Source organism: Polaromonas sp. UBA4122 (assembly GCA_002381615.1).
Lineage (GTDB): Bacteria > Pseudomonadota > Gammaproteobacteria > Burkholderiales > Burkholderiaceae_C > Polaromonas.
Genome location: DFWY01000096.1, coordinates 1 through 56715 on the forward strand (window position 1 = coordinate 1; position 56715 = coordinate 56715).

At 59.5% G+C, this 56715-nt stretch carries 50 protein-coding genes, 2 tRNA genes and 2 pseudogenes; 33 read left to right on the forward strand and 21 right to left on the reverse strand.

Annotated elements, in window-relative coordinates; all coding sequences use genetic code 11:
- Positions 1 to 189: 189 nt before the first annotated feature.
- The 8 genes from dnaJ to B3F77_RS12945 form a co-directional block, all read right to left on the reverse strand.
- Positions 190 to 1329 carry a molecular chaperone DnaJ gene (dnaJ, locus tag B3F77_RS12910; protein ID WP_293605340.1) on the reverse strand — a complete coding sequence of 380 codons (1140 nt, stop codon included), beginning with the start codon at positions 1327 to 1329 and terminating at the stop codon, positions 190 to 192.
- Positions 1330 to 1506: 177 nt separating this feature from the next.
- On the reverse strand, positions 1507 to 3444 hold the full coding sequence (gene dnaK / locus B3F77_RS12915; RefSeq protein ID WP_293605341.1) for a molecular chaperone DnaK: 1938 nt from the start codon (positions 3442 to 3444) through the stop codon (positions 1507 to 1509).
- A gap of 134 nt (positions 3445 to 3578) precedes the next feature.
- The gene (gene grpE, locus B3F77_RS12920) at positions 3579 to 4139 is read right to left on the reverse strand and encodes a nucleotide exchange factor GrpE (protein WP_293605342.1); all 561 of its coding nucleotides are present in this window, start codon (positions 4137 to 4139) and stop codon (positions 3579 to 3581) included.
- A gap of 341 nt (positions 4140 to 4480) precedes the next feature.
- Positions 4481 to 4804: a winged helix-turn-helix transcriptional regulator gene (locus tag B3F77_RS12925; RefSeq protein WP_293605343.1), complete on the reverse strand. Its 324-nt coding sequence runs from the start codon at positions 4802 to 4804 to the stop codon at positions 4481 to 4483.
- Positions 4805 to 5019: 215 nt separating this feature from the next.
- Positions 5020 to 6081, reverse strand: a complete 1062-nt coding sequence (locus B3F77_RS12930; RefSeq protein WP_293605344.1) for a Gfo/Idh/MocA family protein — start codon at positions 6079 to 6081, stop codon at positions 5020 to 5022.
- A 2-nt stretch (positions 6082 to 6083) separates the two neighbouring features.
- Entirely contained in the window at positions 6084 to 7064 is a 981-nt protein-coding gene (locus B3F77_RS12935; RefSeq protein ID WP_293605345.1) for a Bug family tripartite tricarboxylate transporter substrate binding protein, read from the reverse strand.
- A gap of 84 nt (positions 7065 to 7148) precedes the next feature.
- The gene (gudD, locus tag B3F77_RS12940; RefSeq protein WP_293605346.1) at positions 7149 to 8507 is read right to left on the reverse strand and encodes a glucarate dehydratase; all 1359 of its coding nucleotides are present in this window, start codon (positions 8505 to 8507) and stop codon (positions 7149 to 7151) included.
- Between the two features lie 50 nt (positions 8508 to 8557).
- Entirely contained in the window at positions 8558 to 9415 is an 858-nt protein-coding gene (locus tag B3F77_RS12945; protein ID WP_414703009.1) for a FadR/GntR family transcriptional regulator, read from the reverse strand.
- A 145-nt stretch (positions 9416 to 9560) separates the two neighbouring features.
- On the opposite strand from B3F77_RS12945, the gene B3F77_RS12950 reads away from it, so the two are divergent.
- The 9 genes from B3F77_RS12950 (at position 9561) to B3F77_RS12990 (ending at position 17940) form a co-directional block, all read left to right on the forward strand.
- Entirely contained in the window at positions 9561 to 10367 is an 807-nt protein-coding gene (locus B3F77_RS12950; RefSeq protein ID WP_293605348.1) for an NAD-dependent epimerase/dehydratase family protein, read from the forward strand.
- 24 nt (positions 10368 to 10391) lie between these two features.
- Complete coding sequence (locus B3F77_RS12955) at positions 10392 to 11309, forward strand: SMP-30/gluconolactonase/LRE family protein (protein WP_293605349.1); 918 nt, start codon at positions 10392 to 10394, stop codon at positions 11307 to 11309.
- 23 nt (positions 11310 to 11332) lie between these two features.
- Complete coding sequence (locus B3F77_RS12960) at positions 11333 to 12322, forward strand: TRAP transporter substrate-binding protein (protein ID WP_293605350.1); 990 nt, start codon at positions 11333 to 11335, stop codon at positions 12320 to 12322.
- 66 nt (positions 12323 to 12388) lie between these two features.
- Positions 12389 to 12928, forward strand: a complete 540-nt coding sequence (locus B3F77_RS12965) for a TRAP transporter small permease (protein ID WP_293605351.1) — start codon at positions 12389 to 12391, stop codon at positions 12926 to 12928.
- 2 nt (positions 12929 to 12930) lie between these two features.
- Positions 12931 to 14214 carry a TRAP transporter large permease gene (locus tag B3F77_RS12970; RefSeq protein ID WP_293605352.1) on the forward strand — a complete coding sequence of 428 codons (1284 nt, stop codon included), beginning with the start codon at positions 12931 to 12933 and terminating at the stop codon, positions 14212 to 14214.
- Positions 14215 to 14225: 11 nt separating this feature from the next.
- Complete coding sequence (garD, locus tag B3F77_RS12975) at positions 14226 to 15803, forward strand: galactarate dehydratase (RefSeq protein ID WP_293605353.1); 1578 nt, start codon at positions 14226 to 14228, stop codon at positions 15801 to 15803.
- Between the two features lie 108 nt (positions 15804 to 15911).
- Positions 15912 to 16694 (forward strand): 2-dehydro-3-deoxyglucarate aldolase, encoded by a 783-nt coding sequence (gene garL / locus B3F77_RS12980; RefSeq protein ID WP_293605354.1) that lies wholly within the window; start codon positions 15912 to 15914, stop codon positions 16692 to 16694.
- Positions 16695 to 16736: 42 nt separating this feature from the next.
- Positions 16737 to 17618, forward strand: coding sequence for a 2-hydroxy-3-oxopropionate reductase (gene glxR, locus B3F77_RS12985; protein WP_293605355.1), 882 nt, complete (start codon positions 16737 to 16739; stop codon positions 17616 to 17618).
- Positions 17619 to 17649: 31 nt separating this feature from the next.
- Positions 17650 to 17940 carry a hypothetical protein gene (locus B3F77_RS12990; protein WP_293605356.1) on the forward strand — a complete coding sequence of 97 codons (291 nt, stop codon included), beginning with the start codon at positions 17650 to 17652 and terminating at the stop codon, positions 17938 to 17940.
- A 79-nt stretch (positions 17941 to 18019) separates the two neighbouring features.
- Here B3F77_RS12990 and rpoD read toward each other — a convergent pair whose 3' ends face one another.
- Positions 18020 to 20377, reverse strand: coding sequence for an RNA polymerase sigma factor RpoD (gene rpoD, locus B3F77_RS12995; RefSeq protein ID WP_293605357.1), 2358 nt, complete (start codon positions 20375 to 20377; stop codon positions 18020 to 18022).
- 340 nt (positions 20378 to 20717) lie between these two features.
- Positions 20718 to 22727 (reverse strand): DNA primase, encoded by a 2010-nt coding sequence (gene dnaG, locus B3F77_RS13000; protein WP_293605358.1) that lies wholly within the window; start codon positions 22725 to 22727, stop codon positions 20718 to 20720.
- Between dnaG and B3F77_RS13005 the strand changes: the two genes are divergently transcribed.
- Complete coding sequence (locus B3F77_RS13005; RefSeq protein ID WP_293605359.1) at positions 22720 to 22857, forward strand: hypothetical protein; 138 nt, start codon at positions 22720 to 22722, stop codon at positions 22855 to 22857. The two genes, dnaG and B3F77_RS13005, sit on opposite strands and share 8 nt — an antisense overlap.
- Positions 22858 to 22927: 70 nt before the next feature.
- Here the strand turns inward: B3F77_RS13005 and B3F77_RS13010 are convergent, their stop codons facing one another.
- The 3 genes and pseudogenes from B3F77_RS13010 to B3F77_RS21005 form a co-directional block, all read right to left on the reverse strand.
- The gene (locus B3F77_RS13010) at positions 22928 to 24799 is read right to left on the reverse strand and encodes a gamma-glutamyltransferase family protein (protein WP_293605360.1); all 1872 of its coding nucleotides are present in this window, start codon (positions 24797 to 24799) and stop codon (positions 22928 to 22930) included.
- Between the two features lie 198 nt (positions 24800 to 24997).
- On the reverse strand, positions 24998 to 25765 hold the full coding sequence (locus B3F77_RS13015) for a 3-hydroxyacyl-CoA dehydrogenase (RefSeq protein WP_293605361.1): 768 nt from the start codon (positions 25763 to 25765) through the stop codon (positions 24998 to 25000).
- Positions 25766 to 25985: 220 nt separating this feature from the next.
- A pseudogene (locus tag B3F77_RS21005) lies at positions 25986 to 26117 on the reverse strand (Fe(3+) ABC transporter substrate-binding protein); the annotation flags it as partial.
- Between the two features lie 299 nt (positions 26118 to 26416).
- On the opposite strand from B3F77_RS21005, the gene B3F77_RS13025 reads away from it, so the two are divergent.
- On the forward strand, positions 26417 to 27295 hold the full coding sequence (locus B3F77_RS13025) for a patatin-like phospholipase family protein (RefSeq protein WP_293605383.1): 879 nt from the start codon (positions 26417 to 26419) through the stop codon (positions 27293 to 27295).
- A gap of 272 nt (positions 27296 to 27567) precedes the next feature.
- Here B3F77_RS13025 and B3F77_RS13030 read toward each other — a convergent pair whose 3' ends face one another.
- The gene (locus B3F77_RS13030) at positions 27568 to 28113 is read right to left on the reverse strand and encodes a phasin family protein (protein ID WP_293605384.1); all 546 of its coding nucleotides are present in this window, start codon (positions 28111 to 28113) and stop codon (positions 27568 to 27570) included.
- Between the two features lie 287 nt (positions 28114 to 28400).
- Here B3F77_RS13030 and B3F77_RS13035 point away from each other — a divergent pair, with 287 nt between their 5' ends.
- The 9 genes from B3F77_RS13035 (at position 28401) to B3F77_RS13075 (ending at position 36979) form a co-directional block, all read left to right on the forward strand.
- Complete coding sequence (locus tag B3F77_RS13035; RefSeq protein WP_293605362.1) at positions 28401 to 28853, forward strand: acyl-CoA thioesterase; 453 nt, start codon at positions 28401 to 28403, stop codon at positions 28851 to 28853.
- Positions 28850 to 29593: a nitroreductase gene (locus tag B3F77_RS13040; RefSeq protein WP_414703010.1), complete on the forward strand. Its 744-nt coding sequence runs from the start codon at positions 28850 to 28852 to the stop codon at positions 29591 to 29593. The genes B3F77_RS13035 and B3F77_RS13040 overlap by 4 nt, the downstream gene beginning before the upstream one ends.
- A gap of 4 nt (positions 29594 to 29597) precedes the next feature.
- On the forward strand, positions 29598 to 31496 hold the full coding sequence (locus tag B3F77_RS13045; protein WP_293605363.1) for an ABC transporter permease: 1899 nt from the start codon (positions 29598 to 29600) through the stop codon (positions 31494 to 31496).
- Positions 31496 to 32266: an ABC transporter ATP-binding protein gene (locus B3F77_RS13050; RefSeq protein WP_293605364.1), complete on the forward strand. Its 771-nt coding sequence runs from the start codon at positions 31496 to 31498 to the stop codon at positions 32264 to 32266. Before B3F77_RS13045 ends, B3F77_RS13050 begins: the two co-directional genes overlap by 1 nt.
- Positions 32259 to 32909 carry an ABC transporter ATP-binding protein gene (locus B3F77_RS13055; protein ID WP_293605365.1) on the forward strand — a complete coding sequence of 217 codons (651 nt, stop codon included), beginning with the start codon at positions 32259 to 32261 and terminating at the stop codon, positions 32907 to 32909. Before B3F77_RS13050 ends, B3F77_RS13055 begins: the two co-directional genes overlap by 8 nt.
- A gap of 63 nt (positions 32910 to 32972) precedes the next feature.
- Positions 32973 to 33323: an FKBP-type peptidyl-prolyl cis-trans isomerase gene (locus B3F77_RS13060; RefSeq protein ID WP_293605366.1), complete on the forward strand. Its 351-nt coding sequence runs from the start codon at positions 32973 to 32975 to the stop codon at positions 33321 to 33323.
- Positions 33324 to 33398: 75 nt separating this feature from the next.
- Entirely contained in the window at positions 33399 to 34595 is a 1197-nt protein-coding gene (pncB, locus tag B3F77_RS13065; protein ID WP_293605367.1) for a nicotinate phosphoribosyltransferase, read from the forward strand.
- A gap of 51 nt (positions 34596 to 34646) precedes the next feature.
- A complete protein-coding gene (nhaD, locus tag B3F77_RS13070) occupies positions 34647 to 35930 on the forward strand; it encodes a sodium:proton antiporter NhaD (RefSeq protein ID WP_293605368.1) in 1284 nt (427 codons plus the stop codon).
- Between the two features lie 68 nt (positions 35931 to 35998).
- Entirely contained in the window at positions 35999 to 36979 is a 981-nt protein-coding gene (locus tag B3F77_RS13075; RefSeq protein ID WP_293605369.1) for a 2-hydroxyacid dehydrogenase, read from the forward strand.
- Positions 36980 to 37025: 46 nt separating this feature from the next.
- Here the strand turns inward: B3F77_RS13075 and B3F77_RS13080 are convergent, their stop codons facing one another.
- Positions 37026 to 37775: a TVP38/TMEM64 family protein gene (locus B3F77_RS13080; RefSeq protein WP_293605370.1), complete on the reverse strand. Its 750-nt coding sequence runs from the start codon at positions 37773 to 37775 to the stop codon at positions 37026 to 37028.
- A gap of 33 nt (positions 37776 to 37808) precedes the next feature.
- Between B3F77_RS13080 and B3F77_RS13085 the strand changes: the two genes are divergently transcribed.
- The 3 genes from B3F77_RS13085 (at position 37809) to B3F77_RS13095 (ending at position 40685) form a co-directional block, all read left to right on the forward strand.
- A complete protein-coding gene (locus B3F77_RS13085) occupies positions 37809 to 38009 on the forward strand; it encodes a hypothetical protein (protein ID WP_293605371.1) in 201 nt (66 codons plus the stop codon).
- A gap of 118 nt (positions 38010 to 38127) precedes the next feature.
- A complete protein-coding gene (locus tag B3F77_RS13090; protein WP_293605372.1) occupies positions 38128 to 39504 on the forward strand; it encodes a DNA recombination protein RmuC in 1377 nt (458 codons plus the stop codon).
- Positions 39501 to 40685 (forward strand): MFS transporter, encoded by a 1185-nt coding sequence (locus tag B3F77_RS13095; RefSeq protein WP_293605373.1) that lies wholly within the window; start codon positions 39501 to 39503, stop codon positions 40683 to 40685. The genes B3F77_RS13090 and B3F77_RS13095 overlap by 4 nt, the downstream gene beginning before the upstream one ends.
- 35 nt (positions 40686 to 40720) lie before the next feature.
- Here B3F77_RS13095 and B3F77_RS13100 read toward each other — a convergent pair whose 3' ends face one another.
- The 5 genes from B3F77_RS13100 to earP all read right to left on the reverse strand — a co-directional run bounded on the left by B3F77_RS13100 (position 40721) and on the right by earP (position 46156).
- On the reverse strand, positions 40721 to 41584 hold the full coding sequence (locus B3F77_RS13100) for a TIGR00730 family Rossman fold protein (protein ID WP_293605374.1): 864 nt from the start codon (positions 41582 to 41584) through the stop codon (positions 40721 to 40723).
- A gap of 10 nt (positions 41585 to 41594) precedes the next feature.
- Positions 41595 to 42485 (reverse strand): ribose-phosphate diphosphokinase, encoded by an 891-nt coding sequence (locus B3F77_RS13105; protein ID WP_293605375.1) that lies wholly within the window; start codon positions 42483 to 42485, stop codon positions 41595 to 41597.
- Entirely contained in the window at positions 42485 to 44086 is a 1602-nt protein-coding gene (locus B3F77_RS13110) for a thymidine phosphorylase family protein (protein WP_293605376.1), read from the reverse strand. Before B3F77_RS13110 ends, B3F77_RS13105 begins: the two co-directional genes overlap by 1 nt.
- A gap of 226 nt (positions 44087 to 44312) precedes the next feature.
- Entirely contained in the window at positions 44313 to 44867 is a 555-nt protein-coding gene (gene efp, locus B3F77_RS13115) for an elongation factor P (RefSeq protein ID WP_026779511.1), read from the reverse strand.
- Positions 44868 to 44977: 110 nt separating this feature from the next.
- Complete coding sequence (earP, locus tag B3F77_RS13120; protein ID WP_293605377.1) at positions 44978 to 46156, reverse strand: elongation factor P maturation arginine rhamnosyltransferase EarP; 1179 nt, start codon at positions 46154 to 46156, stop codon at positions 44978 to 44980.
- A 43-nt stretch (positions 46157 to 46199) separates the two neighbouring features.
- On the opposite strand from earP, the gene uvrC reads away from it, so the two are divergent.
- From uvrC to B3F77_RS13135, 3 genes are all read left to right on the forward strand, one after another.
- The gene (gene uvrC / locus B3F77_RS13125) at positions 46200 to 48152 is read left to right on the forward strand and encodes an excinuclease ABC subunit UvrC (protein WP_293605378.1); all 1953 of its coding nucleotides are present in this window, start codon (positions 46200 to 46202) and stop codon (positions 48150 to 48152) included.
- Between the two features lie 164 nt (positions 48153 to 48316).
- Positions 48317 to 48883, forward strand: coding sequence for a CDP-diacylglycerol--glycerol-3-phosphate 3-phosphatidyltransferase (gene pgsA, locus B3F77_RS13130; protein ID WP_293605379.1), 567 nt, complete (start codon positions 48317 to 48319; stop codon positions 48881 to 48883).
- A 74-nt stretch (positions 48884 to 48957) separates the two neighbouring features.
- The gene (locus B3F77_RS13135; protein WP_293605386.1) at positions 48958 to 49827 is read left to right on the forward strand and encodes a DMT family transporter; all 870 of its coding nucleotides are present in this window, start codon (positions 48958 to 48960) and stop codon (positions 49825 to 49827) included.
- Here B3F77_RS13135 and B3F77_RS13140 read toward each other — a convergent pair.
- A complete protein-coding gene (locus B3F77_RS13140; protein ID WP_293605380.1) occupies positions 49820 to 50749 on the reverse strand; it encodes a LysR family transcriptional regulator in 930 nt (309 codons plus the stop codon). The genes B3F77_RS13135 and B3F77_RS13140 overlap by 8 nt on opposite strands.
- Before the next feature lie 100 nt (positions 50750 to 50849).
- On the opposite strand from B3F77_RS13140, the pseudogene B3F77_RS13145 reads away from it, so the two are divergent.
- The 7 genes and pseudogenes from B3F77_RS13145 (at position 50850) to tnpA (ending at position 56611) form a co-directional block, all read left to right on the forward strand.
- Positions 50850 to 51727: pseudogene (locus B3F77_RS13145) on the forward strand (alpha/beta fold hydrolase).
- Positions 51720 to 52814 (forward strand): tartrate dehydrogenase, encoded by a 1095-nt coding sequence (locus B3F77_RS13150; RefSeq protein WP_293605387.1) that lies wholly within the window; start codon positions 51720 to 51722, stop codon positions 52812 to 52814. The pseudogene B3F77_RS13145 and the gene B3F77_RS13150 overlap by 8 nt, the downstream one beginning before the upstream one ends.
- Before the next feature lie 256 nt (positions 52815 to 53070).
- On the forward strand, positions 53071 to 53343 hold the full coding sequence (locus tag B3F77_RS13155) for an HU family DNA-binding protein (protein WP_293406997.1): 273 nt from the start codon (positions 53071 to 53073) through the stop codon (positions 53341 to 53343).
- Between the two features lie 18 nt (positions 53344 to 53361).
- Positions 53362 to 53437, forward strand: a tRNA-Val gene (locus B3F77_RS13160).
- Between the two features lie 77 nt (positions 53438 to 53514).
- Entirely contained in the window at positions 53515 to 55452 is a 1938-nt protein-coding gene (locus B3F77_RS13165) for a SurA N-terminal domain-containing protein (RefSeq protein WP_293605381.1), read from the forward strand.
- Positions 55453 to 55489: 37 nt separating this feature from the next.
- Positions 55490 to 55565 (forward strand) — tRNA-His (locus B3F77_RS13170).
- A gap of 665 nt (positions 55566 to 56230) precedes the next feature.
- Positions 56231 to 56611, forward strand: coding sequence for an IS66-like element accessory protein TnpA (gene tnpA / locus B3F77_RS13175; RefSeq protein ID WP_293605382.1), 381 nt, complete (start codon positions 56231 to 56233; stop codon positions 56609 to 56611).
- The last annotated feature ends 104 nt before the right edge of the window (positions 56612 to 56715 follow it).

Here is a 56715-nt window from a genome sequence, read left to right on the forward strand (position 1 = left end):
AACGGCAGCTTTGGTTTTCATGATGGTGATGGGGCAGTGGCTTCTGCGCAGAGTGGACGAGGGTGAACAAGGGGGAAAGTGACACTATAAGCCAGTCGCTGCAGGGTCCTAATGACAAATGCCGGAACAAGTCCGGCATTTGAGGAAAGAACAACGCTGAAATTAGCGCGCCGGCTGTTTGCTCGGCTCTCAGGCCGTAAAGAAATTCTTCAGTTTGTCGGTCCAACCTTTTTCGCTGGGTAAATGCTTGGCACCGCCTTTTTTCAGCGACTCGTCCAGCTCCTTGAGCAACTTGCGCTGGTGCTCCGTCAGTTTCACCGGTGTTTCCACCGTGATGTGGCAGTACAGGTCACCGGGATAGCTGGAGCGCACACCCTTGATGCCCTTGCCACGCAGACGGAATTGCTTGCCGGCCTGCGTGCCTTCAGGAATGTCGATCGCCGCCTTGCCGGCCAGTGTGGGCACTTCAATTTCACCACCCAGTGCCGCCGTCGTGAAGCTGATGGGCACCGCGCAGTGCAAGTCGTCACCGTCGCGCTCAAAGATGTCGTGCTTTTTGAGCCGGATCTCAATGTACAAATCACCTGGCGGGCCGCCGTTGGTACCCGGCTCGCCGTTGCCAGTGGAGCGGATGCGCATGCCGTCGTCAATGCCTGCGGGGATTTTGACTTCCAGCGTCTTGTTGTTTTTGGTCTTGCCCACGCCGTGACAGGCGATGCAAGGCTCGGGAATCAGCTTGCCCGTCCCCTTGCACTGCGGGCAGGTCTGCTGCACGCTGAAAAAGCCCTGGCGCATCTGCACCACGCCATGGCCGTGGCAGGTGGTGCAGCTGACGACTTTGGTGCCGGGCTTGGCGCCCGTGCCATGGCAGGTTTTGCAGTCGTCCCAGCTCGGGATGCGGATTTGCGCTTCCTTGCCGTGCGCTGCTTCTTCCAGCGTAATTTCCATGGCGTAGCTCAGGTCGCCGCCGCGGTAAACCTGACGGCCGCCATGTTGCTGGGCGCCGCGCTGGCCTCCGAACACATCACCAAAGATGTCGCCGAACGCTTCGGCAAATCCGCCAAAGCCTTCAGCGCCCGGGCCGCCCCGCATGTTGGGGTCCACACCCGCGTGACCATACTGGTCGTAGGCTGCGCGTTTGCTATCGTCGGAAAGTATCTCGTAGGCCTCTTTGGCTTCCTTGAATTTTTCTTCAGAAACTTTGGACTTATCACCCTGATTGCGATCAGGATGGTGTTTCATCGCGAGCTTGCGATATGCTTTTTTGATGTCTTCGTCGCTGGCGTTTTTGGGCACGCCCAGCGTGTCGTAATAGTCTTTTTTGGCCATGTCAGGTAAGTCAGCGGGTCTTTGTTAAGGGGGGCTTCTGCGGTCAACAAACAGGGCGAGGGCCCAAACATTGCGCCTTGCATGAAGGTGCAAAAAACGCCAAAGCGGAAATCCGGGATGACTCCTGGTTTCCGCCTTGCTGCATGCCCTTGGCGCGCAATTCAGGATTGCCTCCGATTAGTCCTTTTTGACTTCCTTGACTTCGGCGTCAACCACATTGTCGTCAGCTGGCTTGGCCTGGGCCTGCTCAGCGCCTGCTGCCGCACCGCCGCCGGCAGTGGCCTGCGATGCCTGCATGTCGGCGTACATTTTTTCGCCCAGCTTCTGGCTGGCTTCCATCAGGGCCGCGTTCTTTGCTTCAATGGCGGCTTTGTCTTCGCTCTTGAGCGCTTCTTCCATATCCTTGATGGCTGTTTCGATTTTTTCCTTCTCGCCGGCTTCCAGCTTGTCGCCATACTCGCCCAGTGATTTCCTCACACTGTGCACCATGGCTTCGGCATTGTTCTTGGCCTGCACGAATTCGACCTTTTTCTTGTCATCTTCGGCGTTGAGTTCGGCGTCTTTCACCATCTGCTGGATCTCTGCCTCGGACAAGCCGGAGTTGGCCTTGATGGTGATCTTGTTTTCCTTGCCGGTGCCCTTGTCTTTTGCGCCCACATGCAGGATGCCGTTGGCGTCGATGTCGAAAGACACTTCAATCTGCGGCGTGCCGCGCGTTGACGGCGGGATGCCTTCGAGGTTGAATTCGCCCAGGGCCTTGTTGCCGGAAGCGATTTCACGCTCGCCCTGGAACACCTTGATCGTCACGGCGGGCTGGTTGTCTTCAGCGGTCGAGAAGGTCTGTGCAAACTTGGTCGGAATGGTCGTGTTCTTCTTGATCATCTTGGTCATCACGCCGCCCATGGTTTCAATACCCAGGGACAAGGGGGTGACGTCGAGCAGCAGCACGTCGCTACGGTCGCCCGACAGCACCTGGCCCTGAATCGCCGCGCCAACGGCCACGGCTTCGTCGGGGTTCACGTCCTTGCGTGGCTCCTTGCCGAAGAATTCCTTGACCTTTTCCTGCACCTTGGGCATGCGGCTCATGCCGCCCACCAGAATCACGTCATGGATATCACCCACGCTGACGCCGGCGTCCTTGATCGCCACGCGGCAAGGGGCAATCGTGCGCTCGATGAGTTCGTCCACCAGACTTTCCAGCTTGGCGCGGGTCATTTTGATGCTCAGGTGTTTGGGGCCTGAAGCGTCTGCGGTGATGTAGGGCAGGTTGATGTCGGTCTGCGCGCTGTTGGACAGCTCGATCTTGGCTTTTTCAGCTGCTTCCTTCAGGCGCTGCAGGGCCAGAACGTCTTTGCCCAGGTCCACGCCTTGCTCTTTCTTGAACTCGGCAATGATGAAGTCGATGATGCGCTGGTCGAAGTCTTCACCACCCAGGAAGGTATCGCCGTTGGTGGACAGCACTTCAAACTGTTTTTCGCCCTCAACATCGGCAATCTCGATGATGGAGATGTCGAAGGTACCGCCGCCCAGGTCATACACCGCAATCTTGCGGTCGCCTTTTTCCTGTTTGTCCAGGCCGAAGGCCAGGGCGGCAGCGGTGGGCTCGTTGATGATGCGTTTGACATCCAGGCCGGCAATGCGGCCTGCGTCCTTGGTGGCCTGACGCTGTGCGTCATTGAAGTAAGCTGGCACTGTGATCACGGCTTCGGTAACGGGTTCACCGAGGTAGTCCTCAGCGGTCTTTTTCATTTTGCGCAGGATGTCGGCACTGACCTGCTGGGCGGACATTTTCTTGCCGCGCACCTCGACCCAAGCATCGCCGTTGTCTGCGGCCACGATCTTGTAGGGCATGAGATTGATGTCCTTCTGGACTTCTTTCTCGGTGAACTTGCGGCCGATCAGGCGCTTGACAGCATAGAGCGTGTTCCTGGGGTTGGTCACAGCCTGGCGTTTGGCCGACGCACCAACCAATACTTCACCGTCTTCCTGGTAGGCGACGATGGACGGCGTGGTGCGTGCACCTTCTGAGTTTTCAATGACGCGGGGCGTATTGCCCTCCATGATGGATACGCAGCTGTTGGTGGTACCCAGATCGATGCCGATGATTCTTCCCATGATTTACTCCTGCTTTTTTGATTCGTTAAAGATTGAAAGTGGGTCGGCTGATGACTCAGCCGCTATGTGAATGGCTATGGTGGTGACTTGTGGATAAGTTGCATGACTTCAAGTGCCTCAGCCTGTTTTTGTGTTTATTTCTGCGCTGCTACCGTGACCAGGGCAGGGCGCAGCACGCGGTCCGCAATCAGGTAGCCCTTTTGCAGCACGCTGACCACGGTGTTGGCTTCCTGCTCGGCAGGAACCATGCTGATGGCTTGGTGCTGGTGCGGGTCAAACCTGGCTCCACTGGCGGGGTTGATTTCGATCACTTTGTTGCGCTCGAGGGCGCTTTTGAGCTGCTTGAGCGTAGCTTCTGCGCCTTCGCGGATTTGCTCGGGCGTAGCGTCCTTGAGCACAAGGCCTGCCTCCAGGCTGTCAGTCACAGGAAGCAGGCTTTCTGCAAAGCTTTCCAGGGCAAATTTGCGCGCCTTGGCGACTTCATCTTCGGCGCGGCGGCGGGCGTTTTCAGTTTCGGCCTTGGCGCGCAGATAACTGTCGGCCAGTTCGGTGTTTTTAGCCTGCAGGGTCGCCACTTCGGCTTGTGCCATGGTCAGTGCATCAAACTCGTTGGCCGCTTGTGCGGCTTCCTGCTCTTCAGGACTGCGGGCACCCGTAAGGGGTTGATTTTTCTCGGATTGTGTATTTTTAGACATGCTAGAAGACAAAATTTAAATCAATATTTTTATTAATTGGGGATTGCAAACCCCTTTTCAAGGCAAGGGATTCGGTGCTGATGGGGAAAATTTCACTCTGTGCTTAGCGGGTCACCTGAATCTAGAGCAGGTGCGCTCACCAGGTATAGCCGGTGCTCAATTTCACCCGCTATGGTCGCACGGGCGACGGCGGCCGCTGGAAAATGAGGCAAACCGATATGGCCACTGAGGAGCGGCGCGTGAAAAGGAGAGGCGGGGCGGATGCCTTGCCCCGTAACCTTGCTGGCCGGGCCTCAAAAAAGACAGGCACAAGGCCTGTCTTTTGGTTCGGTAGCAGAAAACTATGTTTTCTTGACGGCGCTGGCCTTGGTCTGGCTGACGGCCCATTTGCCGGCAAACGCCTGCAGGTCGTTCAGGCGTTTAAGCAGGTCTGCGCCCAGCGTGGTCACCGTGTAGCCATCGCCGCCATGACCGAGCAGGCCGGCGGCGCGCAATTCCTTGATGCGGGTGTTGAGGGTATTGGGGGTGATGCTGCCAATGCTGTCTTGCAGGAGTCGAAAAGTCTGGGGGTGACCGTCTTTTAGGGCCCACAACACGCGCAGCGCGTAGCGCGATTCCAGCAGTTCAAGCAACTGGCCTACAGCTACATTTTCTTTAGCACTCATTAGGTTATCTCCTCTGGTCACAGTTTAGTTACAGTTGGTCGCTAAGTAGAAAGCTCGCGTCAAATATAACGCAAATTCCAGACTGCTACGAGTTTTATAGCTGCTCACGCCCGCTGTATGTGGACTGGCAGGCTAAAACTATTGGAAAACCCTGATGCGGCCCGCCTCAAAAAGAGGCTGGAACCGGTTGGGTGAAGCCTGTTAGCCTGCCTGCCCTAGCTCACGGGAATCAGTGCCGCAGGGTGCAGCGCTACCGTGCGGCCGGTTTTCGAAGATTCCATGATGGCTTCAATCACCTGCTGAACGCCAAGTGCCGAGCGCCCGGTGACGGCAGCTGCGGTGCCGCTTTGCACGGCGCGAATGAAATCCTGCAGCAAGGTCCGGTGGGCGGCATGGTCGAATCCCATCGGGTTGGCACCGCTGCCCGATGCCTGGCGGGTGCCCAGCGTCACGGTTTTGCCGTTCATGAACACCGCTTGCAGTTCGCCCGCCTCCAGCGTCGCCGTGCCCCCGGTGAAGTTGAGTTCGATGCGCTCGGGGAACCCGGGGTAGGCAGCCGTCGTGGCCTGCACCACGGCCACGGCACCGCCCGCATAGTGCAGCAGCGCCGCTGCGGTGTCTTCCCCTTCCATCCGGTGCACGGGGCTGGTCATTGCAAGCCCCGTCACGCGCTCAGGCAGGCCCGTGAAACTGAGCATCAGATCCAGGGTGTGGATGGCTTGCGTGATCAGCACGCCGCCACCATCCCTGGCCAGGGTGCCGCGCCCCGGTTCGTCGTAATAGCTTTGGGGCCGCCACCAGCGGATGGCGGCGGCGGCGCTGACCAACTGACCCAGCTCGCCGGTGTTGAGCAATGCCGTCAGGCCCAAGGCGGCTTGCCTCATGCGGTGCTGCAGCATGATGGCCAGCGTGACGCCAGCGGCCTCACACGCCTCAACCAAAGCATTGGCCCGGTTCAGGTCAATCTCCAGCGGTTTCTCGACCAGTACATGTTTGCCGGCGCGGGCTGCGCGCTGCACGATGTCCAGGTGGCTGTTCGGTGGTGTCAGCACCAGCACGGCCTTCACACTGGCGTCTTCAAAAATGTCTTCGAGGCGCGTGGTTTTTCGGACGGCTGTCGGCGTGCGCAAGTCAGCCAAGCGCTCGGCACTTCGTCCGTACACCCAGGCGACTTCGACCTCGCTGGCGAGATCTTCCAGGCTCTGGAAATGGGGCGCCGAGCCGAGTCCGGCGCCGATGACTGCGAGGCGCAGTCGGGCGGGATCGGAGCGATGCATGATTACTCAAGTTTGACGTTGGCCGCCTTGATGACCTGGGCCCATTTCTCGACTTCAGCTTTCTGGAAAGCCGCGAACTGATCGGTCGTCATGTTGGAAGGCTGCATCCCCAGTGCTTTAAGGCGGTCTTGCATCTCGGGCTGCTGCAGGATTTTCAGAACCTCATTGTGCAGCCGATCGATGATGGGCCTGGGTGTACCAGCAGGCACAAAAATACCTTGCCACGACACGACTTCGAAACCAGGTACGCCCGATTCGGCCACCGTGGGCACATTCGGCAGCGACTCCAGCCGTTTGGCCGAAGTGACGGCCAATGCGCGCAATTTTCCGCTCTGGATGTGAGGGCCTGCCACGACGGTGGTGTCGAACATCATGTCGACCTGCCCGCCCATCACGTCCTGAATGGCAGGGCCGCTGCCCTTGTATGGCACATGGATGAATTGCGTGCCTGATTTAAAGCCCAGCAACTCGAGCGCCAGATGCTGCGAGGTGCCGCTGCCAGCCGATGCCGATGAAATGGTTTTGGGTTTGGCTTTCGCTGCAGCCAGTACGTCCTGCAAGGTCTTGTAGGGGCTGTTCTGGCCGACCACCAGCACGACGGGATTGGAGCCGATCAGCGCTACCGGTGAAAATGACTTGATGGGGTCGTAGCCCAGTTTGGGATACAGACTGACGTTGATGGCGTGCGAGCTGATGGTGCCGCCCAGCAGGGTATAACCATCAGCGGGCGCGCGCGATGCAATCTCGGAGCCCACGCTGCCACCGGCGCCCCCCCGGTTGTCAACCACGATGGTGGTGCCTAGCACGGGCCCCAGTTTTTGCCCGATCAGCCGCGCCAGAATATCCGTTGTGCCTCCAGCCGGGAAGGGCACGATGTAAGTCACGGGCTTGGAAGGCCATTTGTCTTGCGCCCAGCTGGGAAGCGCCACCACGCCGGCGGCGGCAGAGGCGAGGGCAGAGTGGATAAGGGAACGGCGTTTCATGTTGTCTCCTGGTTGTAATAGGGGGCGTGGCGGATGGTGGATGTCGCTGACTTGAAGTGCCTCAAGCAACACCGCCCATCGCGCTCAGCGAAGCATGCAGGGCCTCTTGTTGTCGAATTTCCAGCCCGGAATCAGGTACTGCATCGCCACGGCGTCATCCCGCGCACCGATCCCGTGCTTGAGGTAAAGCTGGTGGGCTTTTTCCACTTCAACCATGTCAAGCTCGACGCCCAGACCAGGCTGTTGGGGCACGCGGACCTGGCCATCCACAATTTGCAGCGGCGCTTTGGTCAGGCGCTGGCCGTCCTGCCAGATCCAGTGCGTGTCGATGGCGGTGACTTTGCCGGGCGCGGCAGCCGCCACATGGGTGAACATGGCCAGCGAGATGTCGAAGTGGTTGTTGGAGTGCGAGCCCCAGGTCAGGCCCCAGGTCTGGCAGATCTGCGCCACGCGAACCGAACCCTGCATGGTCCAGAAATGCGGATCCGCCAGCGGGATGTCCACCGACTGCAGATGAATCGTGTGGGCCAATTCGCGCCAGTCGGTGGCTACCATATTGGTAGCTGTGGGCAGGCCGGTTGCGCGGCGGAACTCCGCCATGACCTCGCGCCCCGAAAAAACGCCTTCTGCACCGCAGGGGTCTTCAGCGTAGGCTAGTTCCTTGTGCCGGTCGCGGCAAAGCCTCACGGCATCCTTGAGCAGCCAGCCGCCGTTGGGGTCCAGTGTGATGCGTGCCTCAGGAAAGTGCTCTGACAAGGCGATGATGGCGTCTATCTCCTCTTCGCCCCGCAACACGCCGCCCTTGAGTTTGAAGTCCCTGAAACCATAGCGCTGGTAGGCGGCTTCGGCCAATGCCACGATGGACTTGGCGTTCATGGCGGGCTCATGGCGCAGGCGCAGCCAGTCGTCGCTTGCGTCGGGCTCCGAGGTGTAGGCCAGGTCCGATTGCTTTCGATCGGCAATATAGAAAAGGTAGCCTAGGATGGCTACCGAATCCCGTTGCTGGCCTTCACCCAGCAGCGCCGCCACAGGAACGCCCAGAAACTGGCCCAGCAAGTCAAGCAGGGCGCTTTCAACCGCCGTGACGGCGTGAATGGTCACGCGCAGGTCAAAGGTCTGGTTGCCGCGGCCCCCGCTGTCACGTTCAGCAAAACGGCTGCGCAGAGTATTGAGTATCTGGTTCCAGGCGCCAATCGACTGCCCTTCTATGATTTCGCGTGCATCATCCAGCGTGTTACGGATTTTCTCGCCACCTGGAACTTCCCCCACGCCGGTGCGCCCGGAGCTGTCTGTGAGTACCAGTAGGTTGCGGGTGAAAAAAGGGCCATGCGCGCCGCTCAGGTTGAGCAGCATGCTGTCCTGTCCGGCGACAGGAATCACCTGGACCCGGGTGATCCGGGGTGTTTGGGAAGGTGCAGGCGAGGGATCGTTGGAAGCAGGCATACCAGATTGTCTAAGATGGTTGATCGATTTATTTATCGGTCATCGTACAACTAGTTTATTCTTTCCGCAACCGTATTTACGGCCTCCGGACTTGGGACGGGCGTGTCCACAGTGTCTCCTGGCGGCTGCACGGTGTGTGCGTTATTGCCCCTGCGAAGGCGTTCCAGGCTGTTGGAAAGATGGGTCCGCATGGCTGCACGTGCAGCCTCTGCATCCTGGTCGCGGATGGCGTTGTAAATGCTTTCGTGCTCGCCATTGACGCGCTGCAGGTAATTCAAGCGGCCCTCCGGCGCGCTGTGTGCTGTATTCACCCGGGTCCGCGGAATAATCATGGTGCCCAGGTAAGTCATCAGGTCGGCAAAGTGCCGGTTACCCGTGGAGCGGGCGACTTCCATATGAAACTGAAAGTCGGGCGGCACCGCGTCGGAGTCCAAGCTGATGGAGTCTTGAAAGGCTTGCAGGGCGCTTTCCATGGCCTGGAGGTTTTCTGGCGTTCTCCTCTGCGCGGCAAGGCCTGCGGCCTCTGTTTCAAGGCTGATACGCAACTCCAGCACCGCGATGACATCCGCCACGGTGGCAAAGTTTTCTGCGGTGATCCGGAAGTTGCCGGTTTCCTGAGGCGGCAACACAAAGGTGCCAATGCCGTGCCGGGTTTCGACCAGACCAGACGCCTGAAGCTTGGACAAGGACTCGCGAACCACCGTGCGGCTCACGTCAAACCTGGTCATGATCTCGGCTTCGGTGGGCAGTTTTTCGCCGGGCTGAAGGTGTCCTTCACGGATGCTGGTGGCGAGGTTTTCGACAACTTCGCCCACCAGCCCGCGTGGGCGGCGCGTGCGCAATGGTTGCTCCTGAAAGGGGAGCGTCAGGCTGACTTCTGGCCGACTAGGGGTTTTCCTTGGGTTCATTAAAAAATCGTTGACAAGTTAAATAGGGAATTGGAGAATTCCTAGTCATCAGACAACGTATGACTGATGTGTTAATAGGTTCACTTTAACAAACTTCAAATAAAAGTCCACTGTTTGCTACCAACGCCGGACCAGAGATGCAAAGATGACGATCAAAGTTCATGAAAAGCTACTGTTGACCGGCGCCGCAGGCGGCTTGGGCAAGGCCCTGCGCGAGCGCCTGAAGGTCAATTGTTCAGTACTCCGCTTGTCCGATGTGCAAGCCTTTGGCGAGGCTGCTGCGGGTGAAGAGGTCGTGCTGGCCGACCTGGCTGATGCCGCTGCCGTCAACGACATGGTCAAGGGGGTTGATGCCATCATTCACCTGGGTGGCATTTCGGTGGAGGGGCCGTTTAGCCCTATCTTTCAGGCCAATATTCTTGGCGTTTACAACCTGTATGAGGCGGCGCGCAAGTATGGCGTCAAGCGCGTGGTGTTCGCCAGTTCCAACCACGTGACCGGCTTTTATCGCCAGGACCAGACGATTACCGCCGAGCATCCTGCGCGGCCCGATGGCCTGTATGGGCTGAGCAAGGCTTTCGGCGAGGATCTGTCGCGTTTTTACTTTGACCGCTACGGCATCGAAACCGCCTGTATCCGCATTGGCTCCTCGTTTCCCGAACCCAAAGACCGTCGCATGCTGGCCACCTGGCTGAGCTTTGATGATCTGCACCGCCTGATCACGGCCTGCCTGACGACGCCGGTGCTGGGTCACAGCATCGTTTTTGGCATGTCTGCCAATGCGGTCACCTGGTGGGACAACAGCCGTGCACGCCATATCGGCTACGTGCCGCAAGACAGCTCGGATGTGTTCCGGGATGCCGTCTATGCCCGCACACCGGCGCCCGACCTGAACGACCCGGCCGTACAGTTTCAGGGTGGTGGTTTCGTGCGCGCGGGTCCGTTCGAATAACAGAAAACAGGCGTTTGAGTCTTCATGTCTGACCCTAAAGTCCTGTCTACCTCGCGCGATCGGGTGGGTGAATGCCCCGTGTGGTCGGTTGCGGAGCAAGCCCTCTATTGGGTGGACATAGAAGGTCGCCACATTCATCGCTTTGACTGGGCCAGCCAGACGCAACAAACCTGGAATACGGCGGAGCGTGTGGGGTGCATTGCACTGACTGATCGCCTGGGTGCCTCCGGAGGGGTCGTGGCCGCCATGGAGACCGGCATTTTCGCGGTGAAGTTTCTGGCGCAACCCGAAGTGAGTGTGACGCTCATCGCGGGCATCACGCACCCCATGTCGAACATGCGCTTCAACGACGGGCGCTGTGATCGACAGGGGCGGTTCTGGGTTAGCACCATGTGCATGGACATGTCGTTGGCAGCACCTGTTGGCGGCTTGTATTGCCTGGATGAGGAGGGCTTGAGTCCGGCCCGGGTGAGTGGCTTGATCACACCCAATGGCCTGGCTTTCAGTGCTGATGGACTCATGGCCTATCTGTCGGACTCCCACCCCGCAGTGCAAAAAATATGGGTGTTCGATGTTGAACCCGATACCGGCGCACTGATGAACCGGCGCGAGTTTGTCGACATGACGACGCTACCTGGTCGTCCTGACGGGGCTGCAATGGATGTAGAGGGTTGTTACTGGATTTGTGGCAACGATGCGGGACTGGTGCACCGGTTTGCACCTACGGGTGAGTTGCTGCGTTCGGTGGCTATCCCGGTGTCCAAACCTTCCATGTGTGCTTTTGGGGGCCCCTATCTGGATGTGCTTTTTGTGACGTCCATCCTGCCTGGTGCCATTGCGTACGAGCAGGCGGGCCTGAATGGCGCTGTGTTCGCCCTGGACGGCGGCGTGCGCGGTCTGCCTGAGCCGCTTTTTTCTCGTTTTCCTGTCAGTCGTTTTTAACCTGGTCAATCAAGGAGACAACCATGACCTTCCGTAGAAATCTTATCGCTGGTGCTGTTGCTGCCATTGCGGCTGTCGCATTTTTTGTTCCGCTCACCGCAACTGCACAAACCGTGCTGAAAGCAGCGGATGTCCATCCCGTGGGCTATCCCAATGTGGTGGCCATCGAGAGCCTGGGGAAAAAGCTTGAAGCCGCGACCCATGGCAAATTCAAGCTTCAAATGTTCCCAGGCAGTGTTTTGGGCGGTGAAAAGGAAATGATCGAGCAAACTCAAGTGGGTGCGATCGATATTTTGCGCACCTCGCTAGGGCCATTGGGCCCGGTCGTTCCCGAGGTCAACGTGTTCAACATGCCGTTTGTGTTCCGGAATGAAGCCCACATGCGCGCCGTGATTGATGGTCCGATCGGCCAGGAAATTCTGGACAAAATTTCCAACAGCCCTGCCAGACTGGAGGCGCTGGGCTGGATGGATGGCGGCTCTCGTAGCCTCTATACCAAGAAGTTGGTCAAGACCCCGGCTGACCTGAAGGGCATGAAAATCCGCATGATGGGCAACCCGTTGTTCATTGACACCATGAATGCCATGGGCGGCAACGGCATCGCCATGGGCTATGGCGAAGTGTTCTCGGCGCTGCAGACAGGCGTTATTGATGGCGCTGAAAACAATCCGCCGACCATGTTCACCACAAACCATTACGCCGCGGGCGCCAAGTTCTACGCGCAGACCAACCATTTGATCATCCCGGAAATTTTTGTGATGTCCAAAATCACCTGGAACAAACTCAGCAAGGATGAACAGGCCTTGGTGAAGAAGTTTTCCAAAGAAGCGCAACAAGAACAGCGCGTCCTGTGGGACAAGAGCGTGGCCGAGTACACAGCCAAGTTGAAAGCTGCCGGCGTTGAGTTTGTGGCGGTTGATCAAAAGTTGTTCTATGACGCAACGGCTCCGGTGCGTGCCAAGTATGGCGCTCCCTACGCTGACTTGATCAAGCGTATTGAAGCGGTCAAGTAAGACCCATCGACTCCGCCCTCTGTGTAATCGCAGAGGGCGGCCGTATCGCTAACACCGTAGATTGTCATGCGCAAAAAAATTCTTGAAACGCTGGACGGCGTGTACCTGGCCTGCATCTGGTCGGCTGGCATCGCCATTTTCTTTATGTGCATCATTATTCCTGTGGGCGTATTTGCCCGCTATGCGCTCGGTTTTGGGGCGCAATGGCCCGAACCCATCGCCATCATGCTGATGGTCGTCTTTACATTTTTGGGCGCCGCCGCCAGTTACCGGGCCGGCGCACATATCGCGGTGGCCATGCTGACTGACCGTCTTGCAGCGAGTCTGCAAAAACAGTGCGTGGTGCTGGTTGATTTGTTCATGGCAGCCATCTGTTTATTTGGCGTGGTTTACGGCACCAAGTTGTGCCTGGGGACCATGGGGCAAACTTTGGCTGAACTACCATGGCTGCCTGTCGGCGTCACCTATGCGCCACTGCCTTTGGGGGCCTTTTTGACACTCATTTTTGTCGTTGAAAAAATGGTGTTTGGCTCACAACATGAGCGCGCTGTGGTCCGGTTTGATCACAACCTCGAAGAGTCTAAAACTACAACGGCAGGAGCCTGAACATGGACGCATTTGTACTGCTGGGTAGCTTCGTGGCGCTCATGCTTCTGGGCATGCCAGTGGCCTACGCATTGGGCCTGGCGTCGCTGTTTGGTGCGCTCTGGATTGATTTGCCAATGGACGCGGTCATGATCCAGGTGGCCAGTGGCGTGAACAAGTTTTCACTTCTCGCCATTCCATTTTTTGTATTGGCAGGTGCCCTGATGGCCGAGGGTGGCATGTCGCGTCGTCTGGTGGCCTTCGCCAGCGTGCTGGTCGGTTTTGTACGCGGCGGCTTGTCTCTGGTGAATATTCTGGCATCGACATTTTTTGGTGGCATTTCCGGCTCGGCCGTAGCCGACACGGCGTCGATTGGGTCGGTGCTGATTCCGGAAATGGAGCGCAAAGGTTACCCGCGTGATTTCTCGACGGCAGTCACGGTCAGCGGTTCGGTACAGGCTATTCTGATACCGCCCAGCCACAACATGGTGATTTACTCGATGGCGGCGGGTGGCTCCGTATCGGTTGCCGCCCTGTTTCTTGCAGGACTTCTGCCGGGACTGTTGCTGGGAGCTATGCTCGCTGCCTATTGCCTGTACGTAGCACGCAAGCAGAATTTTCCCAAAGGCGACGTGATTCCCCTGCGGCAAGCCTTGAAAATCTGCGGCGAAGCCATGTGGGGCTTGATGACCATGGTCATTATTTTGGGCGGCATCATGTCGGGCATTTTTACGGCCAACGAGTCTGCATCCATCGCCGTGATATGGGCGTTTTTTGTCACGATGTTCATTTACCGCGATTACAAGTGGCGCGATCTGCCTAAACTGGTACATCGCACGGTGAAAACCGTCACCGTGGTGATGATCCTGATTGGTTTTGCCGCGAGCTTCGGCTATGTGATGACCTTGATGCAAATCCCGCTGAAGATCACCACGATGTTCACCAGGTTGACCGACAACACCTACCTGATTTTGTTCTTGATCAACATCTTGCTGCTGATCCTGGGCACCTTGATGGACATGGCGCCACTGATTCTGATCTTGACACCCATTTTGCTGCCCGTTGTAAAAACGCTGGGCGTTGACCCCGTCCACTTCGGCATCATCATCATGGTCAACCTCGGGATCGGCTTGCTGACTCCGCCTGTGGGTGCCGTGTTATTTGTCGGCAGTGCTGTGGGCAAGCTGAAGATCGAGGCGTTGGTGATGGCCATGGTTCCGTTCTTTGGTGTTTTGCTCGCCTTGCTGGCGATGGTGACCTATTGGCCGGCACTCAGTTTATGGCTGCCGCGCTTGATGGGCGTTTAGGTACTCAACCCATGGCTACAGTTCCTCTTTACATTCGTATGCATGCGGCGGACAACGTAGCCATCGTCGCGAACGATGGCGGTCTGCCTACTGGTGCCACTTTCGCCGACGGGCTACGTCTGATCGAGCATGTGCCGCAGGGACACAAAGTAGCGCTGGTTGACCTACCCCTAGGCAGTGCCGTGCTGCGCTACAACGTGCCCATTGGTTATGCGCTCAAGGACATCGCGGCCGGCGCGTGGGTGCATGAAAAATTGCTGCAAATGCCAGCGGCACGCGCGCTGGACAATTTGCCGCTGGCCACCATCAAGCCTGTTGCGCTGCCGCCGCTGGAGGGCTACACCTTCGAGGGTTATCGCAATGCCGACGGCAGCGTGGGCAGCCGCAACATCCTCGCGATCACGACCACTGTGCAGTGCGTGGCCGGCGTGGTCGAGTTCGCCGTCAAGCGCATCAAGGAAGAGTTGCTGCCACGGTTTCCCCATGTGGACGATGTGGTGGGCCTGGAGCACACCTACGGCTGCGGTGTTGCCATCGATGCGCCCGACGCTGTCATTCCGATCCGCACGTTGCGCAACATCACGCTCAACCCCAACTTTGGCGGCGAGGTCATGGTTGTGAGCCTGGGCTGTGAGAAGCTGCAGCCCGAGCGCCTGCTGCCTCCGGGCACCATCCAGATCGTCGATGAACGCAACGTGGCCGATGTGGGCGTCAATGCCGACGCTGTGCTGGATGTGGTTTGCCTGCAGTCCGAGCATCATGTCGGTTTCATGTCCATGGTTGACTCGATCATGCAAACGGCCTTGCTGCACCTGGAGCGGCTTGACGCCCGCCGGCGGGAAACGGTCCCGGCGAGTGAATTGGTGGTGGGCGTGCAGTGTGGTGGCAGCGATGCATTCTCCGGCGTGACTGCCAATCCGGCTGTGGGCTTTGCCACCGACTTGCTGGTGCGCGCAGGGGCCACCGTGATGTTCTCCGAAGTGACCGAAGTGCGCGACGGTATCGACCAGCTGACCGCGCGTGCCAGCACCCTCGAAGTCGCCGAGGCGATGATTCGCGAGATGGCCTGGTACGACGCCTACCTGGAAAAAGGCCGGGTTGACCGCAGCGCCAACACCACACCGGGCAACAAAAAAGGCGGCCTGTCCAACATTGTGGAAAAAGCCATGGGCTCCATTGTGAAGTCGGGGACGGCGCCCATAAGCGGTGTGCTGTCACCGGGCGAAAAGGTCAGGCAGAAAGGGCTCATTTTTGCTGCCACGCCGGCCAGTGATTTCATCTGCGGCACGCTGCAGCTGGCGGCCGGCATGAATCTTCACGTTTTTACGACCGGCCGCGGAACCCCTTACGGGCTGGCGGAAGTGCCGGTGATCAAGGTCGCCACCCGCAGCGATCTGGCCAGGCGTTGGCATGACCTGATGGACATCAACGCCGGCCGTATCGCTGATGGCGATGCCAGCATCGAGGAGGTGGGCTGGGAGCTGTTTCACCTCATGCTGGAGGTCGCCAGCGGCCGCAAGAAAACCTGGGCGGAGCACTGGAAGCTGCATAACGCGCTGGTGCTTTTCAACCCGGCGCCCATCACCTGAGAATGATGCACGGACGGCCTGCGGAGTCCACGCGCCATGCACAAGCAGTCCGGCAAGCCGATCCTTCAAAATAAACCAAATTGACTCACCCATTAAAAGAGAGATTTCATGACACAAGCAACCCCTTACCAGAGTTTTCCCAACAGCTTTAAGCGCGACCTGCTGGCTGGCAAAAAATTGATTGGCTGCTGGTCGTCACTGGCCAACGCCATCACCACCGAAGTGCTGGGTGTTGCCGGTTTTGACTGGATTTTGCTGGACGGCGAACATTCTCCCAACGACGTGGGTACTTTCATACCGCAACTGATGGCGCTCAAAGACAGTCCGAGCGCGCCTTTCGTGCGCCCGACCAGCAACAACGCGGTCGAGATCAAGCGTCTGCTCGATGCCGGCTTTTACAACTTCCTGGTGCCCTTTGTCGAAAGCGCTGATGAAGCGCGCCGCGCCGTGGCCGCCACGCGGTATCCGCCACAGGGCGTTCGCGGTGTGTCGGTCTCGCAGCGCAGCAACCGCTATGGCACCTTGCCCGATTATTTCAAGGGCATCAACGACCAGATTTGTGTGGCTGTGCAAATCGAGAGCAGTGCAGGTGTGGCAGCGTCCCGTGCCATTGCTGAAGTTGAAGGCGTGGATTGCATCTTTGTTGGCCCGTCTGATCTCGCGGCAGGTCTGGGCCACCTGGGTAATGCGGGCCATCCGGACGTGCAAAAAGCCATCGCTGCCGTGTTTGCCAATGCCAGGGCCTGTGGCAAGCCTTCCGGGACTCTGGCACCGGTTGAAGCCGATGCACGGCGCTATATGGACATGGGCGCGACCTTTGTGGCAGTAGGAAGTGACCTGGGCGTGTTTCGGTCGGCAACGCAAACCCTGCATGACCGCTACCGCGCCTGATCACCGAATCATGTTTTTGAACCTTTTGACTGGAGTAATTAAATGAGCAAGCTTGGTTTTATTGGTTTGGGAATCATGGGCGCGCCGATGGCCGCACACCTGATCAATGCAGGACATGAGGTTTTCCTCAACACCCGGAGTAAGGTGCCGGCTGATCTGCTGACAGGCAAGGCGAAGGCCTGCGACTCGATTCGTGAAGTCGCTGAGCAGGCCGACATTATTTTCCTGATGTTGCCCGATACGCCTGATGTGGCCATGGTGCTGTTTGGCGAGAACGGTGTGACTTCGGGTTTGAGCAAGGGGAAAACGGTCGTCGACATGAGTTCCATCTCGCCCATGGACACTAAGGAATTTGCCAAAAAAATCAACGCATTGGGCTGCGACTACCTCGATGCACCGGTCTCTGGCGGAGAAGTCGGCGCCAAGGCCGCCAGCCTGACCATCATGGTGGGCGGCCCTGAGGCGGCGTTTGAGCTCGTGAAGCCGCTGTTTGAGTTGATGGGTAAAAATATCACGCTGGTGGGCGGCAATGGCGACGGCCAAACCTGCAAGGTGGCCAACCAGATCATTGTGGCGCTGACTATTGCTGCGGTGGGCGAAGCCCTGCTGTTTGCCAGCAAGGCAGGGGCTGACCCCGCCAAAGTGCGCCAGGCGCTCATGGGCGGCTTTGCTTCTTCTCGCATTCTGGAGGTCCACGGCGAACGCATGATCAAGCGCACCTTTGCGCCAGGCTTCCGGATCGGCTTGCATCAGAAAGATTTGGGCCTGGCGCTGAGCGGCGCCAGGACACTGGGCCTGGCGTTGCCGCAAACTGCAGGCGCTGCCCAGCTCATGCAGGTCTGCAGCGCCAACGGCATGCAGGACCTGGACCATTCCGCGCTGGTGCGTGCGCTGGAGATCATGGCCAATCACGAGGTCGCCTGAATCTGAGCCGAAGAACGACTGGCTCGCCTCGGTGACTTCTTCATCGTTTTTGCCTGCCATCGGCTTGCTTGATCCTGCACGCTTTGAGGGGGAGGTCGACGGCAAACCGGTCAGGCTGTTTACCTTGCGCAATGCCCGTGGCATGGTGGTTGGCATCACCAATTACGGCGCCAAAATCGAGCAGATTCTGGTGCCTGATTGTCACGGCCATTTTGATGATGTGGTGCTGGGCTACGACAGCCTGGACGGCGTGCTCGGTGGCGCGCCTTCCATGGGCGCGTTTGTGGGACGTTACCGTTTTAGCACACAGTCAAACCGCTGAGGGCCGCGAGGGCATTCGCAAAAAAAAGCGGCCAGTGCCCTTTATCAGGCTCTGGCCGCTCATGCGGATTTAGCTGGCTTTACAGCGTATCGATAAAGCTGCGCAGCTTGTCGCTGCGGCTGGGGTGCTTGAGCTTGCGCAAGGCCTTGGCTTCAATTTGGCGAATGCGCTCGCGCGTCACGTCGAACTGCTTGCCTACTTCCTCGAGCGTGTGATCGGTCGACATTTCGATGCCGAAGCGCATGCGCAGCACCTTGGCTTCGCGCGGCGTCAGGCTGTCGAGGATGTCTTTGACCACATCGCGCAGGCCGGCCTGCATCGCCGCTTCCAGCGGCGCGGTGTTGGCGCTGTCCTCGATGAAATCGCCCAGGTGGGAATCGTCATCGTCACCGATCGGCGTTTCCATGGAGATGGGCTCTTTGGCGATCTTCATGATTTTGCGAATCTTGTCTTCAGGAATTTCCATCTTGGCGGCCAGAATGCTGGCGTCGGGCTCAAAGCCAAACTCCTGCAAGTGCTGGCGCGACAGGCGGTTCATCTTGTTGATGGTTTCAATCATGTGCACCGGGATGCGGATGGTACGAGCCTGGTCCGCGATGGAGCGCGTGATGGCCTGACGGATCCACCAGGTGGCGTAGGTCGAGAATTTGTAGCCGCGGCGGTATTCAAACTTGTCCACGGCTTTCATCAAACCGATGTTGCCTTCCTGGATCAGATCCAGGAATTGCAGGCCGCGATTGGTGTATTTTTTCGCAATCGAAATCACCAGACGCAAGTTGGCCTCGATCATTTCTTTCTTGGCATCGCGCGAGTTGGACTCGCCTTCGTTCATGCGCTTGTTGATGTCCTTGAGCTGGGTCAGTGGCACCACCACGCGCGCCTGCAACTCGGCCAGCTTGGTCTGCAGTTCCTGGATTGGCGGGATGTTGCGCGCCATCACGAGCGACCACGGCTTGCCGGAAGCGACCTGCTTTTCAACCCATTTAAGATTGAGCAGATTGGGTGGAAAGTCTTTCACAAAGGTTTCCTGGGGCATGCCGCATTTTTCGACGATGATGCGGCGCAGCTCGCGCTCTTTCTTGCGCACATCGAGCACCTGGCCGCGCAGCAGGTCGCACAGCTTTTCAATGGTTTTGGCAGTAAAACGCACCGTCATCAGCTCGTCGCTCAGGGCCTTTTGTGCCTTCACGTAAGCCGGCGTACCGTAGCCTTCCTTGTCGTAGACCTTGTGAACTTTTTCGAACAGGGATGCAACTTTGTCGAAGCGGCTGAGAGCTTCTTTTTTGAGCTCTTCGAGCTTCTTGGTCAGGGCCTTGGAGCCGCCCTTGCCGTCGTCGTCGTCTTCTTCGTCGAACTCGTCAAAGTCTTCTTCGGCTACATAGTCGTCGGCTTCGTTGGGGTTGGAGAAACCGTCAACAACGGTTGAAATGACAATCTTGCCTTCGCGGATTTCTTCGCCCAGCCGCATGATCTCGGCAATCGTGGCGGGGCTCTCCGAGATGGCTTCCATCATGCGCATGAGGCCGCCCTCGATGCGCTTGGCAATCTCGATCTCGCCTTCGCGGGTCAGCAACTCGACCGTGCCCATTTCACGCATGTACATGCGGACCGGGTCGGTGGTGCGGCCGAACTCGCTGTCAACGGTGGACAGCGCGGCTTCGGCTTCTTCTTCGGCTTCCTCTTCCGTGGCAACGGTCGGGCCGGTGTTGTTCAGCAGCAGGGTTTCTGCATCAGGCGCCTGTTCGTAAACCGCAACACCCATGTCGTTGAGCATGTTGACGACAACTTCAAGCGTCTCGGCATCGACCAGCTTGTCAGGCAGGTGGTCGGAAATTTCGCCGTGCGTCAGGTAGCCGCGCGTTTTACCGAGTTTGATCAGGGTTTTCAGGCGCATGCGGCGCTTGAGCATGTCTTCTTCAGACAGGACCGTCTCGTCCAGGCCAAATTCCTTCATCAAGGCGCGTTCTTTGGCCTTGCTGATTTTCATGCGTAGCGGTTTGACCTTTACCGTCGTCTCCGCTACGGGTTCTTCGGCAAACTCGGCGACGACGTCCGACAGATCCTCATCGCCCTCAGGCGTGATGGCGTTCTTGGGTTTGCGACCACGTTTGGCCCCGCCTACAACCGTGGAGGCGGGCGCGCCATCGGCAACTGCAGGGTTTTTTGGCGGACGGCCGGGTTTCTTTTTTAACGGCACGTCGAGCAGGGCGGCAGGGGCTGCAACAGGCTTGGATTCGGGACGGGATTTGGTCGGCACGGCAGTAACTTTCTTCAGGGGCATATCAGATTTCGCGGATTTCGGAGGCGCTTTGTTCACCGGGGCATGTTCGGTGCTGGCTTTAAGGGATATGGCGGGTTTTCCGGCTTTTTCAACCTTGGCTGCTTTGGACTGCGTGGTTTGCGGCTTCTTGGGCTGGCTGGGCTTGGCAATAGGCATGAGACCTCCAGATGTCGGAAATTGTTTGAAATATCGATCAGCTACCCGTAAACAAGAATGCGCCTTGCGCCTGACCAGAGTCAAAGCACAGGCAACAAGGATTCAGCGTTCAAAATGAAAGGACTAAAAAAACAAGCCAGCCAGTACGAAAGCACCGGGCTGGTTATTTTTTTTAGGCAAGCTGTTTGGGCGAACATTTGGTGTGCAGTCCTTGCGGGAAGTTGGCCATCTCTTGTGTGAGGTTCCCTTGGGTAGAAGGGGGCCGGTGCCGGAGGTGCTGCTGTCGCGCTTGCCGTGAAAAGTGTGGATTATACCGTACGAGCGGTTTTTATGCCCTGTTTCATGCCGATTTCGCGGCTGCTTTTTTGGCTCTGGATTGCTCAGTCAACTCGCGCAAACGCTGGAATGCAGCGGGGTCGGTGGCGGCCCGGGCGGCCAATTCGGCTATTTCGCTTTCAAGCTTCAAGTCCAGTAGTTGTTTCAGGATCCCGCGCATTTCGTCCCAGTCTGATTCCACGCCTTCAAGAATCTGGGCCAGCTGGGTCACCGCGTAATGTTCATGGGCATGACCCCGCAGGCCTTCACGCAGGGCCGCCCAGGGTTGTGGCCCATGCTCATGCAGTTGACTTTCCAGCCACACAAACAGCGGCCCATGCGGCGCCGGCAGCTCCAGCAGCAAATGGTGCTCTTCCGTGCTGAGCCGGTCCCAGCTTTGCAGCTCGGTCAGCAGCAGCCTGAGGACGCGGTCTTCACGGCTGGCGGGCAGGATGCGACCGGCCACACGGCGCGGTGCATGGCTGGTGCCGCTGGCCGGTCGCCCGAAGCTGCGCGCTGACGCTGCAGGAGGCAGGAAATAGTGTTCGGAGGGTTCAGACGACGCGTAGTCAGCCTCCTCGCGCCGGTCTGCCGGGTAGCCTGCAAAGTCGTGGGTATCACGGCTTCTGTCGGGATCTGAGGATAAATTTGGCCTGTAGCCCTTTGCTGACGGGCGCAAGCTGCTATTATTTTTATAGTTTTTTTGGTGGCCGATGGAAGCGGGCTGCCAGAGCTGCAGCAGCTCGCGGCTGTCAATCAGCACCTGGTCGGCAATCTCGGCCAGCAGTTGCCGCTTGAGCGCGCCATCGGGCAGCAGGTTCCACAGCGCTCTGGCATTGCTGGCCATGTGGGCGCGGCCTTCGGCGGTGTCCAGATCGCAACCCTCGACTGCGGCTTCCAGAAGAAAACGGCTCAGCGGCACGGCCTTGCTCACATAGGCGGCAAAGCCTTCCTGGCCATGTTCGCGGATGAAGCTGTCCGGGTCGTGTTCGGCCGGCAAAAACAAAAACTTGACGGTGCGCACGTCGGTGGCAAAGGGCAGTGCGGCGTCCAGCGCCTTGCGCGCGGCGCGGCGCCCGGCGCTGTCGCCGTCAAAGCTGAAGACCACGGAATCAGTGAAGCGAAACAGCTTTTGCACATGCTCGGCCGTGCAGGCCGTGCCGAGCGTGGCCACGGCGTTGGCAAAGCCCAGTTGGGCCAGCGCCACCACGTCCATGTAGCCCTCGGTGACCAGCGCGTAGCCATGCTCGCGCAAGGCGCTTCTAGCTTCAAACAAGCCGTACAGTTCGCGCCCCTTGCTGAACACCGGGGTTTCAGGCGAGTTCAGGTATTTGGGCTTCTCATCGCCCAGCACGCGGCCGCCAAAGCCTATGCATTCACCCTTGACGTTGCGGATGGGGAACATGACCCGGTCGCGGAAGCGGTCGTAGCGCTTGGCTTCGCCTGCGGCGTTTTCTTCGTCAGCCTCGCCGGTGATCACCAGGCCGCTTTCGACCAGCAGCGGGTCGTTGTAGTCCGGAAAGACGCTGGCCAGGCTGCGCCAGCCCTGCGGCGCGTATCCCAGGCCAAAGGTCCTGGCGATTTCGCCGGAGAGGCCGCGCCTCTTGAAGTAGTCAATGGCCCGCTCGGAGCTGCGTAGCTGCTTGATATAGGCCACCGCGGCTTTTTCCAGCACGCTGGTCAGGGTGGCTTGCTGCTCGCGCATTTGCGCTGCCTTGGCGCGGTCCTGGGGGGATACGTCGTCTTCGGGTACCTGCAGGCCGTATTGCTGGGCCAGGTCTTTCACGGCCTCGACAAAGGTCATGCCGGCGTGATCCATCAGGAAGCTGATGGCGTTGCCATTTTTGCCGCAGCCGAAGCAGTGGTAGAACTGCTTGGACGGGCTGACGCTGAAGGAGGGGGACTTCTCGCCGTGAAACGGGCACAGGCCCATGAAATTGGCGCCGCCTTTTTTCAGCTGCACGTAGCGGCCGACGATGTCCACCACGTCGGCGCGCGCTAACAGCTCCTGGATAAATGATTGGGGAATGGCCACGGCAGTATTGTGCCTCCACGCTCATAACGGCGATGCGCTGTCGCGGACGGCATGTATTGGACCTGTCGCCGAGGTGTATCCGCAGCGGGTGGCGGCGCTGCTTGGCTCGGCGCTGGCGATTGATGTTTGAGGCTGCGCTGGTGTGCTACTAAAACGATAGCTGCTTGCGCCCGTCAAGAAAGGGTGTTCGGCACTTTTTTCTAGTCCCCCAGCACCACGCCTTCACGCCGGGGGTCGGCCCCGCCGAAGAAGCCGCTGGTGGGCGTTTTCTGGATGGCCTGCAGGCCACTGGTCATGGTCATCTCACGCACTTCGGCGCCGTGTGCTCTCAGCGCCTGGACTGTCGCTGGCGGAAAGCGGTTTTCTTCGAGCAGGCTGGGGCCGCCCAGCGAGCCAAAGTTGGGCAGGTCGATCGCCTGCTGGGCGTTCAGCCCCCAGTTGAGCACGCCGTACAGCGTTTTGGCCGTGTAGTGAATGATGAGCGCGCCGCCCGGGCTGCCGCCGCTCATGACGAACTGGCCGGAGTTTTTGTCAAACACCAGCGTTGGCGCCATCGATGAGCGGGGGCGCTTGCCAGCCTGCACGCGGTTGGCGACCAGCTTGCCGTCGGCGTCAGTCGGGGCGAAGCTGAAGTCGGTCAGTTCGTTGTTCAGCAGGAAGCCGCCCGCTTTGCCGGTGCCGCCATCGGTCATCAGGCGTGCGCCAAACGCGTCTTCAATCGTTGTGGTCATGGCGATGGCATTGCCATAGCCGTCCACGATGCTGATGTGCGAAGTGCCGTGTTCAGGCTGCTCTGGCATGGGCGCGTAAGCAGTCTTGACAGTGCCCGGTACGCCCGGCTTGGCGGTTTTCATGCTGGGACCACCGGGCTGAATCAGCTTGGCGCGTTCCCTCAAGTAGGCGGGGTCCAGCAAACTCATCCAGTTGCCGCCGGGTGGCTGCACAAAATCGGGATCGCCCAGGTATTGGCTGCGGTCGGCAAAGGCCAGGCGCGACGCTTCGGTGTAAAGGTGTAGCCAGTCGGCTGACGGGGCGGGTGCCATGGTGCCCGCAACGCCGCCCATGCCGGCCACCAGCGGCAAGTTGGCGGCATTCGTGTGGCTCAAAATACCCAGGATCTGCCCCACGGCGATGGCGCCCGAGCTGTGCGGCGGCATGCCGCACAGGCGGTAGGCTTTGCCGGCAGCGCTGTAGTCCAAGCAGATCGGGTCGCGCTTTTTGGCCTGGTAATCGGCCAAATCGCTCAAGGCCAGTTTGCCGGGGTTGGTGGGGTGGCTTTGCACCTTGCTCACAATGGCCTGCGCGCCCGAGCCTGCCATCAGCGCGCCGGCGCCTTGTCTGGCGATCTGGCGCAGTACGTCGGCCAGCGCCGGGTTGCGCAGCGTACTGCCCGTGTCCACCGGCGTGCCGTCTGGCTTATAAAAATACGCTGCGGCGACTTTATCGTTCTTCAGGTACTTATCGTCCTTGAGCAGGGTATTCAGCCGCGCGCTGACCTTGAAGCCGGCTTCAGCCAGCTGGATGGCGGGCACGAAGAGCTGGGCCCAGGGCAGTTTGCCATACTGCTGATGGGCCATTTCCAGCATGGGCAGGGTGCCGGGTGTGCCGACGGAACGGCCACCGACCACCGCGTCGTAAAACGTCATCGGCTTGCCGTCAGCGCCTATGAACAGCTTTTCATCCGCCGCAGCAGGGGCAGTTTCACGGCCATCGAACGCTTCGACGGTGCGGCCATTGGAATGCAGCAAAAACGCACCGCCGCCAATCCCGCTGGACTGCGGCTCCACCAGGGCGAGCACCATCTGCACCGCAATGGCCGCATCAACCGCCGATCCACCCGCTTTGAGAACCTGGTAGCCCGCATCAGTGGCCAGCGGGTTGGCCGCAGCGACTGCAAATTGGCGGGTAGCCCAGCCGGGTTTGGGGGTGTAGCCCGATGAAGCTTCAGGCTGCGCCGGGACGGTATAGCTGAACTGCTTGGACTGGCTTGAGGGACTGGAAAAGCTGGAGCAGGCTGCCAGCAGGGCTAAAACGGTCGCTGAGGCGGCGACGGAGGTCAACAGGCGTTTCATGCAATCCCTTTCAAATGGGTGAGCAGACAGGGTACGCCGCACCGGACCGATGGTTCAGCCACCGGCTCCGACTGACGGTCATTCAGCGCTATTTAACAGTATTTTATGCCTCTAGCCCAATAGCAGCGGGCGTAATCAGCTATCAAAAATAGAGCAAAAAAAGCCCCCGCCTTCTGAAAGCGGCGCACAGTCAAGTCCTCAGCGGGGCGCCAGGCGTATGGCGCCGTCGAGGCGGATCACTTCGCCGTTGAGCATGTCGTTTTCAAAAATGTGCTTGACCAGCCTGGCGTAGTCTTGCGGCGTACCCAGGCGCGAGGGGAAGGGCACGCTGGCGGCCAGCGAGTCTTGCACTTCCTGGGGCATGCCAAACATCATCGGCGTGCCGAAGATACCGGGAGCGATGGTCATGTTGCGGATGCCATTGCGCGCCAGGTCGCGGGCAATCGGCAGCGTCATGCCGACAATGCCGCCCTTGGAGGCGCTGTACGCGGCCTGACCAATCTGGCCGTCGTAGGCGGCGACCGAGGCCGTGGAAATCAGCACGCCGCGCTCGCCGGTGGCTTCGGGCTCGTTTTTGCACATGGCGTCAGCCGCCAGGCGGATCATGTTGAAGCTGCCCACCAGGTTGACGGTAATGGTTTTGCTGAACACGGCCAGGCTGTGCGCGCCGTTTTTACCCACGGTTTTTTCGGCCGGTGCAATGCCGGCGCAATTGACCAGGCCCATCAGCTTGCCCATGGACACGGCTTTGGCCACCACGGCCTGACCGTCGGCCTCCTGGCTCACATCGCACTTCACAAAAGCCGCCTTGCCTTCGCCCAGTTCCTTGGCAATCGCTTCACCCTTGTCGGCCTGCATGTCGGCAATCACCACCTTGGCGCCATTGGCTACCAACATGCGCGCCGTACCTTCACCCAGACCTGATGCGCCGCCGGTGACGATAAAGACTTTGCCTGCGATATCCATGGGGTTGTTCCTTGAAGTTGAAAGGTTGGGAAAAGTTTGAGAAAAACTGGAGGCTAAGGGAAAATAAAAGGGTTTGAAATTGACGTTTACGTCAACGTCACCTTGAATATCAATTATGGCCCATGAAAAAGCCCGGTCATTTTTCAAGGGTCGCGCTTGATTGATCTTTATCTTGTCACCCACCACCACACGGTTGGGGGGTGGAAAAGCCGAAGCAGGTCGCGCCTTCGGCTTTCAGTCGTGCCAGAATGCCGGCTTCGTCAGCGTCCACGCGGTTGACCTTGATGCCCGTCGCCTTTGTGACGTTCTGGTACGGGGCTTCGTTGGTCTGGCAGTGGCGCGCAGAATACAGCTAGCTTGACGCCCGTTCCTGGAGCTGGCGCACCATACAGAACCCAACAGGACGGCAGTGACTAGTGCAAGGGCGCAAGGCGGGCAAATGAAGGCGTTTTTTTGAATAGGGTAAAAGAAACCCATAAAGGTTGGATGTGAATGAAGTTTAGTTTGATGGCATTGAGAATTAGTTGTAATGGTCGCATCCGGGTTGGATTGACGGGCAATGGGGGTCTTGGCGGTGATGTGGGTGGAAAGGCGTCTTTGGGTGTGAGCCAGCGGGTGACTGGGGCCTGGCAGCGCCTGCTGCTGCTGGTCTTGCCCGCTTTGCTGCTGGCCGGTTGTTCCAGCCCTCCCAGTGGCCCGGACGCCACGCCGCCAGCAGCGGCCATTGCGACAGTGAAGAAGCCGCTGAAGATCGGCTTGGCGCTGGGTGGTGGTGCCGCACGCGGTTTTGCCCATGTCGGCGTTATTGCCGTTCTCGAAGAGGCCGGGCTCAGGCCTCAGTTTGTGGTCGGTACTTCGGCCGGCAGCCTGGTGGCGGCGCTCTATGCCAGTGGCAAAACCAGTGCCCAGCTGCAGCAGACCGCGCTCAACATGGAAGAGGTCGCCATCACCGACTGGATGCTGCCCATTTTTGGTCGCGGCATGTTTCGCGGTGATGCATTGGCCCGCTATGTCAACCAGCTGGTGGCAGGCCGTCTGATGGAAAACATGGTCATCCCGCTGGGCATTGTGGCGACGGACCTGAACAGCGGACAGGCTGTGTTGTTTCGGCGTGGCGACACCGGCACAGCGGTGCGTGCGTCCAGCGCGGTGCCGGCGGTGTTTGTGCCGGTCAAGATCAATGGCCATGAGTACGTTGATGGTGGGCTGGTGTCGCCGGTGCCGGTGCATTTTGCCCGGCAGATGGGCGCTGACCTGGTGATTGCCGTCGATATCTCCGATCCGCCGGAAGCCAACCCGGCCGGCGACACCTTGCAGATTCTCTTGCAGACTTTTTCTATCATGGGCAAAAGCATCAACCGGTACGAGCTCAGGGATGCCGATGTGGTGGTTCGGCCTTCGCTCACGGGCTTGAAGAGCGCCGATTTTTCGGCCCGGCAACGCGCCATCGACTCGGGCCGGGCGGCCATGCTCGCGGCGCTACCCGCGCTCAGGGCCAAGCTGGAGGCTGGGGTGGTGCCGGTCCATTAAGACTTTCCCGGTAGATCGCTCTGTTTTTGATAGCTGTCTATGCCCGTTGTTCTTGGATTAAGGGCTGATTTGACCAAAAAAAAAGCCCAATCTTGCGATTGGGCTTTAAGCAGGTCCGTGAAACTGAATTTCTGGAAGGACCCGAGGAGACAACTGGTTTGAAGCCTGTTCAGTCAAACAGGATTTCGGCGGCAGGCTCCGTGAACGCTGGCGTTTGCGCTGCCAAGGGTTGTGGCCAAGCCGACAACTCTGCAGCGCAAGGCGCAGATCAATTAACGCTTTTTGGTAGCGGTCTTGGAGGCGTTCACAGCGGAAGCTGCCACGGTGTTGAAGTTGGTTTCGGCCATGTCGCTAGCTTGTTTGACGGCTTTTTGCACCGACTCATACGCGTTGGTAGCAGCAGCCACGGCGCTTTTCATCACGGCCACGGCGGTCTCGGAACCAGCAGGTGCGTTATTTGCGGCGCTATCGACCAAGCCTACAAATTTCTTTTGTGCATCAGCAGCCTGACCTTCGAAGGTCTTGCTCAGTTCGGCACCGGCAGCCGAAGCGATGTCATAGAGGTGGCGGCTGTAAGCGGCGGTTTTCTCAGCCAGGGGTTGGACCATACCGGCTTGCAGAGCCAGCAATTCCTGTGCGTCTTTCACGCCCATGACAGCTTGTGCGTGATTGGCGGTTTCAGCCAGGGCAGCCTTGGTGGCTTGCACGTTCAGTTCGACCAGTTTCTCGACGCCTTCAAAGGCTTTTTGGGTCAGACCAAACAGGGTTTCGATGTTGGCTTTGTGGGAGGCCATGATTTGTTCAGCAGTTAGCATAATTAATCTCCGGATAAGTTGGTAACGGTAAATAGTTGCCCTGCGCTGAATTGCTGCACTGCAACATAAAAGTAATTATAGGGATTACCCGGACGATTGCAAGCATGTTTTGCTGCAGTGCACCATTTTAGACGTGACGACCTAGTCTGGGCTCCAGATATCCAGTGTGTTTGGGGTGCTTCAGGTCTTGCCAAGCATGGGTAATCCCCCGGCTTTTCCGGGGAGACAGTAGAAGTTTGATGTATGCGTAGGTACCTGCTGCGTCGTTCTGACTGGCAAAATAGGCTCTCATGACTTCATCCACGCGACCACAAGCCGAACCCCGCAGCGCCTATAAGGTTTTTCGCGATATCGGCACTCGCTGGTCCGACAACGATGTTTACGGTCACATCAACAACGTTGTTTATTACAGCTGGTTTGACACCGCCGTCAACGGCCTGCTGATTGAGCGTGGTGCACTGGACCTTCATTCCACCAAGCCTGGAAGCATGATTGGCCTGGTGGTCGAGACCCAGTGCAACTACTTTGCGCCGCTGACTTTTCCTGAGCCGGTGGTCGCGGGCATTCGCGTGGCGCACATCGGCTCGTCCAGCGTGCGCTATGAGGTGGCGCTGTTTCCGGGGGATGAAGACCAGCCATGTGCGGCCAAAGGCCATTTCGTTCATGTCTATGTCGACCGCGCCACGCGCCGACCGGCACCCTTGCTCCCTCAATTACTTGCCGTACTGGAGACCCTGACGTGACCCCATCTCTTTCCGCGCCTGCGGCTGGCTGCCTCCCTGGCCCTGAGGCTCCCAATGTCGTCGACTGGGCGATAGTGAGCCGCCAGTCGATGCGCGAATTTCTGCCCACGCCGGTGCCCCGTGCAACCATCGCCCGTCTGCTGGAAGTCGCCAGCCGCGCCCCCTCAGGCACCAACACCCAGCCATGGAAAGTCTATGTGCTGCAGGGCGCCAGCAAGGGCAGCCTGGTGGACAAGGTTTGCCAGGCGCATGACGCCCTGCGCGCCAACCCGGCGCTGGCGGCTGAATACAAAGAGGAATACGACTACTACCCTGAAAAATGGGTGCCACCCTACATTGACCGGCGCCGTGAAAACGGCTGGGGCCTTTACGGCTTGCTGGGCATTGGCAAAGGCGACAAAGACAAGATGCACGCGCAGCACCAGCGCAACTTCCGGTTTTTCGATGCACCGGTGGGCCTGATGTTCACGGTGGATCGGGTGATGGGGCGTGGTTCGCTGGTGGACTACGGCATGTTTTTGCAAAACATCATGGTCGCCGCGCGCGGCCGCGGCCTGCATACCTGCCCGCAGGCGGCCTGGAATGGCTATTCAAAAATCATCCTGCCGCACATCGGCGCCGGTGAAGGCGAGATGCTGGTCTGCGGCATGGCCCTGGGGTTTGCCGATGAAACGGCGCTGGTCAATACCTTTCGCACGCCGCGAGTCAGTGTCTCGGAATTCACTAAATGGCTAGATTGAGCGCATGACGTTTTCCGTGGTCCAGCTGCTCGGCGGCCTGTCTTACGCCACCACGCTGTTCCTGATGGCTGCGGGGCTGACGCTGATATTCGGTGTGACACGCATCGTCAATTTTGCGCATGGCAGTTTCTTCATGCTGGGCGCGCTGTTCACGGCGCACTGGGTCACCGACTGGTTTCCGGCTTGGGGCGAAAGCGCACCGTTGTATCTGCTTGCTATGCTTTTAGGAGCTGCTTGTGCAGGACTGGTAGGCGCTATAGCCGAATTCTTCTTGCTAAGAAGAATGGCCAGGGCGCCTGAGCTGTACCAGCTGGTGGCTACCTTCGGCCTCACGCTGGCGCTGCATGACGCGATGCAGTGGGGTTTTGGTCCCGATGAAGTGTTTGCGCCGCGTTTTCCGGGGCTCAGAGGCTCGGTGCAAATCGGTGATGAGTTGTTTCCTGAATACCAGCTGGTGATGATTGCGCTGGGTCCGCTGGTCTGGCTGGGCCTGCACTTGTTGCTTAGGCGCTCGCTGTTTGGCCAGCGGCTGCGCGCCGCCACGCAAGACCGTTCCATGCTGGCGGCGCTCGGTATCAATCCCAAGCCGCTGATGCTGGGTGCTGTGGTGCTGGGCTGCGCACTGGCGGGGTTGGGCGGTGCTTTGGTATTGCCGCGCGAGCCTGCGAATCTGCAGATGGACATGAACGTGATTGTGGAAACCTTTGTCGTCGTCGTCACGGGCGGCCTGGGCAGTATTGGCGGTGCTTTTGTGGCGGCCTTGCTGATCGGCCTCGTTCATACCTTTGGCATCGTGGCGTTTCCACAGGCCACGCTGGTGATTGTGTTTTTGACCATGGCGGTGGTGCTGGTGTTTCGCCCCCAAGGGATCAACGGCTTGCCGGCCGCTTCGCATGAGGCCAGTGCAGGCGCGCGCGAGGCGGCGCAGAAGTTTCGCGGCCTTAAGCTGGGGCGCCTCTGGTCGTCGGCTATTGCCGCAAGTTTTGTGTTGCTGGCATGCCTGGCCTGGGCCGGCGGGCCATACTGGCAAACACTGGCGGCCGATGCGCTGATTTTGATGATCTTCGGCATCAGCCTGCAGGCCATGATGGCGCTGGGCGGCCTGGTGAGTTTTGGCCATGCCGCTTTTTTTGCGCTGGGTGGCTATGGTGCCGCCTTGTCGCACAGCCTGTGGGGGGCGTCGCTGCCGGTGGCGCTGGCGACTGGTTGCGCCGCGGCGCTGGGGGTGGCCGCCGTGTTTGGCGCGGCGGTGGTGCGCAGCGCGGGGGTGTATCTGGCCATGCTGTCGCTGGCGCTGGCGCAGATGATTTGGGCCAGTGCGAGCCAGTGGGTCAGCCTCACGGGCGGTGACAATGGCCTCATTGGCCTCACGTTGGTAAATGACGAGGGAAGGCCGCTTTTTTATGCGCTGCTGGTGGCGCTGGCGCTGATCGCGGTGCTGGCGCTGCGGCATACAGGCCAGTCGGTCTTTGGCGCGGCGTTGCAGGCCGGGCGTGATGCGCCCTTGCGCGCGGCGGCATCCGGGCTATCGGTGGGCTGGCTTAAATACCGTATCTTTGTCGAGAGTGCGGTGCTCGCGGGCCTGGCCGGAGGCCTTTTTGCCGCGAACAAGGGCGCTGTGTTTCCGTCGCTGGCGGGGGTAGCTACCTCGGTGGATGCCTTGCTGGTGGTGTTGCTCGGTGGCGTGCATCAGCTCTGGGGCGCGGTGGTGGGCAGTGTGGTGCTGAGCTATGCCAGCGCCGAACTGGGCCGCGAAGTCACTTACTGGCGCGGCCTGCTCGGCGTCTTCATCATGCTGATCATGGTCGCCTCGCCGTCAGGCCTGCTGAGTCTTGGGGGCCTGCTTTCCCGCAGGGGCAGACGCCGTCTGCGGGCTGACCGTGCCATTCAGGGAACCGACTGATGCTGCAGGTTCAACAACTGGTCAAGCACTTTGGCGGCATACGCGCGGTCGATGGCGTGAGCTTTGAGGTCTCGGCGGGGGAATGCGTGGCGCTGATCGGGCCCAACGGCGCGGGCAAGTCCACTTGTTTTGCCTGTATTGCAGGCCAGTATCTGCCTACCAGTGGCCACATTGTGTGGAGCGGTCAGGTGCTGGACAAACTCGCCCCTGCAGCCCGTTTGCAGCACGGCGTGGCGCGCACATTTCAGGTGGCTCAAGTCTTTGAAGCGCTGACGGTGCTACAAAATGTGCAGCTGGCTGCGCAGGCCCGTATTGGGCTTCGGGCCATTTCTGCCTTCAAAAACCTGGACAGGCAGTCACGCGAGCCGGCCTATGCGCTGCTCGAACAAACCGGCCTGCGGGCGCTGGCAGACCAGGACGCGCTGAGCCTGCCCTATGGCGCCAAAAAGCGGCTGGAGCTGGCCGTGGCGCTGGCCGCCAGCCCGCAGCTTTTGTTGCTTGACGAACCTGCTGCCGGCCTGGCCGAGCAGGAGCGTGCCAACCTGATGCAGCTGGTGAAAGGCCTCGCAGGGAGAGGCATGGCCGTGCTCTACACCGAGCACAACATGGACGCCGTGGCGGGCGTGGCCGACCGCGTGCTGGTGCTTATGGAGGGCCGACTGGCTGCGCAGGGTTCGTTCGAGGACATTTCACGCGACAGTACGGTACGCAGGCTTTACCTGGGTGACGGGCTGGTTGATGTTCAGGTTGATGGGGCTGCTCATGCTTGAGGTGGAAAGGCTCAACGCCTTTTATGGCCCGGCGCAGGCCTTGTTCGACATATCGCTGCAGGTCAGGCCCGGTGAACTTGTCGTGCTGCAGGGGCTCAACGGCGCAGGCAAGTCCACGCTGCTCAAGGCCTTGATAGGTCTGGAGGTGCGAACCGAAGGCCGCATCCTCTATCAAGTGAACCCAACGGAAGCAGGCTCGGTGGACATTCGGCGCTGGGAAACCCACCGGCGCGCACGCGCGGGCCTGGGCTACGTAGCCGAAGACCGCCGGCTGTTTACCGGACTGACGGTGCGCGAGAACCTGCACGTTGCAGCCGGCCGTGATGCGCCGGCCCATGAAGCCCGGGTGCTCGACTTGTTTCCGGTGCTCAAGACCAAGCTCAAGCGGCCTGCCGCGCAGATGAGCGGCGGCGAGCAGCAAATGCTGGCCATCGCCCGCACACTGATGACAGGACCGCGCATTTTGCTGCTTGATGAACCTTGCGAAGGCATTGCGCCGGTGCTGGTCGGATCCATTCGCGATGCCTTGCTGGCGCTCAAGCGCGAAGGCATAAGCCTGCTGGTGGCGGAGCAAAACCGCTTGTTCGCAGCCCGTGCGGACCGCTTGCTGCTGCTGGTTGCGGGTAAAGTCAGGGGTTCGTGAAAAAAGGCTGGTTTCTTTTTTCCTGTTTTGTTTTTCAACCCATGTTTCAAAAAGGACATTGCCATGACCACCACCACTCCATCAGGACTGCAATACGAAGACACCGTTCTGGGCACCGGTGCGATTGCCAAGGCGGGGCAGCGCGTCAAGGTGCACTACACCGGCTGGCTTTATAACAACGACGTGCAGGGCGCCAAGTTTGACTCCAGCAAAGACCGTGGCCAGCCGTTCCAGTTTTCGCTCGGCGCCGGTGAAGTCATTCGCGGCTGGGACGAAGGCGTGCAGGGCATGTCGGTGGGCGGCACACGTCGCCTGATCATCCCGGCTGCACTCGGCTACGGTGCACGCGGCGCGGGTGGTGCGATTCCTCCCAACGCCACCTTGCTGTTTGAAGTGGAATTCCTCGGCACCTGAGTTGAAGCGGGCCCCATTACGGGGTCCGCGAACCTGACTCACCACCACCGCACCCCAGGGCCTCAAGCGTTCTCCATGATCATCACCAGCCTGCTCGATACCGACCTGTACAAATTCACCATGATGCAGGTGGTGTTGCACCAGTTTCCCGGTGCCGAGGTGGAATACCGGTTCAAGTGCCGCAACGCCGGTGCCGCCGGGATCGGGGACCTTGCGCCCTTCGTGAACGAGATTCGCGAAGAAATCCGCGGACTCTGCACTCTGCACTTTCAGGATGCCGAACTGGCCTACCTGAAGGCCTTGCGCTTCATCAAGAGCGACTTTGTCGATTTTCTGGGCATTTTCAAGCTCAACAAAAAATACGTAAGTGTTACGGCCCTGCCCTCGGGCGATATTGACGTCTCCATCAAAGGTCCTTGGCTGCACACCATCCTGTTTGAAATTCCGGTGCTTGCCATCATCAATGAGGTCTACTTTCGCAACACGCAAAAGCAACCCGATGTGACCGAGGGCCGAAAACGTCTGGACACGAAAATCGGGCAGCTGCAGGCCAGTAGCCTCGGGGAACTCAAAATTGCCGACTACGGCACGCGCCGGCGTTTTGGCAAGGCTTGGCACGAAGAGGTGCTGCGCACGCTGGTGACGCGGCTGGGCTCGGGGTTGTCGGGGCAATTCGCCGGCACCAGCAATGTGCTGTTCGCCATGAAGCTGGGCGTGACACCCCTGGGCACCATGGCGCACGAGTACATGCAGGCTTGCCAGGCGCTCGGGCCGCGGCTGCGTGACAGCCAGGTGTTTGGCTTCGAATCGTGGGCCAAAGAGTACCGCGGCGATCTGGGTATTGCGCTGTCGGACGTCTATGGCATGAGCGCCTTCCTGCGCGATTTCGACCTGTACTTCTGCAAGCTGTTTGACGGGGCCCGCCATGACAGCGGCGACCCGTTTCAGTGGGGCGAGCGCATGATCGCGCACTACGTGGACAGTCGTGTCGACCCCAGAACCAAGACGCTGATTTTCAGCGACGCGCTCACGATACCCAGAATCATCGAGCTTTACCGGCAATTCAGGGGGCGCTGCCAGCTGGCTTTTGGCATTGGTACCAACCTGACCAACGACCTGGGTTACGAGCCGCTGCAGATTGTGATCAAGATGGTGCGCTGCAACGGCCAGCCGGTCGCCAAGCTGTCGGACACGCCCTCGAAAAACATGTGTGATGACGAGAAATACCTGGCCTACCTGCGCCAGGTTTTTGACATTGAGCAGCCCGCATAATTCGTCGGCATGTTTAACCTTTATCCGCTGAAAGTACCGAGGTAAATTTAAATGCTCACCGCGCTGATAGTCATTTTCGTGCTGGCCTATGCGGCCATCGCCCTGGAGCATCCGCTCAAGATCAACAAGTCCGCTTCCGCCTTGATCGGCGCCGGGCTGCTGTGGACCATTTACGCGGTGTCCTCCGGCGAGTCCACTATGGTGGCCGCAGAGCTCGGCGAGTCGCTGATGGGAACGGCGCAGATCGTCTTCTTCCTGATGGGGGCCATGACCATCGTCGAGGTGGTCGATGCGCACAACGGGTTTGACGTGATCACCTCGCGCGTCAAGACCACCCGCCTGTCCTCACTGATGTGGATGGTCGGTTTCATCACCTTCTTCTTGAGTTCCATCCTGGACAACCTGACCACCACCATCGTGATGGTTTCGCTGATGAAGAAGTTGCTCGACAAGCGGGATGACCGGCTGTTCTTTGCTGGCATCATCGTCATTGCCGCCAACGCGGGCGGCGCCTGGACGCCGATCGGCGACGTCACCACCACCATGCTCTGGATCGGCGGCCAGATCACCACCCTGGCCATCATGAAGGGCGTTTTCCTCCCCTCGATGCTGAACCTGCTGGTGCCGCTGGCGGTGACCAGCTATCTCCTTGGTGACCGCCCGGTCGTGCCGCCGCAGCGTGCGGCAGACGAGGACGCGCCGCAGAGGAGCGCGTTCGAGCGCAATCTGATGTTCTTCCTGGGCCTCGGCATCCTGGTGGCGGTGCCGCTCTTTAAGACGGTAACGCAGCTGCCGCCCTTTATGGGTATTCTGTTTGGCCTGGGCATCCTGTGGGCCGTGGGTGATCTGGTGCACCGCAAAGAAGAAGATATCAGCAAGCAACGCCTGACCCTGGCACGGGCGCTCACGCGCATCGACATGAGCTCGATCGTTTTCTTTATCGGCATTCTGCTTGCCGTGGCGACCCTGGAGCACTCCCACATTTTGTCCTCGATCGCGGAGTGGCTTAACAAGACGGTGGGGCGCCAAGACATCATTGTGGTGATCATCGGCCTTATCAGTGCAATCGTCGACAACGTGCCGCTGGTGGCGGCTTCGATGGGCATGTATCACCTGGCCCAGTACCCCTCCGATAGTTTTCTGTGGGAATTCATGGCCTATTGTGCTGGCACGGGCGGCTCCATCTTGATCATTGGCTCCGCGGCTGGCGTCGCTGCCATGGGGCTGGAAAAAATAAACTTCTTCTGGTATGTCAAAAAAATCAGCGGGCTGGCGCTGGTAGGGTATTTGGCGGGCGCGCTTGTGTACATCGTCCAGTACCGGCTGATACATTGAAAAATTCAGCCCGAAGGAAAAAATCCTGACGGGCTTCATGGAAAACATTTGAATAGGAGACGGTCTGGATGAAACACAAAATACTGGTTGCCCGAGCCATCTTTCCCGAGATCATCGACAAGCTCGCACAGCATTTTGAGGTCGAATCCAACCAGAACGATGAGACCTGGTCCAAGGCCGAACTGACCGAGCGTCTGAGAGACAAAGATGGCGCTTTCACCACCGGCGGTGACCGTATTGATGCCGAGGTGCTCGCCGCCTGCCCCAGGCTGAAGATCTGCGCCAACATGGCGGTGGGCTACAACAATTTTGATATCGAGGCCATGACGGCAGCCGGTGTGCTGGCCACCAATGCGCCCGATGTGCTGACCGAAACCACCGCTGACTTCGGCTTTGCCTTGCTGATGGCCGCCGCCCGCCGCATCACCGAGAGCGAGCACTATTTGCGGGCCGGCAAGTGGAGCAAGTGGAGTTACGACATGTTTGCGGGCTCCGACATTCACGGTGCCACGCTGGGCATTCTGGGCATGGGCCGCATCGGACAGGGAATTGCCAAACGCGGTGCGCATGGCTTTGGCATGAAGGTGATTTATCACAACCGTTCCCGCCTCGATGCCGCGCTAGAGGCAGACTGCAAGGCCAGTTATGTCAGCAAGGAAGCGCTGCTCAAGACGGCCGACCATGTGGTGCTGGTGCTGCCGTATTCGCCAGCGTCCCACCACACCATTGGCGCTGCCGAGCTGGCCCTGATGAAACCCACCGCCACGCTGATCAATATCGCACGCGGCGGCATTGTCGACGATGCCGCCCTGGCCGTAGCGCTGCGTGAAAAACGCATTGCCGCGGCAGGCCTGGATGTGTTCGAAGGCGAGCCCAAGCTCAATCCTGATCTGCTGACGGTGCCCAACGTCGTGTTGACGCCGCACATTGCCAGTGCCACGGTGCCGACGCGTCTGGCCATGGCCGACCTGGCCGTCGACAACCTGATTGGTTTTTTCAAGGATAAAAGGCCTCTGACCCCCTTGAATCCTCATGTTCTTGCTCTTTAATCGATAGCGTGTCCGGCGGCCACCGGCGTGCCGCAGGCGCTTGTGGCTACGAGAGGGATGCGCGCTTGTGTCGCCGTCGCCACCAAAGCCAGGCCAGGCCCAGTGCGACAAGCGCCACAGCGGCAGCAGAGAGCAGCACCACATACTGTTTTTGCATGAACGCGTTGCCGAGAAAAACCGTACCCAGGGCATACGGAAGCTCGGTGAGCACCAGCGCGCCGAAATAGATGCGCAGCGGGTAGCCGAGAAGCCCGAAGAAGTAGCCCGAAACGTCTGACGGAACCGCCAGCTGAACCAGCACGGCGGTGACGAACGAGCCACCTTCTGGGATACGATTTTCGTAGCGGTCGAACATTCCACCGGGCAGCATCCGCTGCACGGCGGGGCGTTTCAGGCGGCGGCCAATGGCGTAGGTGACAAGCCCGCCCAGACACCAGCCACTCCACAACAAGAGAAAGCAGCCCATCTCGCCCCAGGTCTGTATGCCAATGGGAACGATCAGCACACCGGAGAAGAACACCAGCATGGCCGAGAGCGCCGCCAGCGCCATGAAAATCAGGGCGCCCAGCACAGGGTGCTGTGAAATCATTGGCTCGGCAAGCGCAATGGCAGCGACGATCTGGTGGTGAACCTTGTCGGACAAGGCCAGCAGCCCGGTGACGAGCAGGACAGCGATCAGGATTCCCGCGCGCCGCGAGATGTCGGATGATGAGCCCCAAAGCCCTGAGTGTTCCAGGCTGGCGCCTTTGGATGCGCCCTGCGGCGGCGATGGAGGAGGGGCAAGCGGTGCGGGCATCGAGAGTTTGAGTTACGTTTCTAAGCTGGAATTATGCGGCGAACCATCAATTGGCGCGCGCGTGGTCATGGCACGCAGCCAGGCACCGAACGCTGGCGCAAGCAGTATCACAAGCAGCCCGAACAGCATGAGGTCGCCTTGCGCCAGATGCTGTCCTACCCTGCCGCTATCATCGCGCCAGGAGATCACGCTGTGATCAATGATGAAGTGAACGAGGTTGCAATGATGACCTGATTGCAAAAGATTGCCCTGAAGGGAAGCTCTAGGCTACGGAATCACCTGGATGATTTTCGCCAGTCAAAATCAGCCGAAGCTGGTTTTGTACAACAATAGGGGTTTGGAGGAAACCGGTTTGAATGACGCTGTGTTTTGGTCTTTGTTGGCGCTTGCCGTTTTGAATGTGTTGGTACTGCTATGGTTGGCGCTGCGGCGGCCGGATACCGGTGCCGCCCAGGCGGCAGAGCAGGGCAAGGCCGAGTTGCTGGCGGCGGTGCAGGGGCACTCCGAACGTATCGAACGCCTGGAGCGTGAATTGCGCCGCGAGATCAGCGAGTCCTCGCGTGATGGGCGGCAGGAACTGACGCAAAACCTGGCCACGTTTCAGCAGGCGCTGGTGCAACAGGGCGCGGAAGCGACGCGCACGCAAAATACCCAGATTGATGCGTTTGGCCAGCAACTGGCACTGCTGCAAAAAACACTGTCTGACACCTTGTCCGGTCAACTCACGGCCTTGAGCGAGTCCAACGCGCGCCGCATGGCCGAAGTGCGGCAAACGCTGGAAGCCCAGCTGGCCCAACTGCAGCAAAGCAACGCCGCCAAGCTCGACGAGATGCGCAAGACGGTGGATGAAAAGCTGCATGCCACGCTGGAAACGCGCCTGGGCGAAAGTTTCAAGCAGGTTGCTGACCGGCTGGAGCAGGTGCACAAGGGCCTGGGAGAGATGCAGACCTTGGCGCAGGGCGTGGGCGACCTCAAACATTTGCTGACCAACGTCAAGACGCGCGGCATTTTTGGCGAAGCCCAGCTGTCGGCCTTGCTGGAGCAGGTGTTTACCGTCGATCAGTACGCGGCGCAGGTCGTCACCTGCCCTGGCGGCAAGAACCCGGTCGACTTCGCCATCAAGCTGCCGGGCCGGTCCGATTCGGGTGAGCCGCTGTGGTTGCCGATCGATGCGAAATTTCCCAACGAAGATTACGAGCGCTTGCTCGACGCGCAGCAGCGCGCGGACGGGCTGGGTGCTGAAATGGCGGGCAAGGCGCTGGAGGTCAGGATCCGGATCGAGGCCAAATCGATGTCAGAAAAATACATAGTGCCGCCTTACACCACCGACTTCGCCATCCTGTTTTTGCCGACGGAAGGCTTGTATGCGGAAGTGCTGCGGCGCCCCGGCTTGATGGAGAGCCTGCAGCGCGATCACCGCATCACGCTGGCCGGCCCAACGACGCTGCTGGCCATGCTGAGCTCCCTGCAGATGGGCTTCAGGACGCTGGCGCTTGAAAAGCGTTCCAGTGAAGTGTGGCAGGTGCTGGGCGCGGTCAAGACCGAATTTGGCAAGTTCGGCGACGTGCTCGCCAAGGTTAAATCGCAAACCGAAACCGTGCTCAATACGCTGAGCAGCGCCGAGCAGCGCAGCCGTGTCATGGGCAAGGCATTGCGCAACGTCGAGGCGCTGCCGGAGATCGATTCGGCCCGGCTGATTCCGCTGGACAAAGACCCGGACGAGAATTGAACCGCGAACTTACCCGCCTGATTCTTGCGCAGATCTGTCTGCACGCCTGCATGACCGGCACGCGCATGGCCGCGCCGCTGCTCGCGCTTCGCGAAGGGTACAGCCCGGCGGCGGTGGGGGTGCTGCTGGCGCTCTTCGCCTTGGCGTCGGTATTTTTGGCGCTGCCAGCGGGCCGTTTTGCCGACCGGCATGGTCTGAGGCGGCCCGTCAGCTACAGTGTGCTGGCCGCCGTGACGGGGGCAGGTGCTGCCGCGGCTTTTCCGGTGTTCCCGGTGCTGTGCATGTCTGCGTTGCTTACCGGGGGCGCCACCGGCGCGGCCGTCATCTCGCTGCAACGCCATGTCGGGCGCGCAGCTAGTGGAGCCCTGCAGCTCAGGCGGGTTTTCAGCTGGCTGTCGATTGGTCCGGCGGTCTCCAATTTTCTCGGGCCTTTCACGGCCGGACTGCTGATTGACCATGCGGGCGCAGCGCCGGGCAGTCTTTCGGGCTACCGGGCTGCTTTTTTCCTGCTGGCAGTGTTGCCCCTTGCCAGCTGGTTTCTGGTCCGGAGAACCCGCGAGCTGCCACCCGTCATTGCGGCGAACGGCGGCACGCCGCCCAAAGCCTGGGATCTGCTGCGCGAGCCTACGTTTCGCCGGTTGATGCTGGTGAACTGGTTTTTGTCATCCTGCTGGGATGTGCACACCTTTGTGGTGCCGGTGCTGGGCTTTGAAAGAGGCATCAGCGCGTCAGTCATCGGTTCCATACTGGGCGCATTTGCCGTGGCTGCGGCGGTTATCCGCATGCTGATGCCTGTGGTGGCGGCGCATCTGCGGGAGTGGCGCGTGTTGGCAAGCGCCATGCTGATCACCGCCGTGCTGTTCGCGGTGTACCCGTTCACGCGCTCGGCGCTGGCCATGGGCGTGTGTTCGGTGTTGTTGGGGTTCGCGCTGGGGATGGTGCAGCCCATGGTCATGAGCATGCTGCACCAGATCACGCCCGAGGCGCGCCATGGTGAAGCGCTGGGGCTGCGGCTGATGGCGATCAACGCATCCAGTGTGCTCATGCCCATGCTGTTTGGCTCGGCCGGTGCGCTGATCGGGATTGCGAGCGTCTTCTGGATAACCGGCGCCGTGGTGGGCGCCGGTTCGCGCGCGGCCTGGCTGCTCAAGGACAGCCTGACACCTCATGGCGGGCACTGATATCAGTAGCCAGCTCAGGGCGGGCAGCGCTAGAGTTAGAGTTTGTAAAACTCCCTGATCGCATCCCAAGCCACCTGCGGGTCATCGACATACTGGAAGAGCTTGAGGTCGTTGGGTGAAATCGCACCTTCTTCGATCATTACGTCAATGTCAAAGAGCCGTTTCCAGTAGTCGGAGCCAAAAAGAATGATGGGCACTGGCTCGGCCTTGCCGGTCTGCACCAGCGTGATGACTTCAAACAACTCGTCGAGTGTTCCAAATCCGCCCGGAAAAGCCACCAGCGCTTTGGCGCGCATCATGAAGTGCATTTTTCGCAGGGCAAAGTAGTGAAATTTGAAGCTCAGACTCGGCGAGATGTAGGGGTTGGGATATTGCTCGTGAGGCAGCGCGATGTTGAGCCCGACGTTGAGTGCGCCCATGTCATGGGCGCCGCGGTTGGCCGCTTCCATGATGCCTGGGCCGCCACCCGTGCAAATGAACAGCCGCTCCTTGTCCGGCAGCTGGGCGCTGTGGGCGGCCACGAGCCGGCCAAACAACCGGGCCTGCTCGTAATAACGGGCGTTGCGGACCTGACGCTCGGCCAGGGCCAGCGCCTCCGTGTCACCGCTATGGCGTGCCTGCTCCAGCATGAGCTGCGCATCTTCGGGGCTGCGAAAGCGCGCGCTGCCGAATACCACAATCGTGTTCTCGATGCCCAGCGCCTGCTGGTCGAGGTCAGGCTTGAGCATCTCGAGCTGGAAGCGAATGCCGCGCGTTTCGCGGCGCAGCAAGAACTCGGGGTCGGCAAAGGCCAGGCGGTAGGCATCCGCCTGCAGGGGAATGCCGGCGTCGGCGTGGGCCTTGAGGTCGGCCCAGGCGTCGGCCAGGGTGCGTTCGTTGAGGTCGTGAGGGGTCTTCATGTAGGGATTGTCAATGAGTTGTACCGGAAAGCGCAGCGGCAATGAGCGGTGCCACGCTCACCGCGTTGCTGGGATGCCTGATGCAGTCGGTGCTCCACACCTCGCCCACACCCGCGTCAAGAATGACCTGCAAGGCGTCACCCGCAAACAGGGCGTGCGTCACGGCCACATCGACCGAAGCCGCACTCGCTGCCAGCAGCAGGCGCGCGGCGCGCGCGAGAGTCTGGCCGGTGCTTGCGACATCATCGAGCAAGACCACGGCGCGGCCGGCTACATCTATGGGCGGCAGCTCAATCTCAACGGCCCGGTCGCCGTGGCGGACCTTGCGGCACACCGCATGGTCAAAACCGTGGCGCGCGGCCGCCTGGGCGATCCACTGCGCCGACTCTTGGTCCGGGCCGACCAGCAGCGGCCGCTGCCGGCGCTCGGCGATCATATCGGCCAGCAAGGCCGCGCCGGTCAACGCAATGGCGCGGGGCACCGGTACCGCTTCCTGCAGCGTGGCGACCCGGTGCAGATGCGGGTCCACGGTGATCACTGCGTCAAACAGGTCCGCGAAAAAGCGCCCGACAATGCGCTGGCTTACGGCTTCACCGGGCTGAAATGCCACGTCCTGGCGCATATAAGCCAGATAGGGCGCCACCAGCGTCAGGTGACGCGCTCCCAGTTCACGCGCGGTGCGGGCTGCCAGCAGCAGCTCCAGCAGTTTTTCATTCGGATGGTCAAGCGTGCGCAGTATCACCACGCTCTCGGGCAGCGATACGGGAAGGCGCAGCTTGAACTCGCCGTCAGGAAAGTCGTGGCGCTCGATTTTGGCCAGCTCAAGGCCCGCTGCACGGGCAAGCTGCAGCGCGCTTTCGTGCTCATCTTCAAAGTGCAGCAGCAGGGTCGGTGTCGTCATCAGAACTCCACAAACACGTGTGGTACCTGGTCAGCGCGGCCAATCGTATATCCCGTGGACTTGCTGCAAGCCTGGCGCGCAAACTCCAGGTCCGCGGCAAATCCGGCATGCACGCGGTACAGCAAGGCGCCAGCCTCCACCGTATCGCCAAGCTTGCACGTCAGATCCACCCCCGCGTTCTTGACCTTGGGAGCGCCGGCGAAGCGGGCAATCCGCGCGAGTTGCAGGTTGTCGAAGCCGGCAACCACGCCGGCTTCGGGCGCCCGCACCTCAAAGTTCAGCGCACCGAGTTCGGGGTGATTGTGGTCGAAGGATTTGCTGCCCTGGGCCTTGATGATGTCATTCATCTTGGCCAACGCGCGGCCCGAGTCCAGAATGTCGCGCGCAATGGCAAAACCGTCGCCGCCGCGCACGTCTGGATCGCATTCAATGAGGCGGCCAGCCAGCCGCAAGGATTTTTGCCGCAGGTCGACGGGTGCGCGTGGGTCGTTTTCCAGCACGCGCATCACATCACGGGCTTCGAGCACGGGGCCGATGCCAAAACCGATGGGCTGGCGGCCGTCGGTGATCACCACGTCGAGCGACAGGCTCATGCGTTTGGCGACGTATTCGAACAGGCGGCGCAGGCGCTGGGCATCCGGCATTGAGCGCACCTTGGCGGTCGGCCCGATCGGGATGTCGAGCACCAGATGGTTGGAGCCGGCGGCGATTTTTTTCGACAGGATGGAGGCCACCATCTGTCCCGGCGAATCGAGCGACAGGGGGCGCTCCACGGAAATCAGCACATCATCGGACGGCGAGAGGTTGGCTGTGCCGCCCCAGGCGATGCATCCACGGTGATTGCGAACGATCTCTTCGAGCTGTTCGACAGGCAGCTCCACATTGGCCAGCACCTCCATGGTGTCGGCGGTGCCGGCCGGCGAGGTGATGGCGCGCGAGGAGGTCTTGGGGCACAGCAGGCCGTGTGCTGCGACGATTGGCACCACCAGCATGGACGTACGGTTGCCTGGGATGCCGCCGATGCAGTGCTTGTCCACCACCAGGTGTTCGTGCCAGTCCAGCCGTCGTCCGACCTCGATCATGGCGTCGGTCAGGAAGTACACCTCCTCGCGGTCCAGCTCGTCGCGGCAGGTGGCCACCACGAAGGCCGTTAGTTCGATCTTGGAGTAGTGGTGCTCGGCAATGTCGCGCACGATGGCGCGGAAATCATCCAGTTCCAGGCGCTCGCCGTCCAGCTTGCGGTGCAGCGCACCGATTGATTCGGGCGGCTCGGCCTGAGATACCGTGGAGGGGTGACCATCCGCCACGCCCATCTGGGCAAAGGCCGCCTTGGACAGGCCGAGCTCGCCGCAGGAAACGATGTTTTCGTCGTCCACCACGTTCAGGGTGGCCAGGATGCTGCGTCCATTGGACCGAATTTCTACTTTCGACAGGGCCTTGAAACCCTCGGCTCGGTAGACCTCGCAGTCGCGGTGCATGTAGGCCACATTCTCAGGGTAGGTGTCGATCAGCACGCGGCGCAGCGAGAGCCGGGCTGGGCTGAAGGGGCCGTTGCTCGGCACCTGGCAGGCTGCAGACGGTTCAGTAGTCACTTTGTTCATGGGAATAGCCTACACCGAATTTGTCCTGCAACCGATGCCCGAGGCATGGGGGACTGCAGGAGCTTGTGTTGACCGTAAGCAAAAAGGCCCCTTGAGATAATGCCGCCAAATTAAGCAAAGGCTCTGCGACGCGCGTCAGCATGGCCGACGGCGACACTTCGGCAGTCCAATGAAAAAAGGCTTGCGTTGCGGCAAGCCTTTTGTGTGCAGTGGGGACTGCAATGCGTCAGACGCGCTTGCGGTACTCGCCGGTGCGGGTGTCGATTTCAACGACATCGCCTTGTGCCACAAAAATGGGCACACCGATTTCAAAGCCGGTGGCCAGCTTGGCGGGCTTCAGCACCTTGCCGGAGGTATCGCCTTTGACGGCGGGCTCGGTCCAGGTGATTTCGCGCTGGACGCTGGTGGGTACTTCGACGGAAATGGCCTTGCCGTCATAAAACACCACTTCAAGGTCCATGCCGTCTTGCAGGTAGTTCAGCGAGTCGCCCATGTTTTCGGCTTCGACTTCGTACTGGTTGAACTCTTCGTCCATGCAGATATACATGGGGTCGGCAAAGTAGGAGTAGGTGCAGTCCTTCTTGTCCAGGATGACTTGGTCTATCTTGTCGTCGGCCCGGTAAACGACTTCGGTGTTGAAGTTGTTCAGCAGGCTTTTGAGCTTCATGCGCACGGTGGAGGAGTTGCGTCCACCGCGGCTGTATTCGGTTTTGAGCACCACCATCGGGTCTTTGCCTTGCATGATGACGTTGCCAGCGCGTATTTCTTGAGCGATTTTCATAGCGGTTTTACTGAAGTAGTAGGCCGCTGAATCTGGGCACCGGTTTTCACCTGTGTGGAGGTTCCGCGGCGGGTTATATGCCGGATTATTTGGCGAGTTATGCGGATTGCCTAACCAGGCTGGTCCACAAAACCCATTATTTTAACGTTTTTTGCAACAAACCGGAGCAAACGGGTACTTAGGTCATCCTGGGCCATCAGGCGGGACCGGGCACCGAGTGCGCAGGATTGCCAGGCCGGCAAGTCCGGTGGGCTCGGTATCGGGCCGCCGCTGGTGGCTTGGCGGGTTGCACCCTCATTCCAGGCTGCGTGAAAGGCCCGCAGCGAGGGCGGCGCGTCCAGCCAGTCGAGAAAGGCGTGCAGCTTGGCCAGATGGGCATCGTCATGCTGCGGATAAATCTGCCAGACAAAGGGTTTACCGGCCCAGAGGGCGCGCACCACGGAGTCCTCGCCGCGTACAAAATTGAGGTCGCAAGTCCAGAGCAAGTGGTCGTAGTCGCGCTGAGTCAGCAGCGGAAGGTATGAAATTGATAGCTGGCTGCGCCCGTCGATATTGGGCTGAAGGCCTATTTCATCACTTAAAATAGCCTTGACCGCGTTTTCGGCCCGTCCCGCCGCCACCAGCAGGCGCACCGGCTGGCCCGCCAGCCCGTGCTGCGCCAATTGCCCCAGGAGCCCGGCCAGCGCAGGCGGTTCGTAGCAGAACAGCGAAACCAGCTTTTCGTCGCTTTTTTCGCCTTTCCAGGCGATGCCTTGCGTTGCCAGCCAGGCGGTGCGGTCAAAACCGGCTTGTCGCTCGGTCAGGTCGGGCTCGCGTAACAGGCCGCCAGTCGCCTCTGTGAAGCCCGGGTAATAGAACCACTTGATCCAGCCGGCCACCGGGCCGCTTTGCACGGGCGAGGGCATGGCGTGGCAGCGCTCGACATAGGGTTCTGCCGACAGGTATTCGAGGTTGATCCATACAGGTTTCTTGCCTACAACCCTTTCAATACGGGCGCAGGCAGCTATTAATTCAGGAGCAATTCCGCAACCAAAAGCTTCGATCATCACGTCGGGCGGCTGCTGTTCAAACCTCGCAGCAGTCAGATCCGGCGGCCCGACCCAGGGCAGCACGCGAACGCCCACGCACCCGGCGGGGGCCATCCAGCGCAGCGCGGAGGCGTCGTCCGCCCACAGCCGAACCTGATGGCCGCGCGAGGCCAGATCGGCGGCCAGGCGCCAGCACACGCCAATGTCCCCGAAGTTGTCGATGACTTTGCAAAAAATGTCCCACTGCAGGCTGCGATTCATGAAAGGATTGTCCACAATACGGGACGCCCACCTTATTGCCTCCATGACCCAAGCTCACGAATTCGATCCCCAACTGCTTAGCGAAGTGGCGGCACTGCCTGCGCTGCCGGGTGTTTACAGGTACTTTGATGCGGAAGGGGGTGTGCTGTATGTCGGCAAGGCGCGCGACCTGAAAAAACGGGTGACCAGCTACTTCCAGAAAAAGCACGGTGGCACACGCATTGGCCACATGGTGACCAAGATCGTCCGCATGGAGACCACGGTGGTGCGCTCCGAAGCCGAGGCGCTGCTGCTTGAAAACAACCTGATCAAGACGCTCAACCCGAAATACAACATCCTGTTTCGGGACGACAAGAGCTACCCCTACCTCAAGCTGACCGCGGCGCGCGCGGTGGAGGAGGGCGGCGCTCCATCAGCGGCGGCGTACCCGCGTATTGCCTACTACCGGGGTGCGGTCGAAAAAAAGCACCATTACTTTGGACCTTACCCCAGCGCCTGGGCGGTGAAGGACACCATTTTGCTGCTGCAAAAGGTGTTCAGGCTGCGTACCTGCGAAGACACGGTGTTCAGCAACCGCACGCGGCCCTGCCTGCTGTACCAGATCAAACGCTGCTCCGCACCGTGCGTGGGTCACGTGTCGCCTGAGCAATACGCGCTGGATACGGCGAACGCCGAGCGGTTTTTACAGGGCCAGACGCAGGAAATCCTGACCGACCTTGAACAGAAAATGCTGGCGCATGCCGACAAGCTGGAGTTTGAGCAGGCCGCCGAGCTGCGCAACCAGATGTCGGCGCTGTCCACGGTGCTGCACCAGCAGTCCATGGAAATCGGTGGCGACAAGGATGTGGACATTCTGGCGGTGAAAGTGCAAGGCGGCAAAGCCTGCGTCAACCTGGCGATGGTTCGTGGCGGCCGCCATCTGGGCGACCGGCCCTATTTTCCGACGCATGTGGAAAACGCCACCGACGTTGCCGCATTGGACGCGGAACTTGATGCGCCAGCGGATCAGGCTAAGGAGAAATCACTGGAGGCTCTGATCCTCGAAGCCTTCATTGCGCAGCACTACATTGATGTGCCCGTGCCACCCACCCTGGTGTGCAGCGAGCCGGTGGACAAGGACTTGATCGATGCGCTGGCGGAACAGACCGGCAGCCGCGTCACGGCAATTCACCAGCCACGCGAGCAGCGCCGCATCTGGCTGGAGATGGCGCAGAAAAATGCCGGTCTTCAGCTGGCCCGCCTGCTGGCCGAGCAGGGCTCGCAACAGGCGCGCACGCGTGCGCTGGCAGAAGCGCTGGAGCTGCCGCTGGACAACCTGGACGCCTTGCGCATCGAGTGTTTTGACATCTCTCACACGGCCGGGGAATCCACCCAGGCTTCCTGTGTGGTGTTCAAGGAGCACAAGATGCAAAACAGTGAATACCGCCGCTACAACATCGAAGGCATTACCCCGGGCGACGATTACGCAGCCATGCGGCAGGTGCTGACGCGCCGCTACACCAAGCTGGCCGAGGCAGCGCGTAATCCTGAAACTAAGGGCGAAGCCAAGCTGCCGGATCTGGTGCTGGTGGATGGCGGCAAGGGGCAGGTGTCCATGGCCCGTTCGGTGTTTGCAGAGCTGGGTCTGGATCTGGGTCTTATTGCCGGTGTCGAAAAGGGCGAGGGTCGCAAGGTCGGCCTGGAAGAACTGGTGTTTGCCGACGGGCGCGACAAGGTGTACCTGGGCCGCGATTCAGCGGCGCTGATGCTGATTGCGCAAATCAGGGATGAAGCCCACCGCTTTGCCATCACCGGCATGCGCGCCAAACGGGCCAAGGTCCGGGTGGGGGGCAGCAAGCTCGAAGATATTGCGGGAATCGGCCCCAAGCGCCGCGCCAGCCTGCTGCAGCGCTTTGGGGGTATTCGCGGCATTGCGTCGGCCAGCGTGGAAGATATCGCGATGGTGGACGGTATTTCGAAAGACCTTGCCGAAGGCATTTATCGCGCCTTGCATTGAGCGCTGATGGGCGCGCTGGCGAGCGCACGCGGGAGTCAACCGGTCTTCTCGTGCGTGCCTGTGCGTAACGGGTCCAGACGTTTTTGCGCAACGAAGCGCACCATTTTGGCCTGCGCTGACCGCTCGGCAGGCAAGGGGCTCACGGCTCATGCCAAAATCGGGCTATGTTTCTGACCATTCCGACCTTGATGACCTGGACCCGCATCGTCGCGATTCCGTTGATCGTAGGGATTTTCTATCTGAACATCGGCACGGCTGAGCGCAACTTGATTGCCACCGTGATGTTTGTTGTTTTCGCTGCGACCGACTGGCTGGACGGCTTTCTGGCGCGCAAGCTGAACCAGACGTCCGCATTCGGCGCTTTCCTCGATCCGGTGGCCGACAAGTTTCTGGTGAGCGCCTCGCTGCTGGTACTGGTGCATTTGCAGCGCGCTGATGTGTTTGTGGCGCTCATCATCATTGGCCGCGAGATTGCGATTTCTGCCCTGCGCGAATGGATGGCGCTGATAGGCGCTACCAAAAGCGTTGCCGTGCACATGCTGGGCAAGATCAAAACCGCGGTCCAGATGGTGGCGATTCCTTTCCTGCTGTTTGACGGCAGGCTGTTCGGCGTGATCAATACCCATGTGTGGGGAACTTGGCTTATCTGGATCTCTGCGATCCTGACGGTCTGGTCGATGATTTATTACCTGCAAAAAGCCATTCCGGAAATCCGCGCGCGGGCCAAATGAATCTTTCCTGAAGTGGGCCGCCCTTGAGTTCCGCGTCCTCCATCAGCGCCACTATCCCTGCTATGGTTCGGGCCATGCCGGCCGTGTTCGTGCTGATCTGGAGCACCGGCTTTATCGTCGCCAAATTCGGCTTGCCTTACGCGCCGCCGCTGACCTTTCTGGTGATCCGCTATGTCCTGTCCATCGTCTGCTTCCTGATCTGGATTGGGCTGGCCCGCGCGTCCTGGCCGCGTGAGCGCCGGCAGTGGCTGCATCTGGCTGTGGCCGGGTTGCTGATGCATGCCGTTTATCTGGGCGGTGTCTGGGTGGCGGTCAAAGGCGGCATGGGCTCGGGCTTGGCGGCACTGATTGTGGGCTTGCAGCCGGTGCTGACGGCGCTGTGGACCTCGGGGACAGGCTCAGCGCAAGCGCACACCCGGGTCACGTCGCGGCAATGGATGGGTCTGGTGTTGGGCCTGGGCGGCTTGCTGCTGGTGGTCTCGCGCAAGTTTGGTACCGGCAGCGAAGTCACGGTGCTCACGCTGGCTTGCGCGGTGTCTGCGCTGATCAGCATCACCGCAGGCACTCTCTACCAAAAGCGCTTCATGAAACCCACCGACGTGCGCACCGCCAATGTCATCCAGCTGGGCGCGGCCTTGCTGGTGACCCTGCCGCTGGCTTTCTTTGAAACCGAGGCGATTGTGTGGAACGGCGAATTTCTCGGCGCCATGGCCTGGTCCGTGCTTGCGCTCACACTCGGCGGCAGCTCGCTCCTTTACCTGCTGATTCAGCGCGGCGCGGCCACCTCGGTGACCAGCTTGCTATACCTTGTGCCGCCCACAACGGCCCTGATGGCGTGGGCGCTGTTTGGCGAATCCATCACCATGACCACCCTTGTCGGAACGGCACTCACGGCGCTGGGCGTGAGTCTCGTGGTGCGGCCCGCGAAGCCGCAGGTCACGTAGTTTTCCAGGGCGTGCTCTGGAATTGTGCGAGCAAAAAATCGATGAGCAGGCGGATGCGTCGGGGCGAATCTGTGCGGTAGGGTGCCAGCCAGTGAATATCGGCGTCGGGCATGGCGTAGCCTGGCAGTATGCGCACCAGCTGGCCTGAAGCCAGCTGGGGTGCAATATCCCATAGGCTGCGCAGCATGATGCCGCGGCCCTCTACGCACCAGTCGCGGACCAGCTCACCGGAGTTGCTTGACAGCGGCCCATGAACCCGCACCCGCGCCGGTATTTTGTCCCGGTTTTTATTCAGCGGCCATACATCAAAGCGCTGACCCGTGGCGTTGCCGTTTTCACGAACGATCAGGCAGGCATGATGCTGCAAGGCTTCCAGGTTTGACGGTGTACCGTGCTGCTTGATGTAGCTGGGCGAGGCCACCAGCACGCGCTGGTTGCGCGCCAGTCGGCGCGAAACCCATTGCGCCGCCTGCCGGCCCTGCACAGACCAGAGCCAGATGGCACCGTCAAATCCATCGAGTGCGAGATCGGGCAACTGTTCGGTGAGTTGCAGCTGGATGTCGATGCGCGGGTAGCGTTCCTGAAAGCTTGCCAGCGCGGGCCCCAGCCATAGGCGCCCGAAGCCAAAGGTTGCCGCCAGCCGGATCAATCCCATGGGCTCTGCCTTGCGCTCCTGGAGTTCGGCTTCAAGCGCCGTAAAGCCTTGCAGCAAGACGCGCGCACGTTCGCACACGGTTTCGCCCTCGGCTGTCGGGCTGACGCGCCGGGTGGTGCGCTGAAACAAACGCTGGCCCAGCCGTGCTTCCAGCGCAGCGAGCCGCTTGGTCACGACAGGCGGCGCCACATCAAGGCTGAGTGCGGCGGCAGCCAGGCTGCCGTGGTCGCGCACGGCCAGTACGAGTTCCAGGTCGCTGCGTTCCATTCATGCCCTTAAAGAAACAATCAATTGCCGGATTATTGCTTGAATCATCCTAAGCATTGCTACAGAATCTGTTCTAAACCAAAGGAAGCAAGGCAGATGGATGTTTGAGGATTTTGTGTCCTGTGATGTCAAAGGCCCAACCGGTGTGCTGCGCACCTTGCGGAGCGGCCGTGGCGCACCACTTTTACTGCTGCACGGGCATCCGCAAACCCATGTGATGTGCCACGCGGTGGCCGCTGAGTTGGCCAAGGTGTTTACCGTGGTGGTGATGGACTTGCGCGGCTACGGTGATTCGACTCGGGTCACCAGCGATCCTGAATACCACGCTTATTCCAAACGTGCGATGGCGCTCGATACCGTGGCCGTCATGCACCACCACGGGTTTGATGGATTTCAAGTACTGGCCCATGACCGCGGCGCACGGGTTGCGCACCGCCTGGCGGCTGACCACCCCGACGTGGTGCAGCGGCTGATGCTGGTGGACATTGCACCCACACTCGCCATATATGACAACACCTCCCATGCCTTTGCGCGCGCTTACTGGCACTGGTTCTTTTTGATGCAGCCGCCGCCTTTGCCGGAAGCCTTGATCGAGTCTGGTCCGGTGCGCTATGTGTGTAGCGTGATGGGCAAGCGCCAGGCGGGCCTGACGGCTTTTGCTCCGGCCGCGCTGGCCGAGTACGAGCGCTGTGCGCAGATCCCGGGAACAGCCATGAGTAGTTGCGAGGACTACCGGGCATCCGCCACAATTGACTTGGTGCACGACCGCACCGATGTGGCGGCGGGGCATCGATTGGCGCAGTCGGACAGTATTTCGACGTGTTGCGTCTCTGGCGGGAACGGGCCAGCGACGTGTCGGGGTGCAGCCTACCCTGTAGGCGCTGCATTGCGGAAGAAGCGCCAGCGCTACTGCTGGCGCAAGCCTTGAATTTTTTAAAACCTGAATCAAAGGACCATCATGAGCAAGAACATCGGTAAAAAAAGAATTGCGGTCATAGCGGGTGACGGCATCGGCAAGGAAGTGATGCCTGAGGGCATTCGCGTGCTGGAGGCGGCCGCCGTCAAATTCGGGATTGATTTGCAGTTCGATCATTTCGATTTTTCCAGTTGGGACTATTTTGAAAAGCACGGCAAGATGCTGCCCGACAACTGGAAAGACCAGATCGGCGGGCATGACGCGATTTACTTTGGCGCGGTTGGCTGGCCTGACAAAATCGCCGACCATGTATCGCTTTGGGGTTCGCTGCTGCTGTTCAGGCGCGAGTTTGACCAGTACATCAACTTGCGGCCGGCACGGCTGATGCCCGGCATCATTGCACCGGTGGTCAGGCGCGACGGCAGCCCGCGCGAGCCCGGCGAGATTGATTTTTATATCGTCCGTGAAAATACCGAGGGCGAGTACTCCAGCATTGGCGGTAAGGCGTTTCCTGGAACCGAGCGTGAGTTTGTGCTGCAGGAGTCGGTGTTTACCCGAATTGGCGTGGACCGCGTGCTGAAGTTTGCGTTCGAGCTGGCGCAGTCCCGGCCCAAAAAACACCTGACCAGTGCGACCAAGTCCAATGGCATTTCAATCTCCATGCCTTATTGGGATGAACGTGTGCTTGAGATGGCCAAAAACTATCCGGCGATCCAACTGGACAAGTTTCATATTGATATCCTGACGGCGCATTTTGTACTGCGTCCTGATTTTTTTGACGTCGTGGTGGCCAGCAACCTGTTCGGTGACATCCTGAGTGATCTGGGGCCCGCTTGCACCGGAACCATCGGCATTGCGCCCAGCGCCAACCTCAACCCGGAGCGCAAGTTTCCCTCGCTGTTCGAGCCGGTGCATGGCTCTGCGCCGGACATTGCAGGGCGCAACATTGCCAACCCCATTGGCCAGATATGGTGCGGTGCCATGATGCTGGAGTTCCTGGGACACAAGGACGCGCACGACGGCATTCTTGCCGCCATTGAAAAAGTGTTAAGCACCGAAAGGGGAGCTCCGCGTACGCCGGATCTGGGCGGTCAGGCCAGTACAGCGGATGTCGGCAAGGCCATTGCCGCGGCTCTCGCCGCGGGGTAACGGCGGGTTTTGTCAAGCATAAAAATTGCACACCATGCTTACGCTTAAGTCTTGAAAGCGTAAAAAAAGGGACTAGAATCCGCGTCCGTACAGTGAAGAAACTTGATGCTGTATTGACAGGTTAGAAGTCCATGGCTCTAATTGGAATCAGCAGAAAACCTGCACATGCCGCTCTCGCTGACACCTTCATCACTGGGGTTCCGGGAGATATTTTTTAGAGACAACCAGATTAACTTTAATCAACGAGGGGCTTCTTGTGAACAAGACTGAACTGATCGAGCACATTGCCAAAAATGCTGATATTTCCAAAGCTGCCGCGACGCGTGCGCTGGAGGCAACCATTGGTGCCGTGAAAACAACCCTGAAAAAAGGAGGCTCCGTGTCTCTGGTAGGGTTTGGCACATTTGCAGTGGGCAAACGCGCTGCCCGCACTGGCCGCAACCCACGCACCGGCGATGCGATTAAAATCAAGGCTGCCAAGGTTCCAAAGTTTCGTCCGGGCAAAGCGCTCAAGGATGCTTTGAACTGATGAAAGAGGTTTAAGGTGGGGTGCTTAGCTCAGTTGGTAGAGCAGCGCCCTTACACGGCGTAGGTCGGCGGTTCGAGCCCGTCAGCACCCACCACCCATTGAAAAAAAGGCGAACTTGGGTTCGCCTTTTTTATTGTTGAGCTTTATTCGACAGCCTACAGGAAATTCGAGATGTTTGATTTCATTCGCAAGCACACCAAAGTCACGATGGCGTTGCTGTTTCTGCTGATTGTTCCGTCTTTTATATTGGTCGGTCTCAACAGCTATAACAGTTCCAGGGAAAACGGGGTAACAGTTGCCAAGGTGGACGGCAAGGACATCATCCAGTCGGAATGGGATCGGGCACACCAGAGTGAAGTTGACAGGCTGCGGGCCTCCATGCCGACGCTGGACGTCAAACTGCTGGATTCGCCGCAAGCGCGCTATGCCACGCTTGAGCGCCTGGTGCGTGACCGCGTGATTGCTGCCGCAGCGGAAAAATTCAAGCTCACCACCAGCAACCAACGCCTGGCGCGCGAGTTGCAGCAAAGCCCTGAGATCGCGTCCTTGCGTCGGCCTGACGGAACGCTCGACATGGAACGCTACCGTCAACTGCTGGGCAGTCAGGGGATGACGCCTGAAATGTTTGAAGCCAATGTGCGTTCCGATCTGTCGAACCGTCAAGTGTTGGTCGGTATCGGTGCCAGCGGGTTTTCTTCCAATTCGGCCGCCGACCTGGCACTTAACGCCTACTTCGAAAGGCGAGAAATTCAGCTAGCCCGTTTCAACACCGCCGATTTCGCAGCCAAGCTCAGCCCGACGGATGCCGACCTCGAACAGTTTTATAAAACCAACGAAAAGCTCTTCCAGGCGCCCGAGCAGGCAAATATCGAGTACGTGCTGCTTGATGTGGATACTGTCAAGAAAAACATCATCATCAACGAAGCGGACCTGAAAACCTATTACGAGCAGAACGCCCAGCGACTGAGCGGTGCAGAAGAGCGTCGTGCCAGCCATATCCTGATTGCCGCGCCCAAGACGGCGTCGGCTGCCGAGCGCGAGAAGGCGAAGGCCAAGGCGGAGGAGCTGTTCGCGATTGTTAAAAAAGCTCCGGATACGTTTGCCGATGTGGCACGCAAAAATTCACAGGACCCTGGTTCCGCCCCAAGCGGTGGGGACCTCGATTTCTTTGCCCGCGGCGCCATGGTCAAGCCTTTTGAGGATGCCGCTTTCTCAATGAATAAAGGTGACATCAGCGGCGTGGTGGAGTCCGACTTTGGCTACCACATCATCAAGCTGACCGACATCAAAACGCCCAAGCAACGCAGTTTTGAAGAGATGAGGACCGAGCTGGAAGCCGATCTGAAGAAGCAGCAGGCGCAGAAGAAATTTTCTGAAACTGCTGAAGCTTTTACCAACGGCGTCTATGAGCAGTCGGATAGCCTCAAGCCGGTTGCCGACCGCCTGAAGCTGGAAATCAAATCGGCTAGTCATGTGACGCGCCAGCCTTCAGCGGGTGTCACGGGTGTGCTGGCCAACCCAAAATTCCTCAACGCGCTGTTTTCACCCGATGCGATCGAGAAAAAACGCAACACCGAAGCCATTGAGGTGGGGCCCAGCCAGCTGGCTTCGGGCCGCATCATCCAATACACCCCTGCGCATACCCAGCCTTTTGCAGAAGTGAAAGATATTGTGCGCAAGCGCTGGTTGGAGCAGCGCGGCGCTGAAGAAGCGCGCAAGGACGGCATTTCCAAACTGGCCGCATGGAAGGCTGCTCCGGCATCCGCAACGCTGTCTGACCCGGTGCTGGTGTCGCGGGAGCAGACACAAAAACTGCCACCGCAGGTAGTAGATGCCGCGCTACGTGCCGATTCAAGCGCCTTGCCCACCTTTGCTGGCGTTGATCTGGGTGCCCAGGGCTATGTCATCGTCAAGGTTGGCAAGGTCGTGCCTCGTGATGCGCCAGCCGAAGCCGCCGCCAAACAGGAACACAACCAGTACACACAGTGGTGGACCTCTGCAGAGAATCTGGCTTATTACAACGGGCTAAAGGAGCGCTTCAAGGCTGAAATCCTGGTGGCCAAGCCGGCCCCCGGCAAGGCAAATGCAGAAGAAGGTGTGACGCAATAACTTGAAGCGGCTTTGCCGCTATAATTTCAACCCTACGGTGGCTGTAGCTCAGTTGGTAGAGTCCAGGATTGTGATTCCTGTTGTCGTGGGTTCGAGCCCCATCAGCCACCCCAAGTCACACATAGAAAGCCTGCTATCAATACGGTAGTGGGCTTTTCTTTTTGGTGTTGCTTGTAGGCAATCTGTAGGCAACTTGCCCAAATACCGCACCAGCACCGGCCAAAAAAACCAGCGGGTAAGGCTGGGTTGAACCCTTTCGGGCCACGCCTATGGAGGTGAAGCGCAGTAGGATGATGTCCGTGTGAAATGTATCGCGATGATAGCGCCAGACGATTTACGGAAAGCTTGACATAGCTCAATAAAGCTTCACGGCGACATCGATAGCATCCCTCGCACCGAACAAAAGAGTCGGGTAACTTGGAACAGTCGATATGAATAACGATACAACAATACCTTCGGCTCTGATGGCGCGAGACTGTGACCTCAAACCAATAAAATCATCGAATGGCTATCCCATCTTGAAAATCCTCCTAACGGGCGTCCTCCTCCTGCTCGTACTCATGTTGCTTAAGCGTTGACTACTTATAACGGCACCAGCCGAAAGAAAACCCATGCGCGGTGGGCTTGATTTAATTTGATTGTTTTTCAATCGGCGGGCAGGTCGCACAACTTAGGCCCGTTGGTATTTTCATTTGATTGAAGCCAAGTTGAGGCCGGTGCGTAAGCGCCCGGCCAAGTCATCTTGAGTAGAGGCTGATTTCTGGAGATAGTGTGCACGATGAAGATCATGCACACCATGGCGAGCGAAGCTCGCACCAAAGTCCCCAAGCGGCGGTTTTACAGTCCCGAGTTCAAACTCCAAGTTGTTGGGCAATGCGCTGAACCTGGCGCATCCATTGCCGCCGTCGCACTCAAACATGCCATCAACGCCAACATCGTTCACCGGTGGTTGCGCGAACACAGCCAAGGCGCACTGGTCATTGAGGCACATGCATTCGTGCCAGTCACCTTGAGCGCGGATCCAGATCCATCATCCCCATCGTCGGCGCCGCCTGACATCCGCATCGAAGTCCACCGGGCAAACGCCACCATTGTCGTCAACTGGCCCTTGCAGGGTGGCGCCTCCTGCGCACAGTGGTTGCGTGAGTGGTTGCAATGATTCGGGTTGATGCAGTATGGCTTGCAACCACTCCCCTGGACATGCGAGCGGGCACCGACACCGCTTTGGCCCGAGTCGTTCCCCTGATGGCCACTTCAAATTCC

Coding starts and splice junctions, on each gene's coding strand:
- B3F77_RS12925 (WP_293605343.1), bottom strand. CDS start 4,804: ATGAGTGCTAAAGAAAATGTAGCTGTAGGCCAGTTGCTTGAACTGCTG.
- B3F77_RS12965 (WP_293605351.1), top strand. CDS start 12,389: ATGCGCAAAAAAATTCTTGAAACGCTGGACGGCGTGTACCTGGCCTGC.
- B3F77_RS13060 (WP_293605366.1), top strand. CDS start 32,973: ATGACCACCACCACTCCATCAGGACTGCAATACGAAGACACCGTTCTG.
- B3F77_RS12945 (WP_414703009.1), bottom strand. CDS start 9,415: ATGAACCCAAGGAAAACCCCTAGTCGGCCAGAAGTCAGCCTGACGCTC.
- B3F77_RS13140 (WP_293605380.1), bottom strand. CDS start 50,749: ATGGAACGCAGCGACCTGGAACTCGTACTGGCCGTGCGCGACCACGGC.
- B3F77_RS13105 (WP_293605375.1), bottom strand. CDS start 42,485: ATGACGACACCGACCCTGCTGCTGCACTTTGAAGATGAGCACGAAAGC.
- B3F77_RS12960 (WP_293605350.1), top strand. CDS start 11,333: ATGACCTTCCGTAGAAATCTTATCGCTGGTGCTGTTGCTGCCATTGCG.
- B3F77_RS13010 (WP_293605360.1), bottom strand. CDS start 24,799: ATGAAACGCCTGTTGACCTCCGTCGCCGCCTCAGCGACCGTTTTAGCC.
- B3F77_RS13055 (WP_293605365.1), top strand. CDS start 32,259: ATGCTTGAGGTGGAAAGGCTCAACGCCTTTTATGGCCCGGCGCAGGCC.
- B3F77_RS13110 (WP_293605376.1), bottom strand. CDS start 44,086: ATGAACAAAGTGACTACTGAACCGTCTGCAGCCTGCCAGGTGCCGAGC.
- B3F77_RS13015 (WP_293605361.1), bottom strand. CDS start 25,765: ATGGATATCGCAGGCAAAGTCTTTATCGTCACCGGCGGCGCATCAGGT.
- dnaK (WP_293605341.1), bottom strand. CDS start 3,444: ATGGGAAGAATCATCGGCATCGATCTGGGTACCACCAACAGCTGCGTA.
- tnpA (WP_293605382.1), top strand. CDS start 56,231: ATGAAGATCATGCACACCATGGCGAGCGAAGCTCGCACCAAAGTCCCC.
- B3F77_RS13050 (WP_293605364.1), top strand. CDS start 31,496: ATGCTGCAGGTTCAACAACTGGTCAAGCACTTTGGCGGCATACGCGCG.
- B3F77_RS12950 (WP_293605348.1), top strand. CDS start 9,561: ATGACGATCAAAGTTCATGAAAAGCTACTGTTGACCGGCGCCGCAGGC.
- rpoD (WP_293605357.1), bottom strand. CDS start 20,377: ATGCCTATTGCCAAGCCCAGCCAGCCCAAGAAGCCGCAAACCACGCAG.
- grpE (WP_293605342.1), bottom strand. CDS start 4,139: ATGTCTAAAAATACACAATCCGAGAAAAATCAACCCCTTACGGGTGCC.
- B3F77_RS13005 (WP_293605359.1), top strand. CDS start 22,720: ATGGCCACGGCAGTATTGTGCCTCCACGCTCATAACGGCGATGCGCTG.
- garD (WP_293605353.1), top strand. CDS start 14,226: ATGGCTACAGTTCCTCTTTACATTCGTATGCATGCGGCGGACAACGTA.
- B3F77_RS12970 (WP_293605352.1), top strand. CDS start 12,931: ATGGACGCATTTGTACTGCTGGGTAGCTTCGTGGCGCTCATGCTTCTG.
- earP (WP_293605377.1), bottom strand. CDS start 46,156: ATGAATCGCAGCCTGCAGTGGGACATTTTTTGCAAAGTCATCGACAAC.
- B3F77_RS13080 (WP_293605370.1), bottom strand. CDS start 37,775: ATGCCCGCACCGCTTGCCCCTCCTCCATCGCCGCCGCAGGGCGCATCC.
- pncB (WP_293605367.1), top strand. CDS start 33,399: ATGATCATCACCAGCCTGCTCGATACCGACCTGTACAAATTCACCATG.
- nhaD (WP_293605368.1), top strand. CDS start 34,647: ATGCTCACCGCGCTGATAGTCATTTTCGTGCTGGCCTATGCGGCCATC.
- dnaJ (WP_293605340.1), bottom strand. CDS start 1,329: ATGGCCAAAAAAGACTATTACGACACGCTGGGCGTGCCCAAAAACGCC.
- garL (WP_293605354.1), top strand. CDS start 15,912: ATGACACAAGCAACCCCTTACCAGAGTTTTCCCAACAGCTTTAAGCGC.
- B3F77_RS12930 (WP_293605344.1), bottom strand. CDS start 6,081: ATGCATCGCTCCGATCCCGCCCGACTGCGCCTCGCAGTCATCGGCGCC.
- uvrC (WP_293605378.1), top strand. CDS start 46,200: ATGACCCAAGCTCACGAATTCGATCCCCAACTGCTTAGCGAAGTGGCG.
- B3F77_RS13085 (WP_293605371.1), top strand. CDS start 37,809: ATGCGGCGAACCATCAATTGGCGCGCGCGTGGTCATGGCACGCAGCCA.
- B3F77_RS13045 (WP_293605363.1), top strand. CDS start 29,598: ATGACGTTTTCCGTGGTCCAGCTGCTCGGCGGCCTGTCTTACGCCACC.
- B3F77_RS12935 (WP_293605345.1), bottom strand. CDS start 7,064: ATGAAACGCCGTTCCCTTATCCACTCTGCCCTCGCCTCTGCCGCCGCC.
- B3F77_RS13165 (WP_293605381.1), top strand. CDS start 53,515: ATGTTTGATTTCATTCGCAAGCACACCAAAGTCACGATGGCGTTGCTG.
- B3F77_RS13075 (WP_293605369.1), top strand. CDS start 35,999: ATGAAACACAAAATACTGGTTGCCCGAGCCATCTTTCCCGAGATCATC.
- B3F77_RS12955 (WP_293605349.1), top strand. CDS start 10,392: ATGTCTGACCCTAAAGTCCTGTCTACCTCGCGCGATCGGGTGGGTGAA.
- B3F77_RS13135 (WP_293605386.1), top strand. CDS start 48,958: ATGCCGGCCGTGTTCGTGCTGATCTGGAGCACCGGCTTTATCGTCGCC.
- B3F77_RS13035 (WP_293605362.1), top strand. CDS start 28,401: ATGACTTCATCCACGCGACCACAAGCCGAACCCCGCAGCGCCTATAAG.
- B3F77_RS13100 (WP_293605374.1), bottom strand. CDS start 41,584: ATGAAGACCCCTCACGACCTCAACGAACGCACCCTGGCCGACGCCTGG.
- pgsA (WP_293605379.1), top strand. CDS start 48,317: ATGTTTCTGACCATTCCGACCTTGATGACCTGGACCCGCATCGTCGCG.
- glxR (WP_293605355.1), top strand. CDS start 16,737: ATGAGCAAGCTTGGTTTTATTGGTTTGGGAATCATGGGCGCGCCGATG.
- gudD (WP_293605346.1), bottom strand. CDS start 8,507: ATGCCTGCTTCCAACGATCCCTCGCCTGCACCTTCCCAAACACCCCGG.
- efp (WP_026779511.1), bottom strand. CDS start 44,867: ATGAAAATCGCTCAAGAAATACGCGCTGGCAACGTCATCATGCAAGGC.